Here is a 45,913-nt window from a genome sequence, read left to right on the forward strand (position 1 = left end):
CAAACAGTGCGGATACACCATCCACGCTGATCTGAATGGGGCGATCAACATCGCCAAAGCCATTTCAGGGTTAGTAGCCTAGCACACTGGTAACAGGTGTGCCGCCCATCCGGGTACGTGCTAACCGGGTGGGATGGGCTGATGACACAGCCCTAGCTTGAGGGTTGCCCGAAACAGAAATGGACTGAGGGCGTTAACCACTCAAGAATCCCACGGCTTTAGCCGTGTGGAGTGTCAACAAGATTACGACCATATCGTCAAAGTGGATGTTGATGGACGCCTTCAACCACAAACCACCTATTATTACCGGTTTATCACGCGCTCCGGTCATGTCAGCCGCACCGGCCGGTTCCAAACCCTCCCCGCCACGGGTGCCCTGTTCGTTCCGCCCGTTTCGGATACGTTTCCTGCGCCGATTACACGAACGGCTACTACCATGCATACCGAACGCTGGCGGAGGAGGAACTGGATTTCGTCATCACATATACGAGTCGGTCGGCGATCCCCAGTACCAAAGCCCGCTACCCGACCGGCAAATCCATCTGCCCAGCGGGAAATCAAAAGCATTCACCCTGGAAGATTACCGAAAACTATATCAAACCTACAGATCCGATCCCGACCTGCAACGCCTGCACGAACGACATGCCGTGATCGCCATCTGGGATGATCACGAATTTGCCAACGACACGTATTTCCCGGCCGTTGCTCCCGACGACAGTCTGGAATCCGATCCACCGCGCCGGTTGACGGCCAACCGCGTATGGTTTGAGCACATGCCGGCACGTGTCACCTTTGACGAAACGCAATCATTTGACCGTTCCATCCGCATTTATCGTTCCTTTACCTGGGGAGACCTGGCCGAATTCGTGTTGACAGACCAGCGGCTGTATCGAAGCGCCCACCCGTGCGGAGAAAAGGTATTGGGCGAACGCTATCTTTCTACCGGTTGTCCCCGCATGAACGATCCGGACCAGACGATGTTGGGGAAGGATCAAAAATCTTGGTTCCTCGATCGGATGACATCCGCCACGGCATTGTGGAAAATCTGGGCCAATAAAGTTCAGTTCACCCCTTTAAAGCTGTTCGGACAGTATCTCAATCTGGATGCGTGGGACGGATACGCGGGCGAACGCCGTCAGTTGACAAAGGCACTGAAAAAAGCGGGCATTCGCAATTGGATCGCCATAACGGGTGATTTGCACACCTTTGAAGCCAACTTGATCCATGAAGATTACGGCAACACATCCGATGAACAGACGGTGGGTGTGGAACTGATGGTCGGGTCAGTCACCTCTTCCAATTTGAATGAAATGGTGCAACAAACGATCCGGGGATCGATCTCCGGCTCCAATCCGCTGCCGCTTTCGGCTATCAAACAGATACTTGCCGACGTTTACGGCCCGGTGTCGTCCTTGTCCGAGGACATCATGGACAAAGCGATTCGCCAGTTGTCCGATAAAATCCCTGGATCAAACGGTTTGACAGCACCACACACGGTTACGCCGTGATGGAATTGACGCGGGATAAAGCCACTTGGCGCGCCTATGCGGTAAGCTTGATCCAATCCCACGACGCACGTAAATCCCTGCTTTTTGATTGTGAGATTCCACGTGACCAGGCACGATTGGACTTTTTACACGGTTGACGGGATCCCATACGATTTGAGACGGCTAGAGCGTGTCTGGTGAAAGCCCCATTTGCTTCCCGGTTCGCTCACCTGCACCCTGTAGTCATGGCCGCTCCAACACGGAACGCAGGACACGGGCAAAGTACGCTTCGCTTAGAGGAAGTTGCCCGCGATTTCATTTTTACGCTCTCTGGGTGTTCGCTCAGTCGGGCTTAGGTCTTGGCTCACAAGGGAAAGCATTACTCCCTCACAGATTTACCAAACAGGCCCTAGACAAGTACGGTCTTCCCGCTCGCGATCTATGGTGTGCTGTTTTCACCCATTCCCTTGATTTTTTTCATCGTCAGGCGGATGATGACATTGAGTCCGCAGACACTGACCCGTAACTACATAGAAAGGAGCAAGTCTATGCAGGTGCGTTTGGAGAAACTTTCCTCTTGGCTCAAACAGGAATCGATCAATGCCGCGTTCCTCACCTCTACTGCCAATGTATTCTACCTGTCCGGATTTCTTTGTCATCCGCATGAACGGTTGTTGGGGCAGTTTGTCTTCCCCGATACCGAACCACTGTTGATCTGTCCACAAATGGAAGTGAAACAGGCCAAAAATGCCGGTTGGTCTTATGAGATCTTGGGCTACAGCGATACCCAAAATCCGTGGGAAATGATCCGAGATGCGCTCATCTCCCGAAAGATCCAACCAGACGGGGTGCGCACTCTGGCTGTGGAAAAGGATCATCTCTCCTACCGCCGTGCGGAGGCACTGATGTCCATCCTGCCGGGTGTCCGGTTCGTTTCGGCGGAAGATCAGATGCATCAGCTGCGGATGATCAAAGATTCAAAGGAGATCGGCATCATGCGGGAAGCAGCCCGCTTGGCCGATTATGGTGTAGAAGTGGGAATCTCCGCTTTGAAAGAAGGCGTCACTGAGATGGAAGTGGTCGCCGTGATCGAGAAGGAGTTGAAATACAAGGGGATTCAGGGCATGGCTTTCTCCACAATGGTGCTGTTTGGAGAAAAGTCCGGCCTGCCGCACGGCACATCAGGCAACCGACAGCTGCAGGAGGGAGATTTGGTCTTGTTCGACCTAGGGGTCGTACTGGAAGGTTACTGTTCGGACATCACTCGCACCGTCGCATATCGCTTGGCCGGAGAACAGCAGCAGGAAATCTATGAAACGGTGTTGCAAGCGCAGCTAAACGCGCTGGACGTATGCAAACCCGGAACTCCCATCGGAGAATTGGACAAGGCTGCACGGGACGTGATCGAAAAAGCGGGTTACGGCAACCATTTTCCCCATCGGCTCGGCCATGGTCTCGGCATCGAGGTACACGAGTTTCCTTCATTGATCAGTACTAATACGCAACTCCTGCAACCGGGCATGGCCTTCACCGTGGAACCAGGCATTTACGTGGAAGGCGTCGGGGGTGTGCGGATCGAGGATGACGTGATCATTACCGAAGAGGGATGCGAGATTCTGACCGGATTTTCCAAAGAATTGCTGATCATCCGTTAAACGACCAAAAGCCCCCGCATTTTAGCGGGGGCTGAGCTTGATGACAAACCCCCGGCTTTTTTCGTGAAAAAAGGGCAGGGAGTGTATATTTCGGGAGAATAAACAGATAAAGGAAATTTAATATGCTGAAAAAACCATAATACAAAGCCTTTTCCTCTCTTTGAGAGGAGCAAAGCCATTTTTTTGATGTTTTGAGCCACGGCAATCAGGAGGCATTGCTCTCTGACTTTGGCAATTCCCCTGTAACGTGCGTAACGAAGGCCATGAAGTTCTTTGGCGTCAGCGAAGCTGCGCTCAATGGTCTGGCTCCGTCGTTTATACAGTTGTTTGCCTCTCTCACTTAAACGGTTTTGACGCGCCCACTCTTTCGCGCCTTCCCAAACGTGACGAGTGATCGTTTTGGTAAAGGTTTTGGAATGAGTGCATTTGGAGAGAAACGGACAGTTCTTGCACGCTTTCGGGTCGGATTTGTATTCTCGGAATCCGGAGCGGTTAGTGGTTTTGTAAGAGAGCTCATGTTTGGAGGGGCACAGGTATACATCTTTTTCTGGTATGTACTTAAATTGCCATTTGAAGAGCAGACCTTTCTTTGGCCGAAAACTCCGGTGAGCAATCACGGCAAAAATCTCCCGTTCTTTCAGTCCTTGGCAAATGGGCATCGTGAGATAACCGGCATCCAAAGCGACTTCCTCCACCTGAAATCCGAACCGAGAGATCTGCCGATCCAACCGTTCAAGATATGGGACGGAATCATGAACGTTTCCAGGTGTTACATACACATCCGTGATGAAATTGTACTTTCCGTCAACGGTTCGATGGTCTAAGTAGAAGAACCCTTCGGGTTTTCCATCTCGAACCATATAACCGCTGTCCGGATCCGTGGTGCTCACTCGGATTTCTCTTCTTCCTTCAAGCTGGATTCGTTTTTTTAACGGTTTTTTGCCGTGTTGAATTCGATCTTCGTCTATGGCTTTTTCCAACTGTTCCACGTAATCTTTGGGGGTAACGGTGACTTTCTGCTTCTTGAACTTGCTTTTGCTGGCGTTCGCCTTTAAAAACGTGGAATCCGTGAACAATTGCTTTCCTTCAATAAACCCGTGGTTCATTGCCTGAAGTACGATCTCGTCAAAGATTTCTTGGTAAATGGTGGACTGTTGAAATCGCCGACGGCGATTTTGACTGAACGTAGAGTGATGAGGGACAGGATCGGTCAAGGAAAGCCCAACAAACCAACGATATGCGATATTAACCCGAATTTCTTCGATCAGTCGTCTTTCCGAGCGAATTCCGTACAGGTAACCGATGAGCAGCATCTTGAACAGCATGGCTGGGTCAATACAGGGGCGTCCATTATCCTCGCAATACAATGGCCGGCATTTCTCCGCAATGAACGAAAAGTCGATGGTTTCGCTGATTTTCCGTAGCAGGTGATCTTGAGGGACGAGGTCTTCTATGTTGACCGTCTCCGGTTGAAACTCTCTGGATGCATTCGTCCTGAACATAGGAGAACCTCCCTTCATGATCTTTTTTCCATTTCAATTCGACAAAAACAGATAGGACAAGGTCGTTCCTATTTGCGATACATTCACTGAGCTTCTTAACAAGTTATATTAGCTTAAGTATATAGACAGTTGTAGTACTTTTTTGTTTTTATACTATATAGGCGACATACACTTAAGAAGGTGATCTACATATGTCTATTACACTTCAAGAAGTAATGAAAGCTCGTTCGCGTATTAGTTCCTATATACGGCATACTCCGCTGGAGTACACCGAAACGTTAAGCCAGCTTTACAATGCAGATATTTATTTTAAACTAGAGAACCTGCAGGTTACGGGAAGTTTCAAACCACGTGGATCACTGAACAAACTCCTTACCTTAGATCAAACGCAACAAACACGAGGTGTTATCGCTCCCTCAGCTGGGAACCATGGAATCGGTTTGGCTTATGCCTCGTCCAAATTAGGCATACCGGCCTATGTTTATCTACCACAGGATACTGATAGAGGAAAAATAAAAACCTTGAACCAATACGGTGTTTCCCTTAAGTTTTTTGATTCAATTGAATCGGCGAGACAAGCAGCTATGAAGGATGCCGAAGAAGAGGGATACATCTTCTTATCTGCTTATAATGATCGTTCAGTGATAGCGGCAAATGGAACAATTGCATTAGAAATATTAGAGGACTTACCTGATGTAGATACAGTCATTGTCTGTGTAGGTGGCGGAGGACTTGCTTCAGGAATAGGAACGGTTCTCAAAGCTGTTAATCCTTCGATTGAAGTTTGGGGAGTGCAAACGACCAATAGTCCTACACTGGCTGTTTGGTTTGAGCAAGGAAAAGTTACACCCGTGGATCTTAAACCCTCGATCGCGGAAGGATTAAGCGGTCCCATTGATCCGGATACGATCACATTCCCTATCATACAAAAATGTGTTGACCGTATATTAACTGTTACAGACGCCGAAATTATCGATGCAATGAAAATCATGATAAACGAACATCGGTATATTGTTGAACCCTCAGGGGCAGCAGGTATAGCCGCCCTACATCGATATTCGGAAGAACTTAGCAAACGCAAAATAGCAGTCACTGTTACTGGGCGTAACATTTCTTGGAATAGACTACAAAACCTAATTAAGTAACCTATCTAGGAGTAGAGAGAGGATGATCAAACTGTAAAAAAATATCAAAAACATTATGGGGATGAAACTTTTCCGCTTTTCCTCATGTATCCATCAAAACATAGGCGTCTTATGCCAAAATCGGCGCCCAGCGTCTTTGTCTTCACAATCCCCCCGCTTTTTCTTTGGAAAGAAGAGCTGGGGGTTTGTCATCACTCTCAGCCCCCGCATTTTAGCGGGGGCTCTGTCTGTAGAAAAAGTTTCCGTCAGAAACAGCTCTACAGGCTTTAAGATGGCTTGTGGTGATAATCACTTCTCCATCATCTTTTTCGGGCAAATCAGAAACACGCGCTCCCGCTGTCTTCGGAAACGCGTGGTTTGGTGAGGGTGGGGAGGTTGTTGAACGTCCAGCCCACTACCACTTACGGGTTGACAGGCAGCTCCGCCTTGACGGACAAGCCTTCATATTTCTTCACCCAAAACGGCTGCAGGGTGATCTTTTGTGGCAGCTGTGAAATTTCATCGACGATAAACGTCCCTGTCATCTCCTCGCCCGTTCCTCTCTTCTTCATGCCTACGCCTCCTAAAGGCCAGTATCTTTTCCCGTTTTCATCCATTACAGCCATAGTCATTTGGTAGGAGGGAAAATAGTTCTCCTTCAAGTACCCCTTGACATAAAACGCGAACACTTTTTTCTGGGGAGCATTCTGGATATAAAACGACTTCGGCTTGATCGCCGCGAATGTGACAGTCAGGCTGTTTCCTTGCCCATCTTCCACTTTGGCCGGCAGCTTGCGCGGGTCAAACGTCAGGGTGAGCGGTGCAGGCTCCACTCGGGCGATCGCCGTCAGCTCAAAGGTGAGGCGCTTGTTGTGAGGGAACGGCTGGAACAAGTAGTTATCGAGCTTTTCATAAATATGCGCCCCATACTTATCCATCATATGGAATCTTCCTTCAATCCCTGCTTCTTTCTCCACCAGCACCTTGCCGGTCTCATCCAAAATGCGGAACCCGTAGTCGACGTCCCCCAGGGCGAAACGGGCGAACTTCGGGCCGTAAGTTTGTTCGTACTGGTTCCTCAGCTGCGGGGAAATCTGCCGGTCCAGTTCCAGGAAAGTGCCGAGCGGCGTGTACTTGATCTTCTTCAGCGTCACCCGGACACCCTGCGCTTCCAAGGTTTTTCCAATCACTACTTCACGGACAGTGCCTTTCAGCTTGCTGAGATCGATGGGTACGTTCAGCTTCCAAGAGCCCTTGACGCTTCCAACCTGTTTCGTGTCAAGCTTGAGGACGAGCCGGTCCTTGTGTTTCACCTTGTTCAGGTCGAACACTAGCACGGCCCAGGTGGCCTTGTCCACATCCTTACCCGGATATCCACCCGGACGAAATCCCCCCACCTGTGGCTGGCCGCTTCCGTCATCCAGCACTAGGTAAGGGTAACGAATCCAGTGATGATAGATTGGGAGCACCTTCCCCCGACTGTCTTCGATCTGGTAGAAGACCATCAGCTGGGTGGAGTCGGCCACAATCTGCTTCACATGAACGGTGAGCCCCTTGTCCGTCACCTTGATGTCTTCCTTGCGGTACAGCTTGTTCATATCCTGCTCCTGAACCTGGACAAACTGGCGGAACAACGGGAGATACGACGCAAAGGTGGGCGAAACCAGGGCTCCGATGAAGACGGCTACGGCCAGCCCAGCCGCGACGGTGCCGAACCATTTCCACCTGCGGAATCTTCCTGCCGACTTACGGTTCACTTTCACACTCTCCTTTTCGTCCAGTTCCGCGATCCGTTTCATCACTTCCCCGACAAACGACTCATCCAGTAGTTGCACCTGACTGGCTGCTTGCCGGAGTTCGGCCTGTTCAGCCTTCAGTTCTTCCAGACGTTTCTGGCAATTGCGGCAGTGCTGGATATGCTTTAGAACCTCATCCTTATCCGAAGAACCCCTTTCGAGGAACTCCCACAACACCTCATCAGCAAAGCAATTCATCCCTGATCTCCCTCCTTTGATTCCGGTCCCTCATCTCCCGAAGCTTCTTTCTCGCCCGGTGAAGCCGGTTGGCCACATCGCGCGGGGAGATCTCCAGGATTTCTGCGATTTCCTGGTAACTGAAATCGTGCCGATACCGAAGCAAGAGCACTGCCTGGTAATGCGGAGGGAGCGCCCGAATCCATTCGGCCATCTCTTCTCGCTCCTCATTTTCCACTACGATCTGTTCCGGCGTTTTCTTTTCGGGTACGTCCGTTTCCAGTAACGTGGCCATGTTTCCTTTCTTTTGGCGCCATTCATCCACGCAGGCATTTCGGGCGATCTGAAACAGCCAGGTGACAAAGCTGCGCGCCGGGTCGAACTGGTGTAGTTTCCGGTATGCCCGGATGAAGCATTCCTGCGCGAGGTCCCGGGCCTCCTCTTCGTGATGAACCATTCTGAGCAGCATGGCATACACAGCATTCATGTATTTCCGGACGAGGTGGCTGAACGCGTCCCGGTCTCCGTCCAGCACCCGCTCCACGATTTGTACGTCATCCACGTTCTGGGTCTGCCCCCCTTCAGATCCGGTTTCACTCCTATATACGGAATACAGGAGCAGAAATTTCACGGGACACATTTTTTTATCTCACAAAAAACGACACAAGGCCGCCCGAGTATTGATCCGGTTGTATGGTAGAAGAACTAGTTGATAAATGTTATGAATAATTTGATAAATAAATCGATCAAGACCGATAAAAACTGGCCACCTGGCTTTGGAAGTCAGGTGGCTCATAGCAAAAAAATCGCGATTTTGTCTCTCTAATGAGAAAAATCTATAGAACTCCCAGGTAAATGAAACAAGGGAGTTTATCTTCAAACTGAGCCCCCGCTTATTAGCGGGGGCGATTTTTTTCAACCTTGCTTTTTGATCGGATTTAGTTACCGGTCGGTGCCGCGTAGTTGGCCGATTGAATATCCCAACCGTACACTTTGAACCCGTACAAGATCCACAGGCTCAACGGGTTGTCCTTTTTATCCGTGGTGTGCTGAGTGATGTACACCTCGGTCGGTGTTACTTTCGTCACCACAGCTGAATGGTCGATGTCGCCGTCGCCGTCCAGATCGGCCTGCACCACATCGCCGATTTTCAGGTCAAACATCGACCGCACTGGTTTTGCGCGGAATTTCAGGTGCTTGTACAAGCTGTTGGCCACACCCCAAGAATAGGACGGTTTCTTATCGCTGTAATACCAGTAGTTCGTGTTTTTCCATTCCACTAATCCCCCCGCTTTCATCACCTGCGAAGCAAAATCGGTGCAATCGTACCAACAGCTGTAGCATCCGCCGCTGACCCGGCTGTAATAGCCATATTGCTCATTGTTCCGTTTGTTCCACCATTGGTACGCGTAATCACGTGCCGCTTGACGGTCGTAAGGGATCAGGCGGGACGAAGGTGCAGTACCCTCGTTTTGATCGTCTCCCGGTTGGGGTTGCACTGTTCCGCCGTCGTTGCTGTGCCCTTGCTCATTGGGCGCGGTGGAACCCGGTGCTTCCCCGGTCGGTGCGGTGCCTGATTGATCCGGAGCGCGTTGTTCCCGATCGGCGGTTCCTTGGTTGGGTTCACTTTGGTTGGTTTCACCATTGTTTTGATTCGGTGCTGTAGTTTCCCCCTGATTGCCTCCGGTCGCATTTTGCTGGTCATCGGTTGCAGGTTGTTCCGGAGTTGCAGTTTGTCCCGGATTGGTTTCCTGACCGCTTCTATCCGCCGGAGCTGGTTGGGTGGAGACACCTTCTCCCTCTTGTTGATCAGGGCTTTGTTTCGGTTGGGACTTCGGTTCGGACCCTTTGACCGTATCCGGAGACCCTTTCACTGATTCTTTGCCGGATTTCGGCGAGCGCTCCAGGGTCATGGGTAAATTCCCTTTTTTGTTCGGCAAAAGATCCCTCAGTTCCGCCAGTTCGGCTCCCGTCAATTTTTCACCGGCAGTCAGCTTCTTTTCCAACTCGTTGATCCGCTTGTTCTTCTCTTGGTCTTCATAGCGGTCCACGTCTCGGGCGTACTGAATGATCTTTTCTCGCTCTTCTTTGCTGTACGAAGCGAGATCCGTCGCCATCCCCTTGATGAAATCGCGGTATTTCGGATCATCCAGGTCTGGCTTGATGTCCAACTTATTCTTTTTGAGGCGATCTTCTGAGATTCGAATCGCTTCCTGGTGTTCGCGTTTGATCTCTTCCTTGTTGACCGAATAGTTGGCATAATAAGAGAGCTTTTTCCCTTTTGCCTGCTGCCCGTCGGTATTCTCCTTAACCGCGGACAACTCCTCATCCAAGTTTTTCCCTTGATCCTCTGGTTCATTCGTCACAGCCGTCATCGGTACCGACTCCGTCTTTTTGACCGATTTGGACGGTCCACCAAACAATGTGTCGGAAAAGGCATAAGCCGTTCCCAAGCCGACAACGACCACCAACCCCATCAGGAACAAAACCTTTCTCTTCAACCGTCCATCCCCTTCTCTTGAAAATATGAAATGATGGCTACGATTCTATCATATCTGCTCCATCTGACCAGTTCAATAGATTGAAAGAAGGACAAAAAATGGAGAATCTGTGGTGGAAGATTCAAGTGGAATTCCCCAGTGAAAGGTTTACAATTATCTTCTTTTATTCTAGAATCTGTCCACGGGTATATCGATTACGAAACACCCAGTCATACCCCCTTTACTTTTTATCTTAAGCGGAATAAAATTGTACCTACCGAACGTTAGGTAGGTGACGTATATTGTCCACCAAACAGCGTATTCAACAAGTCGCGATTCGCCTTTTTGCCGAACATGGCTACGAAGGCGCCTCCCTTTCGATGATCGCTCGGGAGGTGGGCATTCGAAAGCCTTCCATCTACGCTTTTTTTGAAAGCAAAGAGGCCTTGTTTCTGTCCGTCTTTGAAGAGATCATGAAGGCACATTTTGCCAATACACAGAAGTTGTTCGCTTCTTTGCGAGACAAAACGGTGGAAGAGCGATTGTACCAGCTGTTGACGAACGGCCTGACCTACGCATCCGAACATGGTGACGCGTTTGCGTTTTACCAACGTGCCATGCTGTTCTCTCCTCCCGCTTTACATGAGAAGATCCGGGATCGGTTTTTAGAAGCCGAAACCTGGTTGACAGACGTCCTGCGGGATTGCTTCAAAGAAGGAATCCAAACGGGCGTCATTCGCGAGACCAATCTTGATGACCTGATCGCCTCATTCCTTTGTTTGTTGGATGGCGTACTGATTCAGCTGTTCTACTACGGACCGGAAATGCTCCGCCGACGCATTGACGGCATTTGGCGGATCTACTGGCGGCAGGCATATTGGAAGTGGTGTGGGCCATCGGACTAAAGTATCAAAAAACGATCCCGTCTGCTGTGACCATCGGGAGCATGATCGGCAGTTTTTTGTTGTTATCCACCTCATTGAAAACGTTGCCTGTCGGCACAGCGTATGCCATATGGACGGGGATCGGGGCGGCAGGTACGGTATTGGTGGGTATGTTGTTTTTTGGAGAGCCCAAAACCGCGCTCCGATTGGTATTTTTGATGTTGATCGTCAGCGGAATTGTGGGACTCAAACTGACATCGGCTCATTGAAGCAGTTCAGCAGATTTTACCGTTTTCCAACCGAGGATTTATATTGTTCGAGACTGATCACTGCACCCGTGCTGAGTAAGCGGTAAAGGGGTAAGGTCTTGTAAGGCTGGATACAAGTCATCGCGGCTCTTCTCCGTCTCTTCTTGGACCATGCCAACCGATGCCGATCCCGTCAGGTGTAGCGACGTGATCCGCTGTTGTCAAAATACAGGCCGTAAGTAAAGGGGCAACTTTACTTACGGCCGCAGGCCCACGGTGGGGCAGTCCTGTATGTTCCTATTGCTCTATGCTACCTGTTTGGGAAAATCAACACAACAATCGCAGCTACTGACCACTCTTTACCCGGTAAAACTCGTGAAACAGCTTGATGAGTGCCCGCTTCTCAATCCGTGACACATACGAGCGTGAGATCCCCAGCTCTTTCGCGATCTCCCGTTGCGTTTTCTCATCCTCCCCGCTCAACCCGAACCTGCTTTTAATCACTTCTTGCTCCCGTTCATCCAAGATATGCAGATGACCGTAAATTTTCTTCTTCTCGATCTTCATCTGTACCAAATCCATCACTTCATCCCGTTCGGTACCCAATACATCAATGAGGGTGATTTCATTCCCCTCTTTGTCGGTTCCGATCGGGTCGTGCAGGGAGACATCTTTCCTGGCCTTTTTGAGCGACCGCAGATGCATCAGAATCTCATTCTCAATGCATCGTGCTGCATAGGTGGCCAATTTGGTGCCCTTGTCAGTTTGGTAGGACTCAATGGCCTTGATGAGACCGATCGTACCGATGGAAATCAGGTCTTCCGAATCCTCTCCCGTATTTTCGAACTTTTTAACGATGTGGGCAACCAACCGCAAATTGTGTTCGATCAAGGTGTTGCGTGCTTTCTTATCCCCTTGGGCCATGAGCCTGAGATGCTTTTCTTCCTCCTCTTCCGAGAGAGGTTGGGGAAATGCATTGTTTTTGATGTACGAGACAAACAGAACTGCTTCCCTCAGCATCATTGCCAAAGCCGCCAATATTTCTGGCACGCGATCCACACCTCCGTCCACATTCCCTTCGCAGGTATTCTTAGCTATATGTACGGATGATTAGGCGCGTGCCTGTACGGGGGAAATCAACCAGAAAGAAAAGCTTCCCGGAGATTTCCGGGAAGCTTTACAGATTTGGGTCAATTGAGTCCCTCAGTTATGGACGAGGTTGTCAATAACCGCGCAATTTCCACTCATCGGATGACCACTCCAGCGGGATTACTTTCCCGTTTTCATCCGTCACCACCGGGTTTTGCACATACCAACCGCGGCCGTTGCCATAGGTGTCCGTATGATAACGGAAACGGACATAACGTGTCTGAGCGGGCAACGTCAATGTGATACGACGCCACTCCCCACTTCCGCTTATCGGCGAATCGATGGCGGTCCAGTTGGTACCGTCCGCTGACACTTCCACCACTCCCTTATCAAGGTCCGGTTGGATGCGATACCACGTCGAGAATGAGAGCGTATGAGGCTGCTCTGACGGATCCAACTTGCCGGATGTCAGCAGACGGTCGAGATTGTCACCGTATCCGGAAAACCATGCTTCCTCTTTTCCGGGCAGGTTGACAGGGATCGCATCGGCCACGAATCGGGCGAATTGCCGGCGAACCGGGTTGGTGGAGACCGTTTGACGGGTAGGATGGACACGATTGGTTAACAAAATGGCGATCACACCGTTAGCTCGGTCGACAACCAATGAGGTGCCGGTATAGCCGGTGTGCCCCATCGTACGGGGAGAGGCCAATGCATCCATATACCAATGTTGGTTCAGCTCCCATCCCAGACCGTGATCCTGACCCGGAAACGCCTCGTTTTGATTGTCCTCCATCAGTTTCACCGTTTCCGGGCGGAGAATGCGTTTGCCACCATAGGCACCTTTGTTCAGGATCATCTGGCCCAACACCGCCAAATCGCGTGCCGTGGAGAAAACACCGGCATGACCGGCCACTCCTCCCAATGCCCAGGCGTTTTCATCGTGAACCTGCCCCCACACCAATCCCCGACCTGTCCACGGCTGATACTCGGTGGCGGCGATCCGATCCTTCAGCTCGGCCGGAGGATTGTACATCGTGTCCTTCATCCCCAATGGCGCGGTGATCTGTTCCCTGACAAACTGATCCAGCCGCTCACCGGACAATCGCTCCACCAACGCGCCCAACGTGATCAGGTTTAAATCGGAGTACACGTAGGTGGTTCCTGGTTCATGATCCAACGGATGCGTCAGCACATATCGCAATCGGTCTTCCCTGCTTCCGGGCACCTTGTACAGAGGTGTGAGCGGCCCAGGACGAAAACCGGACGTGTGCGTCATCAGCTGACGAATCGTCACCTTCTCCTTGCCGTTTTGCGCAAATTCCGGCAAGTAGCGGGCCACCGGGTCATCCAAGTGGAATTTCCCCTGTTCATATAATTTCATGGCCGCTACTACCGTAAAGATTTTGCTGATGGAAGCAAGATCGAAGATCGTGTTCGGACGCATCGGCAGAGGATGTTCCATCACCGTTCCCTTATCATCAAGGTACCGGGCGGCATCACCGTATGCGGTATGCTTGACCACACCACCGCTTCTGGCCACCAACACCACCGCTCCGGGCATGACGCGATCGGCGATGGATTGTTGAATGAAAGCATCCACGTCGTCGAGCGACGTTTTCCTCATCCCGACAGATTCCGGTGTTGCGGGATGCAGGACGGGGGCAAACGGAGCGGGATGTTCCCATGTAAACGGCGTGTTTACCCTGTCCGGTTGATGCGCCTGTGCAGGAAGCGGGAGCAGCAGGCTCAATCCCACCAAGATGGAACATGCTCGTTTCCACCATCTGTGCAACATTTTGTCAAAGGCCCCTCTCTATGGGTCGAGTTATCTCTATATTATCAGAAAATAGATAAAATAACATGCAAATCTGTTACTCAATTTGAATCAACAATCTCCCCGAAAGAGAGAGTTGTTCATCGCCTATGATGTGAGTGGCAGCCGTTTCCGGTTGATCAAACAGGTGGGTAGTGATACGTCTAGCTGTGAGAAGGGTAACCCTCCCGGTAAGCAACCTTTTCGCTAGAGCGTGTCAGGCAAATCCGTGAAAGAGCAAATGCTTTTCCGGATGAGCGAAGACCTAAGTCCGGCCGAGCGAATACCCGGAAAGCGTAGGAATGAAATCGCGGGCAATTTCCTCTAAGCGAAGCGTACTTTGCCCGCGTCCTGCGCTCCGGGTTGGAACGACCATAATCTGCTTCCTTGCAGGGCACAGGTGGAACGAGCCGGGAAGGTACATCCCCTTATGATCCACAGCAGATGAGGGAGCAACTTTCACAGTATTTCCTCCACACACCCATTCCTCACCATCAGCGCAGCATCCCGAGCACCACTGTCAAACTGACCGCACTGATCACGGTGCTCAACAGGGTGATGCCCGAAACCAGTTTGGGTTCACTGCCGAATTGCAACGAATACATCGTCGTATTAGCGGCTGAAGGCATAGCCGCAGCCACCACCATCACCTGCTTGAGCAGCGGATCCACTGGCAACCAAGTGGCGATGAACCAAGCGATGACAGGAGAGAGGATCAAACGCGACAAAAGTGAGAAACCGACTTTCTCCCAGTCGAGACGGTTGAGCGGAATTTCGGCCAATTGCATACCCAAGGCCAACATGATCGTGGGAATGGCCGCGTCCGCTACGAAGTCGATCACCTGCAACAGACTGCGGGGTACTTCCCAACCCCAGGCATTCCACGAAAGCCCCAGCAAAGCGGCATGGATGATCGGCATTTTAACCACGGACGAAATCGCCTGTCCCCCCACCGCGCTCCCTTTTGCCGCATAATAGACGCCGAGCGTGCTCATCAAGATCGTTTGCACCACCATGATCACAATGGCGTAATGCAAGCCGGCCTGACCAAACGCAAACAAAATGACGGGAACGCCCAAGTTGCCGTTGTTCATAAACGCAGTGGCCAAAATCAATCCGCTTTCTTCCGATCTTGTATACCCCCTGATCCGGGACGTGATTTTCACGCAGCCGATCAAGATCAGGCAGAGTGCCAGCGAGTAGACGGTGACATAAATGTACTGTCGATCAATGTCCGCCGCATACAAGGTTCGAAAAACCAACAACGGCGACATCAGATACAGCGAAGCCGTAGACAGGGATCGCACATCCAGCCGCAAACGCTTCTGACCCACATAACCCAAGGCAAAGATCAGAAAAACCGGAAGAATTACTTGAACAAACATGCCTCTCCCACTCCTGCGAAAAAATCGGATGTTTCTATCTTATCAAAGAAACACCATCAGAAAAATCGACGCACCGGGGAACTTGCCGATGCGTCCATACCTTCTCTATTTTCGTTTCCCGTCGTCACGTTCTTCAGCTTCGATCAACGCCACTTCGTCCATTACACGTTGAAAAATGCGCAGGGCACGTGGGTCCTGGCTGTCGGGAACGCCCCGAAGCACCACGGACACTGCATATCGCGGTCGATTGTAGGGACCATATCCGATCATCCATTTGTTGTAGCGATCCTTTTTCGTCCCCACTTGGGCCGTACCCGTTTTCCCCGCCAGTTCCCATTTGGCGGCTTGGACTGCAACAGCCGTTCCTTCCATTACAGCCGCACGCATCATGCGCCGTACCTGTACCAACGTCTTCGGTTTGATCCGAAAGTTTTCCTTATAGGCCTGCGGCCGAAATACCGCAACTGCTTGGCCGTCGGGACTTTGCACCCGTAATACCAGACGGGGGGTCAATGATTGACCGTCATGAAACAGGGACGTAACCAGATTGGCCGCCTGCAACGGCGTCAGTCGTACATCCCGTTGACCGATTCCGGTTTGTGCAACTGCTCCGCGATCCCGTCGGGCTGCCTTACTGGAGAAAATCAATCCCGTCTGCTCTTCCAGCAGTTGTCGGAAATCGGATTCGTGAAACAACGACCCATTCCAGCTCACTTTTTGTGCCAATCCCAGCTTTCGGGCATATTTTTCAATGGTCTCTCCCCCCAACCGTTCCGCCAACTGGGCAAACACGATGTTGCAGGAATGGGCAAACGCCTGGGTGAAAGTCAGCTTCCCATGGCCTCCCGGTTTGGCATCGCGTAATCCGTATCGTCCCAATTCTCCTCGGCAGACAAACACCGTATCAGGTTTGACGATCCCCGTATCCAACGCAGCCACCGCCACAACCGTCTTGAAGATAGACCCGGGTACGGTTTCCATCACGGCCCGGTTGTCCCAGGGTCGCGCCTGAAACGAGCCGCCGTCCGGCAACGGGCGACTGGCCATCGCCAGCACATCGCCGGTGGAAATCTCCTGCAACACCACCGCCCCATCGGCCACTCCTTCATCATGGAGGATCTTTTCCACCGCATGCTGCATCCGTCGATCCAATGTAGTAACCACCTGATAGGAAACCGCGTCCGTGCCCTCCCTGCCCGGCAGCTGCTTCAGGCGAAGTCCGTTCAACGGCCGGCCTCTGCCGTCCACGGCATAGGTGATCACATTTTCGGACTGACTGCGTAAAAACGGCTCAAAGGAGGCTTCCAGACCGGACACCCCGATGCGCGAAAGCGGTTGATACGTACCACTTGCCAATTCCTCACCATAGCGTTCGCGCAGCAAAAACGGATCCCGCTCCACCCTGCCGATCAACTGCCGTGCCAACCCGTACGGGGCCGACCGGTTATCCGTCTCCATCACATGGATACCAGGAATGTGTAGTGCCTCAATCTCCCGCGCCTGATCCGGTGTCACGATCCAATCATCCCCCTCCGATGTGGGCAGGGATTGCGGTTTTTTCAGTGCTATCAATTTTTGGATCAATGCGTCGTATGAATACCCCGCTATCTCAGCAACACGTTTCAGTTTGGCTGCATGAAGCCGCACCTGTCGCCAGTCCATCGGAAAGGCGATCAATCGCTTGCCCCGTTCTCCGACGATAGGATCGCCATGACGGTCCAAGATCATGCCCCGTCCACTGTCCACCACATATTCCCTGCTTTGCTGTTCCTGTGCCCGGGCGATCAGAGCCGCCTGTTTGGATGTCATCAGTTGAATGTGGGACAAGCGAGCCGCCACAACAGCAAAAGCCAGAAAAAATACCAGCCCTGCCGCCCATCCCCGTCCGGTAAACCCTGTATTGGTCTTCAAATACGCCACCCCGTTCCCCGATTTCACTACCAGCATCGACATCGTCGAAGGCTGGTATACGGGGAACAGGTGATCGGGAGAAATCCCGACTCAACAAATTACCCCCGACAAATGTCGGGGGCTTCGTCACTAACTCATGATTTGGTTGCGCTTTTTACTTTCGATTCCCGTGCGGCCGTTTTTTCTTGACTGTTCTTCATCGTCCAGCACCCTGCTGGCTGTCCGCTTCAACTCCTTCAGTGTTAAGCCGATCGATCGACCGATTTCCGGCAACCGCTTGGAGCCGAACAGCAACAATACCAGCAACAGGATCAACAAGAGCTCAGGCAAACCAATATTGCCGATCATCGATTCGTCAGAACCCCCTGATGGCTACAACAGCCGGACGGGGGATATCGCCTCGAGGCCAGCGGCTGGTCGGGTTGGCGGGATCGGTCGTCTCTTCTCCCGGATGTTGAACCGCTACAAACAATGTCTTTTCGTCCGGCGTCCACCACGGGCCGGTCATTTCGCACTGCACAGGGCCGGACGCGAACTGGAACGCTTCCCCTTTGTGCGGACCACTGGTGGGGATGAAAAAGGCGCCGTTGTTTTTGAAAGTTTGGTACACGCCCTCTTTATTGAGCTTGTCCGACGCGATATCGCAGCACACCCACAAATTGCCCTTGGAGTCGAAGAGCAAGTTGTCCGGACAGGAGAAGCCGGATTGCGGACCACCCACTGCAAAGACCTCAAAAGTGAAGTGTTCCGATGCCGGATCTTCTTCGACAAAACGCAGGATTTGCCCGTAGTAGTTGCCGTGCCGATCATTGTTAGTCAATGCGACGTAAACCGACTTATCGATCGGATGAACTTCCACATCTTCCGGACGGTCCAGCGGCGTAGCTCCCAACAATTTGGCCGCTTCACGCGCACGGACCAGCACTTCTCCCTGTGTGCGGAATTGTGATTTCAATGCAGGGGATTTCTCCAAGTCGAGCGGCATCCATTTCCCTTTTTCCAGGTTGGCCACATACAGCGTTCCCCGCTCCAACAGGCGGGAGTTTTCTTTTCCTTTGGCCGGATCAAAACGACCCTCGCTGACAAATTTGTAGAAATGCTCATCTTTCGCGTCGTCTCCCATGTACACGACCAGACGACCGTCTTTGGACAGCGTCATCGCCACATTTTCATGGGAAAAGCGCCCCAGTGCGGTATGCTTTTTCGGCTTGGATTTCGGGTCGAACACATCCACTTCAACGACCCAGCCGTAGTGTGTTTCATTTCTTCCCCAGCGCTTCGCGTCTTCCTGGAAGTTTTCCTCGCAGGACAACACCGTGTTCCACAGGGTTCGCCCGCCGCTGCAATTGGCGAATGTGCCTTCCACTTCCACCACGCCGCCGACCGCTGCATCACCGCGGGCGGGACCAGTCAGGTCGATCATCGTATTGGCGGTCACCCGGCGGGCGTAGCGGGAGTTTTTGACCAATCGCCATTGGCCGTCCTCTTTTTTGATCTCGATGATGCTGCCGCCCAAATTGTATTGCTCGATACGGAATTTCTCCTGATCGGGCGTATCAGGCGGATACAAGAAGATTTTCCCGTTTCCTGTATATTCGTGGTTCACCCACAACAGACCGTGGCTCGAGGATTGCGCGATTGGAAAATAAACGGTCAAGTCGCAGTTGAAGCCGAATTTCTCCCCGTTACCGATGTCGTCACCCCAAGCGGCAATCACATCATATTCAAACCCTTTGGGCAACACCAAATCGTCCTTGTCGGACGGTTCGATCGGCCGGAACGGAATTCGCCCGCCACCTTTGGACGGAGCAGTCGGCACCTCCACGCCCGCCGCTTTCGCAATACGGGTCACACCGGTGGCGGTACCGATCAATGCCGCCGTACCCACGCCGAGGTATGTCATAAACTGCCGTCTCGTCAAATCAGACATTCCCATACCCCTCCCTCTCTTTGATTCCCCCTTCCAATCTACTAGATGATTGTTAATGTTTCTTCAAGGTCAGTTGAAATTCCCATTTAGGGCGTATCTGGTAAATCCGTGAGAGAGCAAATGCTTCCCAGGTAAGCAACTGACCAAGCCCGGCCGAGCGAAGACCCGGAAAGCGCAGGAATGAAATCGCGGGCAACTCCCTCTAAGTGAAGCGTACTTTGCTCGCGTTCTGCGCTCCGGGTCGGAGCGGCCATGACCTGCTACCTTGCTGGGCCAGGTGGAGCGAGCCAATTAGACAGTATCCACCAGACACTCTCGTTCGTTAAACCCCTTTGATTTGTTTGATCGGTATATCCACCACGTCGAAGTCTACGACCGGACCGAAAATCAGCTCCCGTGCCAAATCACCCGTATTGAAGCTGGTAGCATTATCTTTGCTAAAATGCTCCTGGTTGAGCAAAATATTGATCCCGGGAGAAAAATTGAGTTCGCCTCCAGATGACACATGGTTCACCTTGACAATGAAAGGAATCCCCATCACACTTTCGCTCCTCTTGTCTTGGATTGGGTATCAGTCTATGCTGCGAGCAAAATTATGGTGCTTTGAGCCGAATGGTGGCAAACATGGAGGAAACTTGACTGTTCACATTTTAATATCGCACTTTGGTATAATGGTAAAGACAAGAACGCATCAATTCGATAACAACGATACAAATACATATTCTCAATAAGATGGAGAAAGAGGGGAATGCCCTACATGAAAATTCTGAGGACATTGAGCCGAATGTACGTGGAAGACCTCTCCGCGTCGGTGACCCATTACGAACAGCTGTTGCAAGAACCTGTTCGCCACCGTTTTCGTGATCCACAGACGAATTTGGAGTACGCTTGGTTTCACAACATGGTGTTGGCTGCAGGTTCGCAGGATGCCGTCAGCGCTTGTCGAAACATTTCGATTACATTTGTGGTGGACTCCATTATGGATTTCAAGTATCATCTCAAGGACAATGGCGCTCGGATTATCCGTGAACCTTATCGCATTCCAATCGGCTTGACCATGCTGGTGGAGAAACCGGGTGGAAGCATCGTGGAATATGTAGAGGTGCAAAAGGAAGGGAACTGGACCGGCCATACCGATTGGGGAGAATTGGTTAACAAATTGCGGGATCCCGTCCGGATCATGCGCAAAATCAAACGACTGACAAAACAGATGCTACTGGACAAGCCCGAGGTGAACCCACTCCCCAATTCGTCAACTCACCCATCACTCAAACCGGACACGCCTTCAACCACGGCGGTTCCAACTGTAACAGTGCCGAAGCCAACGCAGCCGGCTCAGTCTACTTTCCTGCCCGGTTCCAATGGAGAACATCTGTTGCAGGAACGTTATGGTACGACCAATCGTGCACTCAATTTTTACAACAAACAGATGTTGGACCACTTGAATGACGTGATGAAATCCTTCATTGCGGATCAGGAAATGATGTTCATCGCCACGGCCGACGGCCACGGAGAATGCGACTGTTCGTTCCGTGCGGGTCCACCCGGATTTGTGCACGTGCTTGACGAAAAAACCCTGATCTATCCCGAATACCGGGGCAACGGCGTCATGGCCAGCTTGGGAAATATCTTGGAAAATCCGCATATCGGCATCATATTCATCGATTTTTTCCAACACGCCATCGGTTTGCACATTAACGGGAAAGCGGAGATCATCGAAAATGATGTGTTGATGAAGTTAGCCAATCTTCCCGAACAAATCATGGAGGAACTGAACCGAGAAGGCTTCCGCAAACCGGAACGATGGGTACTGGTGGAAGTGGAAGAAGCGTATATTCACTGTTCCAAACACATTCCGCTGCTGAAAAAACTGGACAAGGAGATCGAATGGGGAACCGACGATGTGGTCCGCAAAGGCGGTGACTTCTTCAAAGCCAAAGATTGTCCGCGTCCGTGGATAAAGGAGACGGTCCCGTCAAAAACGGGAACCAACTAGGGGTGTCTGGTCATTTCCGTAAGGGAGCAATGTTTTCCCAGGTGAGCGAAGACCCCGAAAGCGCAGGAATGGAATCGCGGGCCATTTCCTTTAAGTGAAGCGTACTTTGCACGTGTCCTGCGCTCCGGGTCGGAGCGGTCATGATCTGCTTCTTTGCAGGGCGCGGGTGGAGAGAACCGGAAAACAAGTGAACGTATTCACCAGACACTCCCTAAAGCAAAACACCACCGGTTTTTTGACCGGTGGTGTTTGTTTGAGAGCATGTTTGAGAACACGTGTTTTGATCCACATTCCCGTTTATCTTTGCTCTACCATCTGTTCGTTTTTTCTGCTGCGCTCAATGTTGAGCTGGTGCTCTGCCGGTGTCTTCGCAAAATAATGCTCATGCGTTCCGTCTTTTTTGGTAACGTAATACAAATAGCTGTGTTTTTCTGGATACAGCACCGCTTTGAGCGCATCGTCGCCCGGATTGGAAATGGGCCCTGGCGGCAACCCTTCATAACGGTAGGTATTGTACGGGCTGTCCACTTTCAGATCTTTGTAGAACAGTCGTGTTTTCTGTTTTCCCAAAGCATATTGAACCGTGGCATCTACTTGCAATTTCATGTTCCTTTTTAACCGATTGAAGATTACACCCGCAATTCTGGGCAGTTCCTCTTTGACTTGCCCCTCCCGCTCCACGATGGATGCCACCGTTACCCATTCGTCGACGGTCAGGTTTTCCTCTTTCAGCCGCTGTCTGACAGCGGGCGTCAATCGCCGTTGAAATTGCCGCAACATCATGTCCACCGCTTTTTCCGGTTGAATGCCCTTAGGAAAATGATATGTACTGGGAAACAGATATCCTTCCAAACGATAGCGGCGACCCGGTTTATCAGGGATTTCCCGGACAAAATCATAAGGATAGGGTGTTTCATTCACAGCACGCAAGAAATCTTCCCGCTTCATACCGGTTTTCCGTTCCATCAATGCAGCGATTTGTTCCACTGTATACCCTTCCGGAATGGTCACACGGGAACCACCGGTTTTGCCCGACGAAAACATTTGTAACATGCCATCGAGCGTTTCATTGGGCGGAATTTCGTAAACACCCGCTTGCAGATTGGTATGTCCTTTCCACCAGGCATAGGCGGTAAAAAAATAATCTTGACGAATCAGGCCGTTTTCTTTTAACAACCGCCCGATTTCTGTGATCGACGTGCCCGGAGGAATCTCCAATTGCACCGGTTCCGTGCGAGGAGGAGAGCTAAGCGTATGGTCGACGTAAATATAGGCGAGAATCGACCACGCGGCCAAGAGCACAAGTGTAAAAAAGAGATGCATCAGCCACTTCATCTTGTACTTCCTCTCTTGCGTATTCCACCACTTATGTTAGCATAACTTCTCCACAAAAAATAACGGGGGTTGCCCCCCGTTTTTCGTCATTGTTCATCAAAATACAACAACTCATCGATTGCCTCGGCCACCTTTTCCCATTCTGTTTCGTCCTCAACCGGCTCCACCCGTTCGTGTCCCACACGGAAAAGGTAGGCATCCTCCTCACGGTCGTCCACTTCCTGCAGTACGGCGTAATGCTCCCCGTCCACTTCCACCTCGTGAACGATACGATAGACGGTTTCACCGCCGCCATCTTCATCGACCAGAACCAATTCCGGTCCGTATGCATTGCGGAGGGTATGAACCTCTTTACCCAGACGCGATTCCTGATGGTCCATACGCGTCAACGCCCCGCTTCATCTTCTTCGAAGTCTTCCGGTTCGGCCATGAAGGTGTTGAACACTTCCTCCACCATATCCCATTCTGCTTCTTCCTCGATGGGATAGAAGGTCAGCTTGTCATCCCCGTCCTCTTCATATCGAAAGGCGTAGACTTCCTGTTCTTCTTCATCATCCGTGTCCTCGTCCGCCGGGACGACCAACATGTATTTTTTACCCGTTTCGTCCTGCTCAAATGTGAACAGAATTTCAAACCGGTTTTCGTTCCCGTCCTCGTCTGGGATCACGATGAATTCCGGTTCATTTGTTTGATGAATGTTCATGATCAGGTGTCCTCCTTTGGGCATCCAGGTATCCCTGCAAGATCCAGGACGCCGCCATTTGATCAATCACGCGTTTCCGTTTCTTGCGGCTGACGTCCCCCGATATCAGCGTTCGTTCCACCGCGGTTGTCGACAAACGCTCGTCCCAGAGATGAACGGGGAGGGAGAAACGACGCTGGAGTTCCTCCGCTGCCGCCTGACACGCTTCGCCCCGTGGCCCGATCGAGCCGTTCATGTTGCGCGGCAGCCCCACCACGATCGCTTCCGCTTCATATTGGCGGACCAGCTCCCCGACGCGCGCCATCCAGTCAGGGGTGCGGGCACGGTCGATCACTTCAATCCCTTGTGCCGTCCAACCCATCGGATCACTCACCGCCACGCCCACACGCCGTTCTCCCACATCCAATCCCAATATACGCACCGATCGAATCCTTTAATGATCCGAGCGGGATTGTAAATAGTGTTTGACGAGCTCTTCAATCAACTCATCCCGCTCCACTTTCCGAATCAAGGCGCGCGCGTTTTTGTGACGGGGAATGTAGGCAGGGTCTCCGGACAGGAGATATCCGACAATTTGGTTGATCGGATTGTATCCCTTTTCTTTCAGCGCCTCATACACGACCAAAAGGATTTCATCCGGGTTGACTTCTTCCTGTTCCTCCCCCCGAAAGTCAAACTTCATTGTCTCATCCATAGACAATTTCACAACACCTCTTTTGTTTGGATGGGCCATTTGTACTCTTTACTTCGCCCCAACAGAACGGATTTCCTCTATTTGCTTATTGGGAAGCTTCCATCTGTTGCCGTACAAGATCCGGAACCAAACGGAGAGCATCGTTCAATTGTTCGGGTTTCTTACCGCCGGCCTGTGCCATGTCGGGACGTCCGCCGCCTCCACCGCCGCATTTAGCAGCCACTTCCTTGATCAGTTTTCCGGCATGCAACCCGGCATTCACATAGGAAGGTGTCACGGCAGCCACTAATTGTACTTTATCCCCATTGACCGCACCCAATACCACTACGCACTCTTTCATTCGGTTCCGCAAATCATCGACCATTTGACGCAAAGCATCCATGTCGGACACGGAGACGCGGGCGGCCAACACAGGGACACCGGCGACTTCCTGTACCTGATCGGTCAATTGTTGGGCTTCCAACCGGCCCAGTTTGGCCCGTAGCGATTCGTTTTCACGGCTCAATTCTTTGAATCGTGCCTGCAAGGCATCCAGTCGTTCCACCACTTCGGAAGGACGTGCTTTGAGCCGTTCGGCCGCTTCGTGTAAAAGCTGAAGCTGCTCCTCCAGGTAGCGGAACGCATGCCGACCTGTGACCGCTTCGATCCGCCGCGTGCCGGAACCGATGCCACTTTCGCTGACAATCTTGAACAATCCGATCTCACCCGTACGGTTGACGTGCGTTCCGCCGCACAGCTCCAAGCTGTAGTCACCAACCCGGACAACGCGTACGATCTCACCGTACTTTTCACCGAACAGTGCCATAGCCCCCATCGCCTTTGCTTCGGCGAGCGGTTTGTGGAATGTTTCCACTTCGGTGTTGGCCCAGACATGCTCGTTGACCAGCTGTTCCACTTTCCGGATCTCTTCTTCCGTCATGGCACCGATGTGCGTGAAATCGAAACGAAGACGATCAGGTGCCACCAACGATCCGGCCTGGTTGACATGTTCTCCCAGCACGTCTTTCAACGCCCGGTGCAACAAGTGAGTGGCCGTGTGATTCTTGACAATATCGGCCCGTTTGGCTTCCTCGATTTCCGCTGTTACCCTGTCACCTTTACGAATCACACCTTCTTCCACGCGAACGGTGTGCAGGTGTTCACCGCGGGGACCTTTTTGCACGTCTTCCACACGCAGGCGAGCGCTGTCACTGCGAATCCAACCCTTGTCAGCCACCTGCCCCCCGCTTTCCGCATAAAACGGCGTCTCTTCCAACACGACGATACAGGTTTCGCCCGTGCCCACCATATCGACCAACTGGTCGTCATGCACCAGCGCGGCCACGCGCGTGTCCGTCTGCAAACGGGTATAGCCAACAAAGGTACTCTCTACCTCCAACTCTGCGAGCGCTCCGCCCTGCACCTGCATGCTGTCCACGTCCTGACGGGCAGCCCGGGCTCGTTCGCGTTGTTCCTCCATCGCCCTTTCGAAGCCTTCCCGATCCACTTCCAACCCGTGTTCCCGAGCAAAGTCTTCGGTCAGATCCACCGGGAAACCGTAGGTGTCATACAACTTGAAAGCATCCTGACCGGAGATGCGGCCGGTACCTACCTCCCGGACCTGTTCCACCACCTGCGCCAAAATGTGCAGCCCTTCCGACAGGGTTTCCAAAAAACGTTCCTCTTCCCCACGGATGACGCGCTCGATAAACGCCTGTTTCTCCAGGGGCTCCGGATAGTAATCCTTCATGATCTCGGCGACAACACCGGTCAATTGATACAGGAACGGACGGTCGACTCCGAGCTTCCGCCCATAGCGCACCGCACGGCGCAACAAGCGGCGCAAGACGTATCCGCGTCCTTCGTTGGAAGGCAGTACGCCGTCGCCCACGGCAAACACGACGGTGCGAATGTGGTCGGCGATCACTTTGAGCGCCACGTCCGTTTCCTTGTCCTTGCCGTACTCCACCCCGGCTTCCCGGCACGTGGCCTGAATGATCGGCTGGAACAGGTCCGTGTCATAGTTGGTCGGCACGTCCTGCATCACCGAGGCCATCCGCTCCAGGCCCATTCCGGTATCAATGTTTTTCTTGGGCAGCGGAGTGTATGTACCATCCGGGTTGTGGTTGTACTGGGAAAAGACCAGGTTCCAGATTTCGAGATACCGCTCGTTTTCCCCGCCCGGATAGCACTCTGGATCGTTCGGATCACACAGATGCTCGCCGCGATCATAAAAAATCTCCGTATTGGGTCCGCTCGGTCCTTCTCCGATATCCCAGAAGTTAGATTCCAGTTTGACAATCCGCTCATCGGGGATACCCACTTTTTCCCGCCAAATTCGGTAAGCCTCATCATCTTCCGGGTGAATGGTGACCGACAGACGATCGGGATCCAACCCCATCCATTTGGGATCCGTCAGAAACTCCCATGCCCAAAGGATGGCTTCCTCCTTGAAGTAATCCCCGATCGAGAAATTGCCCAGCATCTCGAAAAACGTATGATGACGAGCTGTATACCCGACGTTTTCGATATCGTTGGTACGGATCGATTTTTGCGCGTTGACGATGCGCGGGTTGTCCGGTGTCAACCGGCCGTCGAAGTATTTCTTCAACGTGGCCACGCCGCTGTTGATCCACAAAAGGGACGGATCATCCACCGGCACCAACGAAGCACTGGGCTCTACTTTATGCCCTTTCTCTACGAAGAAATCCAGAAACTTTTTCCGTATTTCGGCCGCCTTCATTTGATTTCCCTCCTACGGTTGACTCGCAAAATACAAAAAACCCTCCCGTCCCAGGGACGAGAAGGTTTTCCCGCGGTACCACCCCGATTACCGCCCGCATGATGCTGACGGTCGCTCGTCATAGGATAACGGCTTTCGCCGGCAGGGTTTGCCTGCACTCGGGAACTGGCCGTGCACCTTCCACACCGGGAACGCCTTTCAGCCGCGGGCCTTCCTCTCTGAAACGGGGGAGTTAGTTCACTCGGTTCCGTCATCGCTTTCGATCATTTGGAAGATCATGCTCGTCCTTCATTATACTACACGAAACACGCCGATTTCAAACACTCATGAACTGCTCTCTTGTCAACGGTGAATCACATGACGGGTCACATGTTCGACGATCACCTTGCACACGGCAAAAAAGGGAACGGCCAATATCATGCCCCAAATTCCACCTACCTCTCCTCCCGCCAATAGAGCAAAAATGATCAACAGCGGATGCAGGTGGAGGGTACGTCCCACGATTTGCGGCGAAATCACATTACCCTCCAGCATTTGAATGACCAGATTGATAAGCAATACGGAGACGACCATCTTTTTGGAGATGGCCAAAGCGACTAAAATTGCCGGAATCGCTCCAAGAAACGGGCCCAGGTACGGTACAACATTGAATACCGCCACCGACGACGCCAGCAGGAGTGGGTACGGCAGACCGATCCACCGGTAACCGACGTATGCCAACACGCCCACGATCAGGCAGACCAACAATTGACCACGAATATAATTCCCCAACGCCGTATCGATGTCCCGAAACAAACGGAGAATATTTTTGTGATGACGCACGGGAAAGAAGGCCAACATGCTTCGTTCAATCAATTGTGTGTCCTTGAGCATATAAAAAGCGAGAAATGGAACCACCAACGCGATCATCACCTGGTTGAGGGTACTGCCGATGCCGCTCAACCAATTCCCAATCCCGTCGGCAACCGATTGTTCCAATCTGTCCAGCGATCGCTCGATCCCGATCTGTACACTGTGAGGCAATACTTGTTTGTTGTGATCGTACTGATCGATCCAGCTCCGGATCTGATCATTCCATTGGGGCAAATGTTCGGCCATCTCTTCCAGCTGCTGATCGAACATCGGAACCAGATTCATCACAACCACCACGATCGAAGCAATGAACAATGTGTAAATCAAGAGTACGGCCACCGATCGGGGGACGCCCCGCTCGCTCAGCATGGTGACAATTGGGTGCAACAGATAGGAGATAACCACAGCAAACAAAAAGGGAGTCAATACAGCCTTCAAAAATCCCGCCAGCCCTCGCAGCCACGGTCCGATCTGCACAAGCAAAAAAATGATGCCCAAGATCACCAATGTCAGCACGGATATGTACAAAGCCCGTTGTCGTGTGAGGCGCTCCACCGATCCCACCTCCCCGGGATCTCCTGATAACAGTATAGTACCTCGTCCCACAGAAATATGTATGACGATATGGAAAAGGTGGGACGTCCCTCTTCATCGAGAATAGGACGGTCCCACCCGGTATTTCGCCCTTCCCGTTCACGTCCAGCCGGGAAGGGTTGGCGGAGGAGGGAAAAGGACGGTTAACGGGCCCAGCGACGGACCATCTGTTTGCCTAAAACCTGCATAAAAATTCGACTCAGAGCCAAATTGGTGAGCATGCGCTTCAACGAGATCTTCTGCCAAATTCGGCCCATCCACCGCCTGCCGCGCATTGGAGCGATTCGGCCCGTCATACGGCCGGCAACCCAAGTGAGAACAGTGCCGACCGCCAAAGCGGAAAGGATTCGACGCATCATAGCCAATCCTCCTTTCCCCCTAAAGGGCGGCTTGATCGGATTCATCCAGGAACAGGTCATTCAGCGAACTGAGACTGCCATCTTCTTCCACCTGGAAGACTGCAGAAATCTCGTCGCCGGCAACTGTGAATTCGACAAAACAGTTCCAGCAATAGAACTGATTGGTGCCCACTTTGCCCAAATCATGGGAATTGCAGCTGGGACAGCGAAGCATGTTCTCCCCTACTTTCACTCATCCATTTGCCAACCGACGGCGGGGGCGATCAAGATCTCTTCCCCCCAAATCAAGGGGCACGGGGTGCGAAGGACTTTTCGTCCCTCCCGCCAATCGGACCACCAACCGTCGGACAGTTCATACCCTACCAGCGTTCCCGCATTTTCCAAAAAATAGACGTCCTCCACCATTCCCAATGCGTGTCCATGTTCCGTCATCACGGGTCGTCCACGCAATTTTCGCTGTCCCGTCAACATGCCCGTCCATCGCTGGAGCGCTTGAGATGAGGAAAAGGGGATCGGTTCGCTGTCTGCCATCACTGCATCTGTACCGATGGCACCAATCCGTTCGGAAGGGAGATACCGCCCGGTCTTAAATGCACCGCCGTCCTCCAGCAACAACCCGCACAGCCGTTGCATTTCATCAAACAGCAGGTCCCGGACGGTCCCCAAATGCCGACCCGTTTGCGCATGATACACCGGCAAACCGATGACATCTTGGGATTTTCGCAAAAGGAGTGCCTCCTTTCGCTTTCCTTAGTATGCATTTGCCCTCCGGGACCTACGCTGGGGGTTGATGCCAACGCCGCAACAATTCGACCAAATGGCTGTTGCGCTCATCCCCCCGAGTTTGCTGGGCACCGATGCGAATGGCTTCCCGTTCTCCGCACAAGATCAAATACGATTTACTGCGCGTCACCGCCGTGTAGATCAGGTTGCGTCTGAGCATTCGCCTGTAAGCGTGGACCACGGGGAAAATGACGATGGGAAACTCCGACCCTTGTGCTTTGTGGACGGAACAAGCGTAGGCCAATGAAAGCTGATTCAGTTGATTGCGTTTGTATGGCACTTCCAGGCGGTCGAACCGGACCCAACAGACCGGTTCGTCAGTCGCCGCCGTATCCTCGATCGCGATGATGACACCCATATCCCCGTTGTAAATGGGATGTTCCGGATGGTTCACCAGCTGGAGCACTTTGTCCCCGACGCGGAAAACGGTCTCACCCCAGGTGATTTCCCGGACGCCATCCCGTTTGGGATTAACCGCTTCCTGAATCGCCCGGTTGATGCGATTGACGCCGGCGGGACCTTTGTACATCGGAGCCAAAACCTGCACGTCAAACAGCGTATATCCTTTTTTGATGGCTTGCTGGTACGTTTGGAGCACCACATCGACGACTTGTTCCTGGGTACAAGGAAAAAAACGTCGATCCGGCATGGGGCGGACCAGATCGTCTGGGACTTCCCCCTTTTTCAAGGCGTGTGCCAACGTGATGATGGAAGAACCTTCTTCCTGTCGGAAGATCTCGGTCAGCTCCACACGTGGAATGTCCTCTACCTGCAACAGATGTTGAAGAACTTGGCCGGGACCGACAGAGGGGAGTTGATCCTGATCCCCTACCAACACCACTTGCATACCTTTAGGAATCGCCCGGAACAATTGGTTGGCCAACCAGATATCCATCATCGACACCTCGTCGACGATTAGCAAAGATCCCTCGATGGGATTGTCTGCATTTCGCTCAAAAAAGTCACCTTTCCATCCCAGCAGACGGTGGATCGTCATTGCTGGGAGACCTGTCGCCTCCGACATTCGCTTCGCCGCTCTGCCAGTTGGTGCAACCAGTCGGATCGGGTAAGGCCGATCGGTCCCTTCGTAAACGGCAGGATCAAGCGAGCACTCGTGCAAACGGGCAAACAGATGACAAATCCCACGTATGACGGTGGTCTTTCCGGTACCGGGTCCCCCAGTCAAAATCATCAGAGGGGAGGAAATCGCTTCCGTCATCGCATCCCGTTGCCGGTCGGCATACGCCACCCCCAGCTCCTCTTCCAACTCCCCGATCGCCCGATAGATTTCCTGTGCCGGAAAAGTGGGTATTTCCTGTTCCATCAACAGCCGTACACGCAAAGCGAAGCCGTGCTCCGCAAAATACAGAGACGGCAGATAGAAATGTCCTTCCGCTTCCACCAACCGTTCTTCCGCCACCATCTGATCCAACAGCTGACGGGTACGGTCATCAAACAGACAGGCGTCTTCTCCCAGCAGCTCCTTCACTTCTGCCAACAGCTGTTCCTGGGTCACGTATACATGCCCGTAAGTGTACGCAGCTTCTTTGACGGCATACAATACCGCCGCCTGAAAACGGGCAGGGGAATCCTGCGCCACTCCGGCTTGACGAGCGATTTCATCCGCCCGTCGAAAACCAACCCCTTCGACATCCTCAATCAACCGGTACGGATTTTCACGCAGGACGGCCATTGTCTCTTCTTTGTATGTCTGTACGATTTTCAAGGCCAAAGCGGGCCCGATCCCGAACTCATATAAATACACCATCGCCTGTTCCAATGCCTGATTCTCCCGGATGTTATCGGCGATGGTCCGGGCCCGTGCCGAAGTCACCCCCGGGATATCCGCCAGAATATCCGGGTTGGAGCTGATCTTCTCCAGTGCCGCCGGCCCGAGATGTTGGACGATTTTTTCCGCCGTTTTCCTGCCGACACCGGGAAAAAGTCCGCTAGACAGATATTTGACGACGGCTTCTTCGGACTGGGGCCACTCCTTTTTCACCCGCTGAACCTGAAACTGCCGTCCATATTTGGGGTGTTGCACCCATTGACCGTAGCAGGTCAATACTTCATCCGGATGCGGGCGAAACAGATGGCCCACCACGACGGTTTCCGATTGATCCGTCAGCTCCGAAGCTTCAAGGATTTTCAACAGGTACACCCCGAAGCCGTTTTCTTCATTGTGGTAGATCTCCTGGATGACGGCACCTTTGAGATACTGTTCTCCCCAAAGGTCGAGCCCGGATTGTTGCATGCTTTATCGCACCTCTTGCCGAACAACCATTCTGATACCAGTATAGTGGGTAAAGAATGCCAAAAGCCAGAGAAAAAGCAAACTTTTCATCACAAGTTCGCAAAATACAGCATTATTCCCATCCGTGATCCTGTTGCAGCTGTTTCACAATGCTCTCCATCGCGCATTCAGGGGAGCAAAACTGCTCGGGTGCTTCCACTCCGCTTTCCATTCCCCATTCCTCCCGCAGAGGGTCCCCAGGGTCGAATTCAAAACTACATTGGATGCAACGTTGCGTCTGTCGAACGGAATCCAACGTCTCTTGCACATATTGCACCGCTTCCTCATCCGGCAACTGAAATCCGTCTTGGATGAGGGCAAACATTTCTTCCCGGCTGTGAGCGAAGATCGGGTCCTGGTGTTTGTAATGCGTCGGACTCCACAATCCCCATCGGCCGTCGGACAAATGGATCAGGTAATAATCGGGCGTCAACATCTGCGAAGCCCGTTTCAGCAATTCATAGGAACGAAATCCCAACTCCGCCGCCAAATTGTCCAACAAGGCACTGTCGATTTCCTGTAGGACTTCTTTCCAATCGATATTGTCCAGGGTTGATTCCCAATCGTCCATTCCGTTGATGACATCTCCATCTTTTTTCATCACTGGTTCTCCTTTCCCTGTTTTTTTGGATAAAAGAAGTGTTTCGCCGCAAAGGCGAAACACTACGACTGCTGACAAAGTGGTCGAGGTTGTATCTGATGAGTCGGGCCCTTCACTTTCCCGGATGCTTCACCTGCGCCCTGCAAGGAAGCTGATCTTGTCCGCTCCGAACCGGGGAGTGAGAACGCGCAATGTTTACAGGAAATGGCCTGCGAATGAATTCCTGCGCATTCCGAATCGAAGCTCGGGAGCTGGTCAGTCGCTCTCCAGGGAAACGTCGCGTCTGATCGATTTGCCAGACACATGACAGGAAGTCGGACCCGCTCACCTCTCCGTGAGAAGGCGGACGACGCGGGCGACCGTTTTTGCGGCTTCTGTCACCTGTTCAACCGTATTGCCCCAACCGAAACTGAAACGGATTGCAGAACGCAAAAGCTCATCGGGCAAGCCCATCGCTTTCAACACGTGAGAGACCTCCAGTGTTCCCGATGTGCAAGCTGAACCACTCGAGCACGCGATCCCTTCCAGATCCAGGTTCATCAGCAGGGTCTCGGTTTCTGCTCCAGGGAAACTGACATTGAGCACATGAGGCAGATAATGTTCCGGGTGCCCGTTGACGACAAAAGAGATGCCCTCCTGACGCCACGTTTCCAACATCGCTTCCCGGCAGCGTTGCGCTGTGTCGCGATGTTCCTCCCGGTTGGCCATCGCCAGTTCAGCCGCCTGACCGAAGCCGATGATTCCAATCACATTTTCCGTGCCAGCTCTCCTTCTGCGTTCTTGCATACCGCCGTGCATTTGCGGCTGTATTGGCACCTTTCGCCCGATGTACAACGCACCTACACCTTTGGGCCCGTTGATTTTGTGACTGGACAACGAGAGCAGATCCACCGGCAGCTTGCGCACATCCAGCGGTTCCGATCCCAGCGCTTGAACGGCGTCCGTATGAAACCAGACGCCCCACTCTTTGGCGATTTGACCGATCTCCTCGATCGGTTGCAGGGTGCCCACTTCATTGTTGCCGTACATGACACTGATGATGGCGGTACGGTCATCGATAGCCCGCTTCAACTCCTCGGTCTGCACGCGCCCATGTCGATCCACCGGTATATAAATGACCTGAAACCCGTTTCTTTCCAAATAATGACATGTGTCCAACACGGCATGATGCTCCACCGTCGTGGTGATGACCCGATCTTTTCCTTTCTCCCGCATGGCCATCGCCACACCGATCAACGCTAGATTATCCGCCTCTGTTCCCCCGCTGGTAAAGATCAGTTGACCGGGTTCAGCATGGATGGATGCCGCCACTTGATCACGAGCACGGTCAATCGCCTGCCGTACGGTCCGACCGTAAGCGTGGATACTGGAGGGATTGCCGAAGTGGTCTTCCAAAAAAGGAAGCATCGCTTCTTTCACTTTGGGATGGATCGGCGTCGTCGCCGCATGGTCCAAATAAATCGACATCGTCTTCACCTGCTGTTTTATGTTTTAAATATAAAACATATAAGCGTCGCTTTGTCCATCCGAGGTGAAATGGATCAAGTCGGCCAACGTCGTGTTGTCCAACACGTCGGCAATCGCATCCCGAATGCGTTTCCACAAATCTCGGCGGGCCGGATCGTCCTCTTCGGAAAACTCCACCGGAGAGATGGGTCCCTCCAAAACGCGAATCACATCCCCTGCCGTGATCTCCTCCGGAGGCCGTGCCAGTATGTATCCTCCATACGCCCCGCGCACACTGCGTACCAAACCGGCATTACGCAAGGGAGAAATCAGTTGTTCCAAATAATGCTCCGACAGCTGATGGCGTTCGGCGACACTTTTCAGCGATGTCGGTCCTTCTCCGTATCGCCGGGCCAAATCCATCATGATGGTTAATCCGTATCGTCCCTTGGTGGACACTTTCACCGAATCACACCTCTTCCTCGTTTCTGTCCCATCTTCACTCTCCCCAAATTGTACCGAAACTCGCCAAATCCGTCCAATCTGCTTCCATCGTACTTTTTGCTTATTCTTATTATGGTCCGATGTATGAGATCTTAGTGTATATCTACTTAGAGGAAGATGCCCCTGATTTTCTTCAGCTCAGTCGGCTTTTATTCGCCTAGGCAGCTTTGAATCAAATACGCCCTGTGAATGGAACCGAAGTTGATCTAGAACGCTTGTTCTTGTACCCTGTAATCAGGAAGATGCAGAGAATTGAAGAGGAGAAGAGCAATGGACCTGTTTGAATACGGACGACAAAAGGAATCGGAAAAACGCGCCCCGTTGGCCGCCCGCATGCGGCCACGCACATTAGACGAAATCGTGGGACAATCCCATATCATCGGCAAGGGCAGGCTGCTCCGCCGGGCTATCGAAGCGGATCAGCTCAGCTCACTCATCCTGCACGGTCCGCCCGGAACCGGAAAAACCACGTTGGCCCGCGTGATCGCCAATACCACCAGTGCCCATTTCGAACAGATCAACGCGGTTACAGCCGGTGTTTCGGATATCCGTCGCCTTATTCAGGAGGCAAGAGAGCGACTGGGGATGTATGGGCAAAAAACGGTGCTGTTTATCGATGAAATCCACCGGTTCAACAAGTCACAGCAAGATGCCCTGTTACCTTCAGTTGAAGACGGCACCATCATCCTGATCGGAGCGACAACGGAAAATCCGTCTTTCGAAGTCAATCCGGCCTTGTTGTCCCGATCGCGCCTCTTTCAACTGCGGCCGATAGGGGAAGAGGATCTGATGACCCTGATCCGTCGGGCGTTGGCGGATGAACACCGCGGATTGGGCGCGTACCGTGTTGAAGTAGAAGAAGCTGCTTTGCAGCACATTGTGCGGATGGCGGGCGGAGATGCACGCAATGCCCTCAATGCCATCGAACTGGCCGTCCTCACCACCAATCCCGATGAAGACGGTGTCCGGCGCATCACACTGGATGTGGCGGAGGAATCCATCCAGCGAAAAGTGATCCGCTATGACAAAAGCGGGGATCAACATTATGACACCGTCTCCGCTTTCATCAAGAGCATGCGCGGTTCTGACCCCGATGCCGCATTGTATTATCTGGCCAAAATGATCCAGGCCGGTGAAGATCCCCGGTTCATCGCTCGTCGGGTGTTTATCCATGCGGCGGAGGACGTGGGAATGGCTGATCCGCGCGCGCTTTTGATCGCCTCGGCGGCAGCACATGCGGTTGACTTCATCGGTATGCCGGAAGCGCAAATCCCGCTGGCGCAAGCCGTCATCTACATTGCCACCGCTCCCAAAAGCAATGCCGTCGTACGCGGAATCAATGAAGCGATGGATGCGGTGAAAAAGGAATCGCGCGGGGAAGTCCCCCCGCATTTGCGGGATGCCCATTTTCCTGGCGCCAAAGGGCAAAATCGGGGCATCGGCTATCGATATCCGCACGATTATCCGCGCGGTTACGTCCCCCAACAATATTTACCGGACGAACATGTCGGCAAAACGTTTTATCACCCGACCGATATCGGTTATGAAGGGAAGTTGCAACAGTTTCTTCGTTGGATGAAAGGAGAGTCGGGAAAGGGGACGGATCGGGAAAATTGAAAGAATGTGGAGGTAAATCCTTGGAAGATCGATGGGCTTCTTCCTAAGAGCGATAGATGGTATTCGCTCGTCTCAGACGCGTCGCGCTTCCATCTGCTCCAGCAAGCCAAATACCTGCTTCCAACTGGTGATGCGCGGTAAATCATGGGGGTAATCCCGATTGTACACCGCGTCGACGATAACAGTCGGAATTCCCGCCTCCACCAAACGGTCCAGATGTTGCGGCGCATCCTCAAAAAACAATTCGATGCCGAGACGCCGGGCCACTTCTGCCTTGTTCTGCGCGCTCATAATCAGATTCTCCCCATTGTAGGGGAAACCATGCTTTTTTAGCCACTTTTTTGTGATATCCACAATATGCGGCTTCCCCGGACGTGCGGTGATGAAGTGGATCTCGTGTCCCTGTTGCTGCAACTGGGTCAAAACCTCAGCCGCATCGGGAAGCGGAACGGCCAAGGAATAGATTTTGTGTTCCAGCTTGCGCCACAGGTGGGCGCCTTCTTTTTTACTCAAACCGTAAGCTTTGTCCAAGTGAAACTCCTTGATATCCTCCCGTTTCACCTTGCGGTTGAGTGCTTCGTTATATACCTGGACAGCGGCCGATTGGGTATCTTTGATGGTCCCGTCGATGTCGATGCCGATTTTCATCTTCCCCCTCCTCGTCGCAGCGATCACATCGTTCAGTCTTCCCCGGAATCAAGAAACCTATAAAATAAAAAAAGAGCCCCATTATGCCGTGGCTCCCTTAGTTTTGAACCTGCTCTCTCGCAGGTGGGTGCCCTGCGCCTGAGTTCACGGGTCCTCTCACCGGAGGCTTCCGCTCCCCCAGACGACACCGGGCTCCCTTTTGTAATGGTGTTGGCTCAAAACTTTCGGTGGTTCACGTACATCGCAGGGCTCTTGTTGTGCTTATATGTTATCACAGAGTTTCCCCTTATTCAAGCATCATTCTCCCTAGAGCGTGTCTGGTGAATACTGTCCAAAAGCATTTTCCGGCTCGCTCCACCTGCGCCCTGCAAAGAAGCAGGTCGTGGCCGCTCCGACCTGGAGCCCAGGACGCAGGCAATGTACGCTTCGCTTAGAGAGAGTTGACCCGCGATTTCATTCCTGCACTTTCCGGGTCTTCGATCGGCCAGGGTTGGAAGTCACTCACTTGGGAAAACAATTGCTCCCTCACGGATTACCAGACACGCCCCAATAGAGATGGCATGGCCGGACATACCCTACTCTGCCTTTTGGGTCGCTTCTTCCCGCACCGTGATGTGCAATTCCTCCAATTGCCGTTCATCGACCGGAGAAGGTGCTTCTGTCATCAAGCAGCTGGCACTGGCCGTTTTCGGGAAAGCGATGCAATCCCGCAGGTTGCTCCGACCCGCTAACAGCATCACCAAACGATCAAATCCGAATGCGATGCCGCCATGAGGCGGTGCCCCATATTCAAAGGCTTCCAGCAAGAAACCGAATTTTTCCCGCGCTTCTTCCATAGACAGACCCAACGCTTCAAACATGGCCTCCTGTACTTCCCGACGGTGGATCCGTTGGCTGCCCCCGCCGATTTCATATCCGTTGAGCACCATGTCATACGCTTGCGCTCGAACGCGACCCGGGTCGGTTTTCAACAACGGAATGTCCTCTTCCACCGGCATGGTGAAAGGATGGTGCATCGCGTAATACCGTTTTGTTTCCTCGTCATATTCCAACAACGGAAATTCGGTGATCCACGCGAACCGGTATACGTTCGGGTCGATCAAGTTCAGATGTTTGCCCAGCTTCAGCCGTAATTCGCCCAATACCTGGGCCACCACCTCTGGCCGGTCGGCCACGAACAGGAGCAAGTCCCCCTTTTCCGTTTTGGTCGCCTCGCGAATACGGTCCCATTCATCCTCGCTCAGGAATTTGGCGACAGGACCTTTGCGTCCTTCCTCTTTTACCGCCAGCCAGGCAAGACCCTTGGCTCCCAGCTGTTGCGCCGTTTCGCCCCAGCTGTCGATCTCCTTGCGACTCCAGCCCGCACATCCTTTGACATTGATCGCTTTGACCTGGCCGCCTGCCGCCACGGTGGAGGAAAACACCTTGAATCCGCTGTTTCTTACGATATCCGACAAGTCGACGAGTTCCATCCCAAAGCGCAAGTCCGGTTTGTCCGAACCGTATTTCTCCATCGCCTCCCGATAGGTGATCCGCGGGAAGGGGCGTTCCACCTCCACTCCGATCGTTTCACGGAACAGCGTCGCCACCATCTCTTCCATCATCTCCAGGAAGGCTTCTTTCGGCAGGAACGACGCTTCGATGTCAATCTGAGTAAATTCGGGCTGCCGGTCCGCCCGCAGGTCCTCATCTCGGAAACAGCGGGCGATCTGGAAGTACCGCTCCATCCCCGCCACCATCAAGAGCTGTTTGAATAATTGAGGTGATTGGGGCAACGCATAGAATTCACCAGGATGTACCCGGCTCGGGACCAGATAGTCGCGTGCGCCTTCCGGTGTACTTTTGGTCAATATGGGCGTTTCCACTTCGATGAAACCGCGCTCGTCCAGGAAACGGCGCACCACCTGCATCGCACGGTGACGAAGGATCATCGCTTGCTGCATCACCGGCCGCCGAAGATCGAGATACCGATATTTGAGCCGTACCGGTTCGTCCACGTCCACCTGGTCTTGAATGACAAACGGCGGTGTTTTGGCCGGGTTGAGAATTTCGATCTCCTCGGCCTGCACCTCGATTTCCCCAGTCTCCAGCTTGGGGTTGACCGTCTCCGGCGAGCGGTTGATCACTTTTCCCTTGACCGCCAATACGTACTCGCTCCGGACCTTTTGGGCAATTTCCACAGCGGCGGGCGAGGTTTCCGGATTACAAACCACTTGTACCAATCCGGAGCGATCGCGCAGATCGAGGAAGATCAATCCGCCGAAATCGCGTTGTTTGTGAACCCAACCGTTGAGGACGACTTCCTGGCCCACATGTTCTTTTCGCAATTCACCGCAATGATGCGTCTTATGCATGCTTTCCATCCTGTGATCCCTCCTACCGCTTGCTTCCCTGGCGGATGTAGTCGACGAATTGATCCAGGTTGACCGTTTCCTGTTCGCCTGTGGTCATATCTTTGACCACGATCTGGTTTTGTTTCAGTTCCTCTTCACCCAAAATGGCGACAAATCGGGCGTTCATCCGATCCGCCGCCTTCATCTGCGCTTTGAGTTTCCGCCCCAGATAATCCCGGTCTACCGAACAGCCAGCCTTGCGGAGCGATTGCAGGAGTGTGACCGCTTTTTCTTGGGCCTCATCTCCCAGCGTGACCAGGAAACAATCCAGACTTCGATCCAGCGGTAATGTCACGCCTTGCTCCTCCAACGCCAACAGCACGCGCTCCAATCCGGTGGCGAAGCCGATGCCGGGTACGTCACCACCGCCGAATTCCTCCACCATGCCGTTGTAACGTCCGCCACCACCGATCGTTGATGCTTGCGCACCCAACCCTTCCAACATGTATTCAAACGCCGTCCGGGTGTAATAATCCAATCCGCGTACCAGCCGGGGATTGACGGTGTAATCGACGCCCAGCAGATCCAGGTGCCGTTTCACCGCTTCAAAATGCGGCGCACATTCGTCGCACAACACGTCTAACACAGCTGGAGCGTCTTCGGTGATCTGCCGGCAGGTCTCGTTTTTGCAGTCCAGGATGCGCAACGGGTTGCGCTCCAATCGCGATTGGCAGTCCCGGCACAACTGGTCTTTGTGCGGTGTGAGATAAGCCACCAGTTTCTCCCGATGCACCGGTCGGCATTGAGGACAACCGACGCTGTTCAGGTGAACGGTGACGCCCTTCAGTCCCACGGACTCAAAAAAATGGGCACCGAGCGCGATCACTTCGGCATCCGTTCCGGGATCATGTGAACCGAAAACTTCGAGACCGAACTGGTGAAACTGACGCATCCGTCCCGCCTGTGGCCGTTCGTACCGGAACATCGGTCCGATGTAAAACCACTTGGTCGGTTGGGGTTGGCCATACACCTTGTGTTCCACGAACGCCCGTACTACGGCCGCTGTCCCTTCGGGGCGCAGGGTGAGGCTGCGTCCGCCCCGGTCTTCAAAGGTGTACATCTCTTTCTCAACAATATCGGTCGTCTCACCCACTCCGCGTTGAAACAACTCGGTGTGTTCAAAGATCGGCGTGCGAATTTCGGAAAAATGATAACGCCTGCACACATCGCGCGCTTTTTCTTCGACGTATTGCCATTTCTCCACTTCTCCCGGCATAATGTCCGCCGTGCCGCGTGGTATGCGTACGTTCATCGGTACTGCCTCCTTTTTCTCGATCCCAATAAAAAATCTCCCGCCACTGACGATGCTGTCAGGGACGAGAGATAGGTATTCATACCATCACCCGCGGTGCCACCCTGTTTGAAGACACCCGTCATCAACGGTGCGTCTCCCACTCGAAGCCGATATAACGTTCGGCAAACGTTCGGGTCTACTGTCCCCAACGGGAGTTCGCCCCGAAACCTCCGGGTGTCATTCCCCGCCGCGTGACAGAAGGACGCTTCCAGCCAAGGCGCCCTCTCTCTGACTGCCCGTTTGACGGGTACTTGTCCCTTCATCGATGTTGACTGTGTCGGGTTTTCCTCAGGTATATCCGAACCACTCGTTCGATTAGCAATAGATTTTAATGGAATGGAAACGGCTTGTCAAGAGATCAGCTGTGAGTATGGGAGTCGATCACGAGAAAGTATCGGCAACGCTCTTTCCCCACGTTTTGAAACCGGTGTGGCACATCCGCCTCAAAGTACAAGGAGTCCCCCGCGGTAAGCCGATATGTGGAAGAATCCAGCGTCACTTCCAATTCTCCCTCCTCCACATATACTACCTCCGTCACGCCGGGTTGGTGGGGCGGGAACACACCGGTATCCCTTCCTTCCGGGAGCACATTCATCACCAGTTCTACCCCTTTTGACGGAAACGCCGGTGACAACACATGCCGTTCGATCCCCGTCTCCTCCTCCCGGTATACGGGACGTCGGTGCTTTGGGATGAGGATCGCCTGTCGTCGGGGTTCCTCCCCCAACAGCTGAGACAATGTGACATCCAGCGCTTCCGCAATCCGACAGGCCACCTGTACAGTGGGATTTTTCATGCCGCGTTCGATTTGGGACAGCATGGACGGACTGACACCGGATCGTTGTGATAGCGTATGCAGGGAAAGCCCTTTTCTCATGCGGTGATGGCGGATGTTGTCTCCCAACGACACAAATCTCATTCCTTTCGAATCATTGCATGGGGATTGTATCTGATAATAAACTATTATACACTATAGCAAACGATTCCAAACAAGGTGGGAGAAAAACAGATGAACCGTCCGGTTGCCAAAGGGATGTTTTACGGTGGAATCGGTGTGGTCAGTTTCAGTCTCACGTTGCCTTTCACCCGCGTGGTTGTCGCCTATTGGCCTCCTGTTTTCGTCGGTCTGGCTAGGGCGGTCATCGCAGCGCTCCTGGCTGGCATCCTATTGTGGATCAAGCGGACCCCTCTTCCAAAAAGCGGTCAATGGCAACCGCTTTTCGGCGTTGCCCTCGGTGTCATTATCGGTTTTCCTGTTTTGAGTGCATGGGCTATGACCCGTGTCCCTTCCTCCCACGGTGCCGTTGTTTTGGCTTTGCTGCCGTTGGCGACAGCTGGTTTGGCCGCGTGGCGGGCAGGAGAACGGCCATCCCGACTCTTTTGGGTATGTAGTGCGGGCGGATGTCTGATTTTGTTGTGGTATGCATGGCACGATTCGGGATTGGGTGGATGGAGCACCGCAGACTGGGCATTGTTGGGGGCCGTCTTGTCCGCCGCTTGGGGATATGCGGAAGGTGGAAAACTGTCTCGCGAGATGGGTGGCTGGCAAGTCATCAGTTGGGCACTGGTTCTTTCGTTTCCGATGCTCATCGTTCCGACGGTGTGGATGATCGTACCCGGAATGATGGACGTATCCCTGCGCGTATGGGGGGCGTTTTTGTATCTGGCGGTGGTGAGTCAGTTTCTCGGTTTTTTCTTCTGGTACACCGGGCTGGCTCAAGGCGGCATCGCCCGTGTGAGTCAACTGCAATACCTGCAACCGTTTTTCACGATTTTGTTTTCTGCGCTGATGCTGGGGGAAATGATCACATGGCAAACTGCCATCGCAGCGCTGGCGGTCGTCTTGCTGGTCGCTTTCGGCAAACAAGCGGCGAACTCCCCTTCCGGACAGAAAGTCCATCGCGATGCCGATCTCGGATGAGGGGAAATCACCGCTTGTAACAAGGAATTGGCGTTACAGAGTGTTTTCTCGTGTTTCATGTTGGAGCGAGTTTCCGATCAGTTCATTTGGAGTGATCAGTGACCAGACCACTCTCAAGAGAATGGAAAAATCGATCCCGTCAAGCGTGCAACAGCTTCCAAGCGCCGTGTACCAGTGCGTTCATCCCGATTACCAATGCATCCTCATCGATGGTGAACCGCGGGTGATGGTGCGGGTACACGGCTCCCTTGTCAGGGTTTCCGGCACCAATGAAGAGAAAAGTTCCCGGAGTCACTTGTTGATAAGCTGAAAAATCCTCACCGCCCATCGACGGCTTCACCCGTTCGATCACGTTTGTCCCCAGCGCTTCGACAACCGCTTCTTCCACCGTACGCGTCACCATTTCATCGTTGATCACCGGATGATACCCGCGCTCAACTCGCAGTTCGTAATCAGCACCGTGCGCAGACGTGACACCGCGGATGACTTGCTCGATCCACTCAGGCGCCATCTCACGGAGCGCAGGGTCGAAAGTGCGGACCGAACCAACAATCTCCACTTTGTCTGGTATAATGTTGTGCTCCGTTCCTGCATGAAATTCGGTGATGGAGATCACCAACGAATCCAGCGGATCGGTTCTCCGGGACACCAAGTGTTGCAGATTGGTCACCGCCTGGGCGCCGATGGCGATAGCATCGACCGTTTGATGCGGGGCAGCTGCATGTCCGCCTTTTCCTTGGATGGTGAGACGGAACAAATCCGGCGCCGCCATCATCGGTCCATACGCCACACCCACTTTCCCTACCGCTAACGGTGTCCACAAATGGACGCCGACCACGGCATCCACGCCTTCCATCACTCCTGCACGCACCAACTCACGTGCACCGCCAGGAAACTTCTCTTCTGCATGTTGGAACAAAAACCGCAGCTCCCCGGTGATCCGATCAGCCATCTGCGAAAAGATTTTGGCCACACCCAGCAACATGGCCGTATGCCCGTCATGCCCACACGCGTGCATCACGCCCGGATTGCGGGAAGAGAACGGCACACCGCTTTCCTCCTGGATGGGTAACGCGTCCATATCCGCACGCAGGGCGACGATTCTACCGGGCTGTTTTCCGATCAGCCGAGCCATCGCGCTTGTCGGTGTCGGTCGGTTAACGATCAACCCGGGAAAAGTTTGCAACGTCTCATATACGAACCGGGATGTCTTCTTTTCTTGAAACGACAACTCCGGATATTGATGCAAATGTCGACGCCAAGCGATTACTTCCTCCCGCAACCGCTCCACATCTTGGGAAAAGCGACCGGATAGGGTGGTCGACATAATCACTCCCCCTTTTCACGAATCATTTTTATTTTCTACCTATTTTAACAGAAAAAAGCCGCTGCCAGGAAGCGGCGAGGCTGTTGATAAGCCATCTTTTGTCTCAAAATGACAATAGTAAGGAAATACCTGCTTGGGTAATCTACGTTCCAAATCAAATACACCCTTTACCATCCAATTCAGTTCATCAAACTCTTTATTTTCTCTGACAAATAATGTTTCTAAGCTCACTTTCCCCATCTAAACATGCTAGTTTCTGTGGTGATGGGATGTAATGCGCTGTCGGAAATATTCCTGTCGATGAAAAAGCCTCACCGCTTTCAGGAAACGGTGAGACTTCAGCTTACCCCCGGACAGCCATTCGTTCCCCGTAGGCGTCGGAGAGGGCGCGCAATTTTTCCGGGATCATCGTCCCATACGTATCGATATAGGCTTGTGGTTCTTTCGGATTGGACCAGCGGTTTACCTTGGACGTTCCCGGCGGGATGATTTTGCTTACCGCCCCGCATCCCAATCCGATGATCGTGTGCCGCTCTTCCATGATGATGATGTTGTACAGACTTTCATGGCCGGGCAATGCGTAACCGACGTTTTCCTGATTGCCCAAGATGTTTTTCTGCCGATATAAATAATATGGGACGTACCCCTCCTGCTTGGTCCACTCCCGGGCGAGGTTGACCATATCGGCTACTTCGTCCCGTTCTGCCACCCGATATTTGCGTTTGTTCTGCGTCATGGTGGAACCGCGTTTAAATGACAATGTGTGTACGGTGAGCGATTCGGGCCGCAACTGTTCCACGATGCGCAAGTTTTCCCGGAACGTCTCCAAACCTTCTCCGGGCAAGCCGATGATCAGATCCATATTGATGTTATTCATGCCCATTTCCCGGGCCAGTGCGAATTTGGTCAGCGTCTCTTCCACCGTATGGTGACGGCCGATGGCCTTCAATGTTTCGTTCCGGAAACTTTGCGGGTTGATGCTGATCCGGTCGACTTGCCACTTCTTCAGCACATGCAGTTTTTCTTCATCAATCGTGTCCGGACGACCTGCTTCCACCGTCCATTCCCGTACACCTTCAAACGCACGGAACGTCCGCTTCATCTGAGAAAACAACGAATCCAATTGCTCCGCGGAAATGGAGGTGGGCGTACCCCCGCCGAAATACACGGTCGTAATCGGCAATCCCTGCTCGTTCAACCAATCGCCTACCGCCGCAATCTCCTCGTGAAGGCCCTTCAGAAACGCATTGACCGAGCCGTTTCGTCCCTGGATCGCATAGGCAGGAAAGGTGCAGTACGCACACTTGGTCGGACAAAACGGGATGCCAATGTAAAGACTGACTTCCCGATCCAGCTCGTACAGATCCGGCAATACAGCCAGCTGCCGGTCGACGATCTCCTCCAGCAAGGCGATTTTCTCCGGCTGGATCAGATACTCCGTCTGCAAGAGGCGACGGATTTCTTCCTTTCCATGGCCGGCCAACATCAGCATGTGGAACAGTTTCGTGGGGCGCACGCCGGTCAGAATCCCCCAAGGTTGCACCACACCTGTGGCTTCCTGCAATACACGCAACCAAGCATGATTGATCGTCTGTTTCACTTTTTTGCGACGATCCCGACCGGTAAACGTCGGTGGAACCTGTTTGGTGTGTGCCGCCGACCAACGTTGCCCGCCATCCGGGTCCACCATCTCCACTGCCGCCGCCACGGTATCGCCGCGATCCTCCACCCGGATGGCCAGATCGATATCCGGCCGCTGTTCCTCGTCTGCCACCACTTTTGCCTCACCGAAAAACAGTCCAGCAATGAGTTCAATATCCCGATGAAAGGTGTCATCCACCCCAAATACGCGAATCCGTTTCATCTCGTTCGCACACGCTCCCGTACTCGGTATCGTGCACGTTCCTCCTTTATCTCACCATTTCCGTCAATCTTCCCTCAGTCTAGCTGAGATAACGGAAGAAATCAATTCATTCGGGTCAACGGCATCGATGCGGCCTCGACAAAACAGACGATAAAGATAGGAGAGCCGATCGACGGTCAACCTCACTCGCTTCCGTGGGTGGATGCGGATGGTTGATCGGGTCGGCGGAAAGATGCTGACATCCTTGTTCGGATACCGCACCCACTTTGGGCGACCTGCGCAAAGCGATCCCTCCTTCCTGAGTGATCGCCTTTAATGTGCCCGGTTCGCCAAAAAAAGATCGACAGGTGGAAAACCCGCCGATCATTGAAAGGGAGAAATGGGACAAGTCCGTTCCGGCCCGGTGGCATGCAACAAAAAAGCCGGTTGTCCAGAAGACTGAACTGAACCCCAAAAAGTAGACATGAAAAGAAAAATACCTAA

39 protein-coding genes, 1 other RNA gene, 1 pseudogene and 1 other annotated feature are annotated in these 45,913 nt (G+C 52.8%); of the genes and pseudogenes, 8 read left to right on the forward strand and 33 right to left on the reverse strand.

What is annotated here, in order from left to right:
- Window positions 1-329: 329 nt before the first annotated feature.
- Both NWF35_RS05270 and NWF35_RS05275 read left to right on the forward strand, forming a co-directional pair.
- Window positions 330-1,508 carry an alkaline phosphatase D family protein gene (locus tag NWF35_RS05270; protein ID WP_363321561.1) on the forward strand — a complete coding sequence of 393 codons (1,179 nt, stop codon included), beginning with the start codon at window positions 330-332 and terminating at the stop codon, window positions 1,506-1,508.
- Between the two features lie 527 nt (window positions 1,509-2,035).
- Complete coding sequence (locus NWF35_RS05275; protein WP_301238044.1) at window positions 2,036-3,142, forward strand: M24 family metallopeptidase; 1,107 nt, start codon at window positions 2,036-2,038, stop codon at window positions 3,140-3,142.
- Between the two features lie 152 nt (window positions 3,143-3,294).
- Here NWF35_RS05275 and NWF35_RS05280 read toward each other — a convergent pair.
- Window positions 3,295-4,644: pseudogene (locus tag NWF35_RS05280) on the reverse strand (IS1182 family transposase); the annotation flags it as partial.
- A gap of 191 nt (window positions 4,645-4,835) precedes the next feature.
- Between NWF35_RS05280 and NWF35_RS05285 the strand changes: the two are divergent.
- Window positions 4,836-5,789, forward strand: a complete 954-nt coding sequence (locus NWF35_RS05285) for a threonine ammonia-lyase (RefSeq protein WP_301238045.1) — start codon at window positions 4,836-4,838, stop codon at window positions 5,787-5,789.
- 401 nt (window positions 5,790-6,190) lie between these two features.
- On the opposite strand, the gene NWF35_RS05290 is transcribed toward NWF35_RS05285, so the two are convergent.
- The 3 genes from NWF35_RS05290 to NWF35_RS05300 form a co-directional block, all read right to left on the reverse strand.
- Complete coding sequence (locus NWF35_RS05290) at window positions 6,191-7,762, reverse strand: DUF4179 domain-containing protein (RefSeq protein WP_301238046.1); 1,572 nt, start codon at window positions 7,760-7,762, stop codon at window positions 6,191-6,193.
- The gene (locus tag NWF35_RS05295) at window positions 7,746-8,303 is read right to left on the reverse strand and encodes an RNA polymerase sigma factor (RefSeq protein WP_301238047.1); all 558 of its coding nucleotides are present in this window, start codon (window positions 8,301-8,303) and stop codon (window positions 7,746-7,748) included. Before NWF35_RS05295 ends, NWF35_RS05290 begins: the two co-directional genes overlap by 17 nt.
- 376 nt (window positions 8,304-8,679) lie before the next feature.
- Window positions 8,680-10,242 (reverse strand): amidase domain-containing protein, encoded by a 1,563-nt coding sequence (locus tag NWF35_RS05300; RefSeq protein WP_301238048.1) that lies wholly within the window; start codon window positions 10,240-10,242, stop codon window positions 8,680-8,682.
- 281 nt (window positions 10,243-10,523) lie between these two features.
- Here NWF35_RS05300 and NWF35_RS05305 point away from each other — a divergent pair, with 281 nt between their 5' ends.
- Complete coding sequence (locus NWF35_RS05305; RefSeq protein WP_301238049.1) at window positions 10,524-11,126, forward strand: TetR/AcrR family transcriptional regulator; 603 nt, start codon at window positions 10,524-10,526, stop codon at window positions 11,124-11,126.
- The gene (locus tag NWF35_RS05310) at window positions 11,096-11,374 is read left to right on the forward strand and encodes a DMT family transporter (protein WP_301238081.1); all 279 of its coding nucleotides are present in this window, start codon (window positions 11,096-11,098) and stop codon (window positions 11,372-11,374) included. The genes NWF35_RS05305 and NWF35_RS05310 overlap by 31 nt, the downstream gene beginning before the upstream one ends.
- A gap of 324 nt (window positions 11,375-11,698) precedes the next feature.
- Here the strand turns inward: NWF35_RS05310 and sigK are convergent, their stop codons facing one another.
- The 7 genes from sigK to NWF35_RS05345 all read right to left on the reverse strand — a co-directional run bounded on the left by sigK (window position 11,699) and on the right by NWF35_RS05345 (window position 20,022).
- Window positions 11,699-12,403, reverse strand: coding sequence for an RNA polymerase sporulation sigma factor SigK (gene sigK / locus NWF35_RS05315; protein ID WP_301238050.1), 705 nt, complete (start codon window positions 12,401-12,403; stop codon window positions 11,699-11,701).
- 172 nt (window positions 12,404-12,575) lie between these two features.
- Window positions 12,576-14,240 (reverse strand): serine hydrolase domain-containing protein, encoded by a 1,665-nt coding sequence (locus tag NWF35_RS05320; RefSeq protein WP_301238051.1) that lies wholly within the window; start codon window positions 14,238-14,240, stop codon window positions 12,576-12,578.
- A 512-nt stretch (window positions 14,241-14,752) separates the two neighbouring features.
- On the reverse strand, window positions 14,753-15,643 hold the full coding sequence (locus tag NWF35_RS05325; RefSeq protein ID WP_301238052.1) for an AEC family transporter: 891 nt from the start codon (window positions 15,641-15,643) through the stop codon (window positions 14,753-14,755).
- A 105-nt stretch (window positions 15,644-15,748) separates the two neighbouring features.
- Window positions 15,749-17,554 (reverse strand): peptidoglycan D,D-transpeptidase FtsI family protein, encoded by a 1,806-nt coding sequence (locus NWF35_RS05330; RefSeq protein WP_301238053.1) that lies wholly within the window; start codon window positions 17,552-17,554, stop codon window positions 15,749-15,751.
- Between the two features lie 129 nt (window positions 17,555-17,683).
- The gene (gene tatA / locus NWF35_RS05335) at window positions 17,684-17,902 is read right to left on the reverse strand and encodes a twin-arginine translocase TatA/TatE family subunit (RefSeq protein ID WP_301238054.1); all 219 of its coding nucleotides are present in this window, start codon (window positions 17,900-17,902) and stop codon (window positions 17,684-17,686) included.
- A gap of 7 nt (window positions 17,903-17,909) precedes the next feature.
- Window positions 17,910-19,484 carry a PhoX family protein gene (locus NWF35_RS05340; protein ID WP_301238055.1) on the reverse strand — a complete coding sequence of 525 codons (1,575 nt, stop codon included), beginning with the start codon at window positions 19,482-19,484 and terminating at the stop codon, window positions 17,910-17,912.
- A gap of 322 nt (window positions 19,485-19,806) precedes the next feature.
- Window positions 19,807-20,022, reverse strand: coding sequence for a hypothetical protein (locus NWF35_RS05345; protein ID WP_301238056.1), 216 nt, complete (start codon window positions 20,020-20,022; stop codon window positions 19,807-19,809).
- 219 nt (window positions 20,023-20,241) lie between these two features.
- Between NWF35_RS05345 and NWF35_RS05350 the strand changes: the two genes are divergently transcribed.
- Window positions 20,242-21,480 (forward strand): pyridoxamine 5'-phosphate oxidase family protein, encoded by a 1,239-nt coding sequence (locus tag NWF35_RS05350; protein WP_301238057.1) that lies wholly within the window; start codon window positions 20,242-20,244, stop codon window positions 21,478-21,480.
- Between the two features lie 297 nt (window positions 21,481-21,777).
- Here the strand turns inward: NWF35_RS05350 and mltG are convergent, their stop codons facing one another.
- From mltG to cymR, 14 genes are all read right to left on the reverse strand, one after another.
- The gene (mltG, locus tag NWF35_RS05355; RefSeq protein WP_301238058.1) at window positions 21,778-22,815 is read right to left on the reverse strand and encodes an endolytic transglycosylase MltG; all 1,038 of its coding nucleotides are present in this window, start codon (window positions 22,813-22,815) and stop codon (window positions 21,778-21,780) included.
- 86 nt (window positions 22,816-22,901) lie between these two features.
- The gene (locus NWF35_RS05360; protein ID WP_301238059.1) at window positions 22,902-23,195 is read right to left on the reverse strand and encodes a DUF1292 domain-containing protein; all 294 of its coding nucleotides are present in this window, start codon (window positions 23,193-23,195) and stop codon (window positions 22,902-22,904) included.
- A gap of 5 nt (window positions 23,196-23,200) precedes the next feature.
- Window positions 23,201-23,518: a DUF1292 domain-containing protein gene (locus NWF35_RS05365; RefSeq protein ID WP_301238060.1), complete on the reverse strand. Its 318-nt coding sequence runs from the start codon at window positions 23,516-23,518 to the stop codon at window positions 23,201-23,203.
- Window positions 23,496-23,939 carry a Holliday junction resolvase RuvX gene (gene ruvX / locus NWF35_RS05370; protein ID WP_301238061.1) on the reverse strand — a complete coding sequence of 148 codons (444 nt, stop codon included), beginning with the start codon at window positions 23,937-23,939 and terminating at the stop codon, window positions 23,496-23,498. Before ruvX ends, NWF35_RS05365 begins: the two co-directional genes overlap by 23 nt.
- A gap of 12 nt (window positions 23,940-23,951) precedes the next feature.
- Window positions 23,952-24,251 carry an IreB family regulatory phosphoprotein gene (locus NWF35_RS05375; RefSeq protein WP_301238062.1) on the reverse strand — a complete coding sequence of 100 codons (300 nt, stop codon included), beginning with the start codon at window positions 24,249-24,251 and terminating at the stop codon, window positions 23,952-23,954.
- A gap of 46 nt (window positions 24,252-24,297) precedes the next feature.
- On the reverse strand, window positions 24,298-26,934 hold the full coding sequence (alaS, locus tag NWF35_RS05380; RefSeq protein WP_301238063.1) for an alanine--tRNA ligase: 2,637 nt from the start codon (window positions 26,932-26,934) through the stop codon (window positions 24,298-24,300).
- A gap of 342 nt (window positions 26,935-27,276) precedes the next feature.
- Window positions 27,277-28,341 carry an AI-2E family transporter gene (locus NWF35_RS05385; protein ID WP_301238064.1) on the reverse strand — a complete coding sequence of 355 codons (1,065 nt, stop codon included), beginning with the start codon at window positions 28,339-28,341 and terminating at the stop codon, window positions 27,277-27,279.
- A gap of 182 nt (window positions 28,342-28,523) precedes the next feature.
- Window positions 28,524-28,739, reverse strand: coding sequence for a hypothetical protein (locus NWF35_RS05390; protein ID WP_301238065.1), 216 nt, complete (start codon window positions 28,737-28,739; stop codon window positions 28,524-28,526).
- Between the two features lie 19 nt (window positions 28,740-28,758).
- Complete coding sequence (locus NWF35_RS05395) at window positions 28,759-28,953, reverse strand: YrzR-like zinc ribbon domain (protein ID WP_301238066.1); 195 nt, start codon at window positions 28,951-28,953, stop codon at window positions 28,759-28,761.
- Between the two features lie 14 nt (window positions 28,954-28,967).
- On the reverse strand, window positions 28,968-29,465 hold the full coding sequence (locus NWF35_RS05400; RefSeq protein WP_301238067.1) for a PRC-barrel domain-containing protein: 498 nt from the start codon (window positions 29,463-29,465) through the stop codon (window positions 28,968-28,970).
- 49 nt (window positions 29,466-29,514) lie between these two features.
- The gene (gene recD2 / locus NWF35_RS05405; RefSeq protein ID WP_301238068.1) at window positions 29,515-31,776 is read right to left on the reverse strand and encodes an SF1B family DNA helicase RecD2; all 2,262 of its coding nucleotides are present in this window, start codon (window positions 31,774-31,776) and stop codon (window positions 29,515-29,517) included.
- Window positions 31,777-31,888: 112 nt separating this feature from the next.
- Window positions 31,889-32,416, reverse strand: a complete 528-nt coding sequence (locus NWF35_RS05410) for a hypothetical protein (protein ID WP_301238069.1) — start codon at window positions 32,414-32,416, stop codon at window positions 31,889-31,891.
- A gap of 324 nt (window positions 32,417-32,740) precedes the next feature.
- Complete coding sequence (locus NWF35_RS05415; RefSeq protein WP_301238070.1) at window positions 32,741-33,883, reverse strand: cysteine desulfurase family protein; 1,143 nt, start codon at window positions 33,881-33,883, stop codon at window positions 32,741-32,743.
- 24 nt (window positions 33,884-33,907) lie between these two features.
- Window positions 33,908-34,327: a cysteine metabolism transcriptional regulator CymR gene (cymR, locus tag NWF35_RS05420; RefSeq protein WP_301238071.1), complete on the reverse strand. Its 420-nt coding sequence runs from the start codon at window positions 34,325-34,327 to the stop codon at window positions 33,908-33,910.
- Window positions 34,328-34,636: 309 nt separating this feature from the next.
- On the opposite strand from cymR, the gene NWF35_RS05425 reads away from it, so the two are divergent.
- Complete coding sequence (locus NWF35_RS05425; protein ID WP_301238072.1) at window positions 34,637-35,983, forward strand: AAA family ATPase; 1,347 nt, start codon at window positions 34,637-34,639, stop codon at window positions 35,981-35,983.
- A gap of 72 nt (window positions 35,984-36,055) precedes the next feature.
- Here NWF35_RS05425 and NWF35_RS05430 read toward each other — a convergent pair whose 3' ends face one another.
- From NWF35_RS05430 to NWF35_RS05450, 5 genes are all read right to left on the reverse strand, one after another.
- Window positions 36,056-36,631: a 5' nucleotidase, NT5C type gene (locus NWF35_RS05430; protein ID WP_301238073.1), complete on the reverse strand. Its 576-nt coding sequence runs from the start codon at window positions 36,629-36,631 to the stop codon at window positions 36,056-36,058.
- 71 nt (window positions 36,632-36,702) lie between these two features.
- Window positions 36,703-36,884: non-coding RNA, 6S RNA (ssrS, locus tag NWF35_RS05435), on the reverse strand.
- Between the two features lie 322 nt (window positions 36,885-37,206).
- On the reverse strand, window positions 37,207-38,994 hold the full coding sequence (gene aspS, locus NWF35_RS05440; protein ID WP_301238074.1) for an aspartate--tRNA ligase: 1,788 nt from the start codon (window positions 38,992-38,994) through the stop codon (window positions 37,207-37,209).
- A gap of 13 nt (window positions 38,995-39,007) precedes the next feature.
- Window positions 39,008-40,276, reverse strand: a complete 1,269-nt coding sequence (hisS, locus tag NWF35_RS05445) for a histidine--tRNA ligase (RefSeq protein ID WP_301238075.1) — start codon at window positions 40,274-40,276, stop codon at window positions 39,008-39,010.
- 57 nt (window positions 40,277-40,333) lie between these two features.
- Window positions 40,334-40,590 (reverse strand) — a binding site (T-box leader).
- An 86-nt stretch (window positions 40,591-40,676) separates the two neighbouring features.
- Entirely contained in the window at window positions 40,677-41,228 is a 552-nt protein-coding gene (locus NWF35_RS05450) for a helix-turn-helix domain-containing protein (RefSeq protein ID WP_301238076.1), read from the reverse strand.
- 99 nt (window positions 41,229-41,327) lie between these two features.
- Between NWF35_RS05450 and NWF35_RS05455 the strand changes: the two genes are divergently transcribed.
- Entirely contained in the window at window positions 41,328-42,239 is a 912-nt protein-coding gene (locus NWF35_RS05455) for a DMT family transporter (RefSeq protein ID WP_301238077.1), read from the forward strand.
- 139 nt (window positions 42,240-42,378) lie between these two features.
- On the opposite strand, the gene NWF35_RS05460 is transcribed toward NWF35_RS05455, so the two are convergent.
- The 3 genes from NWF35_RS05460 to NWF35_RS05470 all read right to left on the reverse strand — a co-directional run.
- Window positions 42,379-43,566, reverse strand: a complete 1,188-nt coding sequence (locus tag NWF35_RS05460) for a M20 family metallopeptidase (RefSeq protein ID WP_301238078.1) — start codon at window positions 43,564-43,566, stop codon at window positions 42,379-42,381.
- Between the two features lie 343 nt (window positions 43,567-43,909).
- Window positions 43,910-45,430, reverse strand: coding sequence for a coproporphyrinogen III oxidase (locus NWF35_RS05465; RefSeq protein ID WP_301238079.1), 1,521 nt, complete (start codon window positions 45,428-45,430; stop codon window positions 43,910-43,912).
- 115 nt (window positions 45,431-45,545) lie between these two features.
- The coding region (locus NWF35_RS05470; RefSeq protein WP_301238080.1) for a hypothetical protein at window positions 45,546-45,913 on the reverse strand (368 nt) is incomplete at its 5' end.

Source organism: Polycladomyces subterraneus (assembly GCF_030433435.1).
In the GTDB taxonomy this organism is placed as follows: domain Bacteria; phylum Bacillota; class Bacilli; order Thermoactinomycetales; family JIR-001; genus Polycladomyces; species Polycladomyces subterraneus.

Excerpts from the sequence above, each read along its gene's own strand:
- NWF35_RS05275 (WP_301238044.1), top strand. The coding sequence starts at position 2,036 with ATGCAGGTGCGTTTGGAGAAACTTTCCTCTTGGCTCAAACAGGAATCG.
- tatA (WP_301238054.1), bottom strand. The coding sequence starts at position 17,902 with ATGATCGGCAATATTGGTTTGCCTGAGCTCTTGTTGATCCTGTTGCTG.
- NWF35_RS05465 (WP_301238079.1), bottom strand. The coding sequence starts at position 45,430 with ATGAAACGGATTCGCGTATTTGGGGTGGATGACACCTTTCATCGGGAT.
- NWF35_RS05455 (WP_301238077.1), top strand. The coding sequence starts at position 41,328 with ATGAACCGTCCGGTTGCCAAAGGGATGTTTTACGGTGGAATCGGTGTG.
- NWF35_RS05340 (WP_301238055.1), bottom strand. The coding sequence starts at position 19,484 with ATGTCTGATTTGACGAGACGGCAGTTTATGACATACCTCGGCGTGGGT.
- NWF35_RS05290 (WP_301238046.1), bottom strand. The coding sequence starts at position 7,762 with ATGAATTGCTTTGCTGATGAGGTGTTGTGGGAGTTCCTCGAAAGGGGT.
- NWF35_RS05425 (WP_301238072.1), top strand. The coding sequence starts at position 34,637 with ATGGACCTGTTTGAATACGGACGACAAAAGGAATCGGAAAAACGCGCC.
- NWF35_RS05320 (WP_301238051.1), bottom strand. The coding sequence starts at position 14,240 with ATGTTGCACAGATGGTGGAAACGAGCATGTTCCATCTTGGTGGGATTG.
- hisS (WP_301238075.1), bottom strand. The coding sequence starts at position 40,276 with ATGAACGTACGCATACCACGCGGCACGGCGGACATTATGCCGGGAGAA.
- NWF35_RS05410 (WP_301238069.1), bottom strand. The coding sequence starts at position 32,416 with ATGAAAAAAGATGGAGATGTCATCAACGGAATGGACGATTGGGAATCA.
- NWF35_RS05365 (WP_301238060.1), bottom strand. The coding sequence starts at position 23,518 with ATGAACATTCATCAAACAAATGAACCGGAATTCATCGTGATCCCAGAC.
- NWF35_RS05395 (WP_301238066.1), bottom strand. The coding sequence starts at position 28,953 with ATGCTTCGCTGTCCCAGCTGCAATTCCCATGATTTGGGCAAAGTGGGC.
- NWF35_RS05325 (WP_301238052.1), bottom strand. The coding sequence starts at position 15,643 with ATGTTTGTTCAAGTAATTCTTCCGGTTTTTCTGATCTTTGCCTTGGGT.
- NWF35_RS05390 (WP_301238065.1), bottom strand. The coding sequence starts at position 28,739 with ATGATGCGTCGAATCCTTTCCGCTTTGGCGGTCGGCACTGTTCTCACT.
- aspS (WP_301238074.1), bottom strand. The coding sequence starts at position 38,994 with ATGGAAAGCATGCATAAGACGCATCATTGCGGTGAATTGCGAAAAGAA.
- mltG (WP_301238058.1), bottom strand. The coding sequence starts at position 22,815 with ATGAAGTGGCTGATGCATCTCTTTTTTACACTTGTGCTCTTGGCCGCG.
- NWF35_RS05350 (WP_301238057.1), top strand. The coding sequence starts at position 20,242 with ATGAAAATTCTGAGGACATTGAGCCGAATGTACGTGGAAGACCTCTCC.
- NWF35_RS05415 (WP_301238070.1), bottom strand. The coding sequence starts at position 33,883 with ATGTCGATTTATTTGGACCATGCGGCGACGACGCCGATCCATCCCAAA.
- alaS (WP_301238063.1), bottom strand. The coding sequence starts at position 26,934 with ATGAAGGCGGCCGAAATACGGAAAAAGTTTCTGGATTTCTTCGTAGAG.
- NWF35_RS05375 (WP_301238062.1), bottom strand. The coding sequence starts at position 24,251 with ATGGCCCATCCAAACAAAAGAGGTGTTGTGAAATTGTCTATGGATGAG.
- NWF35_RS05270 (WP_363321561.1), top strand. The coding sequence starts at position 330 with ATGTCAGCCGCACCGGCCGGTTCCAAACCCTCCCCGCCACGGGTGCCC.
- NWF35_RS05460 (WP_301238078.1), bottom strand. The coding sequence starts at position 43,566 with ATGTCGACCACCCTATCCGGTCGCTTTTCCCAAGATGTGGAGCGGTTG.
- recD2 (WP_301238068.1), bottom strand. The coding sequence starts at position 31,776 with ATGCAACAATCCGGGCTCGACCTTTGGGGAGAACAGTATCTCAAAGGT.
- NWF35_RS05360 (WP_301238059.1), bottom strand. The coding sequence starts at position 23,195 with ATGGACCATCAGGAATCGCGTCTGGGTAAAGAGGTTCATACCCTCCGC.
- NWF35_RS05345 (WP_301238056.1), bottom strand. The coding sequence starts at position 20,022 with ATGGGGATTCCTTTCATTGTCAAGGTGAACCATGTGTCATCTGGAGGC.
- NWF35_RS05430 (WP_301238073.1), bottom strand. The coding sequence starts at position 36,631 with ATGAAAATCGGCATCGACATCGACGGGACCATCAAAGATACCCAATCG.
- NWF35_RS05285 (WP_301238045.1), top strand. The coding sequence starts at position 4,836 with ATGTCTATTACACTTCAAGAAGTAATGAAAGCTCGTTCGCGTATTAGT.